55 protein-coding genes and 2 tRNA genes (1 of these 57 running past the window's edge) are annotated in these 56,003 nt (G+C 70.9%); 22 read left to right on the forward strand and 35 right to left on the reverse strand.

The genetic code is table 11. The features are described from left to right. Positions 1–127: 127 nt before the first annotated feature. The gene (gene rsmI / locus D0D15_RS11895; RefSeq protein WP_162830557.1) at positions 128–955 is read right to left on the reverse strand and encodes a 16S rRNA (cytidine(1402)-2'-O)-methyltransferase; all 828 of its coding nucleotides are present in this window, start codon (positions 953–955) and stop codon (positions 128–130) included. Between the two features lie 64 nt (positions 956–1,019). Between rsmI and D0D15_RS11900 the strand changes: the two genes are divergently transcribed. Next, complete coding sequence (locus D0D15_RS11900; protein WP_094004548.1) at positions 1,020–2,567, forward strand: dolichyl-phosphate-mannose--protein mannosyltransferase; 1,548 nt, start codon at positions 1,020–1,022, stop codon at positions 2,565–2,567. Beyond that, the gene (locus tag D0D15_RS37560; RefSeq protein ID WP_255407863.1) at positions 2,564–2,686 is read left to right on the forward strand and encodes a hypothetical protein; all 123 of its coding nucleotides are present in this window, start codon (positions 2,564–2,566) and stop codon (positions 2,684–2,686) included. The genes D0D15_RS11900 and D0D15_RS37560 overlap by 4 nt, the downstream gene beginning before the upstream one ends. 189 nt (positions 2,687–2,875) lie before the next feature. Here D0D15_RS37560 and D0D15_RS11910 read toward each other — a convergent pair whose 3' ends face one another. Together D0D15_RS11910 and D0D15_RS11915 are read right to left on the reverse strand one after the other, a co-directional pair. Further along, positions 2,876–4,600, reverse strand: a complete 1,725-nt coding sequence (locus tag D0D15_RS11910; protein WP_115944431.1) for a serine/threonine-protein kinase — start codon at positions 4,598–4,600, stop codon at positions 2,876–2,878. A 120-nt stretch (positions 4,601–4,720) separates the two neighbouring features. Continuing rightward, entirely contained in the window at positions 4,721–5,227 is a 507-nt protein-coding gene (locus D0D15_RS11915) for a hypothetical protein (RefSeq protein WP_094004546.1), read from the reverse strand. A gap of 92 nt (positions 5,228–5,319) precedes the next feature. Between D0D15_RS11915 and D0D15_RS11920 the strand changes: the two genes are divergently transcribed. From D0D15_RS11920 to D0D15_RS11940, 5 genes are all read left to right on the forward strand, one after another. Then, a complete protein-coding gene (locus tag D0D15_RS11920) occupies positions 5,320–5,991 on the forward strand; it encodes a hypothetical protein (protein ID WP_233157154.1) in 672 nt (223 codons plus the stop codon). Beyond that, positions 5,988–7,706, forward strand: coding sequence for a hypothetical protein (locus tag D0D15_RS11925; RefSeq protein WP_094004545.1), 1,719 nt, complete (start codon positions 5,988–5,990; stop codon positions 7,704–7,706). Before D0D15_RS11920 ends, D0D15_RS11925 begins: the two co-directional genes overlap by 4 nt. A gap of 4 nt (positions 7,707–7,710) precedes the next feature. Next, positions 7,711–8,073, forward strand: coding sequence for a hypothetical protein (locus D0D15_RS11930; protein ID WP_094004544.1), 363 nt, complete (start codon positions 7,711–7,713; stop codon positions 8,071–8,073). 1,003 nt (positions 8,074–9,076) lie between these two features. Beyond that, positions 9,077–10,990 carry a propionyl-CoA synthetase gene (locus D0D15_RS11935; protein WP_094004531.1) on the forward strand — a complete coding sequence of 638 codons (1,914 nt, stop codon included), beginning with the start codon at positions 9,077–9,079 and terminating at the stop codon, positions 10,988–10,990. Between the two features lie 241 nt (positions 10,991–11,231). Further along, positions 11,232–12,806 (forward strand): beta-N-acetylhexosaminidase, encoded by a 1,575-nt coding sequence (locus tag D0D15_RS11940; protein ID WP_094004530.1) that lies wholly within the window; start codon positions 11,232–11,234, stop codon positions 12,804–12,806. Between the two features lie 94 nt (positions 12,807–12,900). Here D0D15_RS11940 and D0D15_RS11945 read toward each other — a convergent pair whose 3' ends face one another. Then, complete coding sequence (locus tag D0D15_RS11945) at positions 12,901–13,794, reverse strand: sigma factor (protein ID WP_240325150.1); 894 nt, start codon at positions 13,792–13,794, stop codon at positions 12,901–12,903. Further along, positions 13,788–14,192, reverse strand: coding sequence for an SDR family NAD(P)-dependent oxidoreductase (locus D0D15_RS11950; RefSeq protein WP_233157149.1), 405 nt, complete (start codon positions 14,190–14,192; stop codon positions 13,788–13,790). Before D0D15_RS11950 ends, D0D15_RS11945 begins: the two co-directional genes overlap by 7 nt. 234 nt (positions 14,193–14,426) lie before the next feature. Between D0D15_RS11950 and D0D15_RS11955 the strand changes: the two genes are divergently transcribed. Beyond that, a complete protein-coding gene (locus D0D15_RS11955; protein ID WP_094004529.1) occupies positions 14,427–15,236 on the forward strand; it encodes an SGNH/GDSL hydrolase family protein in 810 nt (269 codons plus the stop codon). After that, a complete protein-coding gene (locus D0D15_RS11960) occupies positions 15,209–15,775 on the forward strand; it encodes a TetR/AcrR family transcriptional regulator (protein WP_094004528.1) in 567 nt (188 codons plus the stop codon). The genes D0D15_RS11955 and D0D15_RS11960 overlap by 28 nt, the downstream gene beginning before the upstream one ends. Positions 15,776–15,779: 4 nt before the next feature. Here D0D15_RS11960 and D0D15_RS11965 read toward each other — a convergent pair whose 3' ends face one another. Then, a complete protein-coding gene (locus D0D15_RS11965; RefSeq protein ID WP_094004543.1) occupies positions 15,780–17,579 on the reverse strand; it encodes a heavy metal translocating P-type ATPase in 1,800 nt (599 codons plus the stop codon). Positions 17,580–17,650: 71 nt separating this feature from the next. On the opposite strand from D0D15_RS11965, the gene D0D15_RS11970 reads away from it, so the two are divergent. The 5 genes from D0D15_RS11970 (at position 17,651) to D0D15_RS11990 (ending at position 23,927) form a co-directional block, all read left to right on the forward strand. Further along, the gene (locus D0D15_RS11970; protein ID WP_094004527.1) at positions 17,651–18,007 is read left to right on the forward strand and encodes an ArsR/SmtB family transcription factor; all 357 of its coding nucleotides are present in this window, start codon (positions 17,651–17,653) and stop codon (positions 18,005–18,007) included. Positions 18,008–18,023: 16 nt separating this feature from the next. Continuing rightward, positions 18,024–18,515 (forward strand): PH domain-containing protein, encoded by a 492-nt coding sequence (locus tag D0D15_RS11975; protein WP_233157148.1) that lies wholly within the window; start codon positions 18,024–18,026, stop codon positions 18,513–18,515. Beyond that, positions 18,512–19,957, forward strand: coding sequence for a PH domain-containing protein (locus tag D0D15_RS11980; RefSeq protein WP_115944432.1), 1,446 nt, complete (start codon positions 18,512–18,514; stop codon positions 19,955–19,957). Before D0D15_RS11975 ends, D0D15_RS11980 begins: the two co-directional genes overlap by 4 nt. A 70-nt stretch (positions 19,958–20,027) precedes the next feature. Further along, on the forward strand, positions 20,028–20,705 hold the full coding sequence (locus D0D15_RS11985) for a DUF2306 domain-containing protein (RefSeq protein WP_094004524.1): 678 nt from the start codon (positions 20,028–20,030) through the stop codon (positions 20,703–20,705). A gap of 90 nt (positions 20,706–20,795) precedes the next feature. Further along, positions 20,796–23,927, forward strand: coding sequence for an ATP-binding protein (locus D0D15_RS11990; protein ID WP_115944433.1), 3,132 nt, complete (start codon positions 20,796–20,798; stop codon positions 23,925–23,927). On the opposite strand, the gene D0D15_RS11995 is transcribed toward D0D15_RS11990, so the two are convergent. From D0D15_RS11995 to D0D15_RS12005, 3 genes are all read right to left on the reverse strand, one after another. Continuing rightward, positions 23,911–24,654 (reverse strand): ABC transporter permease, encoded by a 744-nt coding sequence (locus tag D0D15_RS11995; RefSeq protein WP_094004522.1) that lies wholly within the window; start codon positions 24,652–24,654, stop codon positions 23,911–23,913. The genes D0D15_RS11990 and D0D15_RS11995 overlap by 17 nt on opposite strands. Continuing rightward, on the reverse strand, positions 24,651–25,589 hold the full coding sequence (locus D0D15_RS12000) for an ATP-binding cassette domain-containing protein (RefSeq protein WP_094004521.1): 939 nt from the start codon (positions 25,587–25,589) through the stop codon (positions 24,651–24,653). Before D0D15_RS12000 ends, D0D15_RS11995 begins: the two co-directional genes overlap by 4 nt. A 113-nt stretch (positions 25,590–25,702) precedes the next feature. After that, positions 25,703–26,296 carry a M15 family metallopeptidase gene (locus tag D0D15_RS12005; RefSeq protein WP_094004520.1) on the reverse strand — a complete coding sequence of 198 codons (594 nt, stop codon included), beginning with the start codon at positions 26,294–26,296 and terminating at the stop codon, positions 25,703–25,705. 88 nt (positions 26,297–26,384) lie between these two features. On the opposite strand from D0D15_RS12005, the gene D0D15_RS12010 reads away from it, so the two are divergent. Both D0D15_RS12010 and D0D15_RS12015 read left to right on the forward strand, forming a co-directional pair. Further along, entirely contained in the window at positions 26,385–27,068 is a 684-nt protein-coding gene (locus D0D15_RS12010; protein WP_094004542.1) for a response regulator transcription factor, read from the forward strand. Then, positions 27,061–28,173 carry a sensor histidine kinase gene (locus D0D15_RS12015; protein ID WP_094004519.1) on the forward strand — a complete coding sequence of 371 codons (1,113 nt, stop codon included), beginning with the start codon at positions 27,061–27,063 and terminating at the stop codon, positions 28,171–28,173. Before D0D15_RS12010 ends, D0D15_RS12015 begins: the two co-directional genes overlap by 8 nt. On the opposite strand, the gene D0D15_RS12020 is transcribed toward D0D15_RS12015, so the two are convergent. Genes D0D15_RS12020 through vanH form a run of 4 tightly spaced genes read right to left on the reverse strand, consistent with a single transcriptional unit; the run spans position 28,165 to position 31,972 of the window. Then, complete coding sequence (locus D0D15_RS12020) at positions 28,165–29,289, reverse strand: UDP-N-acetylglucosamine--N-acetylmuramyl-(pentapeptide) pyrophosphoryl-undecaprenol N-acetylglucosamine transferase (RefSeq protein ID WP_094004518.1); 1,125 nt, start codon at positions 29,287–29,289, stop codon at positions 28,165–28,167. The two genes, D0D15_RS12015 and D0D15_RS12020, sit on opposite strands and share 9 nt — an antisense overlap. A 10-nt stretch (positions 29,290–29,299) precedes the next feature. Further along, positions 29,300–29,908, reverse strand: coding sequence for a D-Ala-D-Ala dipeptidase VanX (vanX, locus tag D0D15_RS12025; protein ID WP_094004517.1), 609 nt, complete (start codon positions 29,906–29,908; stop codon positions 29,300–29,302). A 2-nt stretch (positions 29,909–29,910) separates the two neighbouring features. Then, complete coding sequence (gene vanA / locus D0D15_RS12030) at positions 29,911–30,945, reverse strand: D-alanine--(R)-lactate ligase (RefSeq protein ID WP_094004516.1); 1,035 nt, start codon at positions 30,943–30,945, stop codon at positions 29,911–29,913. Next, positions 30,938–31,972 (reverse strand): D-lactate dehydrogenase VanH, encoded by a 1,035-nt coding sequence (gene vanH, locus D0D15_RS12035; RefSeq protein WP_094004515.1) that lies wholly within the window; start codon positions 31,970–31,972, stop codon positions 30,938–30,940. Before vanH ends, vanA begins: the two co-directional genes overlap by 8 nt. 493 nt (positions 31,973–32,465) lie before the next feature. Between vanH and D0D15_RS12040 the strand changes: the two genes are divergently transcribed. Beyond that, positions 32,466–34,697 carry a poly(ethylene terephthalate) hydrolase family protein gene (locus D0D15_RS12040; RefSeq protein WP_094004514.1) on the forward strand — a complete coding sequence of 744 codons (2,232 nt, stop codon included), beginning with the start codon at positions 32,466–32,468 and terminating at the stop codon, positions 34,695–34,697. A 280-nt stretch (positions 34,698–34,977) separates the two neighbouring features. On the opposite strand, the gene D0D15_RS12045 is transcribed toward D0D15_RS12040, so the two are convergent. From D0D15_RS12045 to D0D15_RS12065, 5 genes are all read right to left on the reverse strand, one after another. Beyond that, a tRNA-Ala gene (locus D0D15_RS12045) sits at positions 34,978–35,050 on the reverse strand. A gap of 66 nt (positions 35,051–35,116) precedes the next feature. Next, positions 35,117–35,884, reverse strand: a complete 768-nt coding sequence (gene sepX / locus D0D15_RS12050) for a divisome protein SepX/GlpR (protein WP_094004513.1) — start codon at positions 35,882–35,884, stop codon at positions 35,117–35,119. A gap of 142 nt (positions 35,885–36,026) precedes the next feature. Continuing rightward, on the reverse strand, positions 36,027–36,686 hold the full coding sequence (locus D0D15_RS12055) for a GNAT family N-acetyltransferase (RefSeq protein WP_198958168.1): 660 nt from the start codon (positions 36,684–36,686) through the stop codon (positions 36,027–36,029). Between the two features lie 9 nt (positions 36,687–36,695). Beyond that, positions 36,696–37,961: a molybdotransferase-like divisome protein Glp gene (gene glp / locus D0D15_RS12060; protein WP_094004512.1), complete on the reverse strand. Its 1,266-nt coding sequence runs from the start codon at positions 37,959–37,961 to the stop codon at positions 36,696–36,698. Continuing rightward, entirely contained in the window at positions 37,958–38,863 is a 906-nt protein-coding gene (locus D0D15_RS12065; protein WP_094004511.1) for a UTP--glucose-1-phosphate uridylyltransferase, read from the reverse strand. The genes glp and D0D15_RS12065 overlap by 4 nt, the downstream gene beginning before the upstream one ends. Before the next feature lie 24 nt (positions 38,864–38,887). Between D0D15_RS12065 and D0D15_RS12070 the strand changes: the two genes are divergently transcribed. The 4 genes from D0D15_RS12070 (at position 38,888) to mscL (ending at position 40,957) form a co-directional block, all read left to right on the forward strand. Beyond that, on the forward strand, positions 38,888–39,481 hold the full coding sequence (locus tag D0D15_RS12070; RefSeq protein WP_094004510.1) for a 5-formyltetrahydrofolate cyclo-ligase: 594 nt from the start codon (positions 38,888–38,890) through the stop codon (positions 39,479–39,481). 89 nt (positions 39,482–39,570) lie between these two features. Beyond that, positions 39,571–39,885: an FmdB family zinc ribbon protein gene (locus tag D0D15_RS12075; RefSeq protein WP_094004509.1), complete on the forward strand. Its 315-nt coding sequence runs from the start codon at positions 39,571–39,573 to the stop codon at positions 39,883–39,885. 135 nt (positions 39,886–40,020) lie between these two features. After that, on the forward strand, positions 40,021–40,497 hold the full coding sequence (locus D0D15_RS12080; protein ID WP_094004508.1) for a hypothetical protein: 477 nt from the start codon (positions 40,021–40,023) through the stop codon (positions 40,495–40,497). A 25-nt stretch (positions 40,498–40,522) separates the two neighbouring features. Then, positions 40,523–40,957, forward strand: coding sequence for a large-conductance mechanosensitive channel protein MscL (mscL, locus tag D0D15_RS12085; RefSeq protein ID WP_094004507.1), 435 nt, complete (start codon positions 40,523–40,525; stop codon positions 40,955–40,957). A gap of 290 nt (positions 40,958–41,247) precedes the next feature. Here the strand turns inward: mscL and D0D15_RS36305 are convergent, their stop codons facing one another. The 9 genes from D0D15_RS36305 to D0D15_RS12125 all read right to left on the reverse strand — a co-directional run bounded on the left by D0D15_RS36305 (position 41,248) and on the right by D0D15_RS12125 (position 49,935). Continuing rightward, entirely contained in the window at positions 41,248–41,418 is a 171-nt protein-coding gene (locus D0D15_RS36305) for a hypothetical protein (protein ID WP_094004506.1), read from the reverse strand. After that, the gene (locus D0D15_RS12090; protein ID WP_017984989.1) at positions 41,418–41,918 is read right to left on the reverse strand and encodes a MogA/MoaB family molybdenum cofactor biosynthesis protein; all 501 of its coding nucleotides are present in this window, start codon (positions 41,916–41,918) and stop codon (positions 41,418–41,420) included. Before D0D15_RS12090 ends, D0D15_RS36305 begins: the two co-directional genes overlap by 1 nt. A gap of 897 nt (positions 41,919–42,815) precedes the next feature. Further along, a complete protein-coding gene (locus D0D15_RS37795; RefSeq protein WP_094004505.1) occupies positions 42,816–43,328 on the reverse strand; it encodes a restriction endonuclease in 513 nt (170 codons plus the stop codon). 409 nt (positions 43,329–43,737) lie between these two features. After that, entirely contained in the window at positions 43,738–45,111 is a 1,374-nt protein-coding gene (locus tag D0D15_RS12100) for a S1C family serine protease (RefSeq protein ID WP_094004504.1), read from the reverse strand. A gap of 75 nt (positions 45,112–45,186) precedes the next feature. Further along, complete coding sequence (gene galT / locus D0D15_RS12105; RefSeq protein ID WP_115944434.1) at positions 45,187–46,272, reverse strand: galactose-1-phosphate uridylyltransferase; 1,086 nt, start codon at positions 46,270–46,272, stop codon at positions 45,187–45,189. Further along, positions 46,269–47,066, reverse strand: coding sequence for a DeoR/GlpR family DNA-binding transcription regulator (locus D0D15_RS12110; protein WP_162830560.1), 798 nt, complete (start codon positions 47,064–47,066; stop codon positions 46,269–46,271). Before D0D15_RS12110 ends, galT begins: the two co-directional genes overlap by 4 nt. Before the next feature lie 60 nt (positions 47,067–47,126). Beyond that, entirely contained in the window at positions 47,127–48,485 is a 1,359-nt protein-coding gene (locus tag D0D15_RS12115; RefSeq protein WP_115944436.1) for a sensor histidine kinase, read from the reverse strand. A gap of 62 nt (positions 48,486–48,547) precedes the next feature. After that, a complete protein-coding gene (locus D0D15_RS12120) occupies positions 48,548–49,240 on the reverse strand; it encodes a response regulator transcription factor (RefSeq protein WP_094004502.1) in 693 nt (230 codons plus the stop codon). 41 nt (positions 49,241–49,281) lie between these two features. Next, positions 49,282–49,935 carry a response regulator gene (locus tag D0D15_RS12125; protein WP_094004501.1) on the reverse strand — a complete coding sequence of 218 codons (654 nt, stop codon included), beginning with the start codon at positions 49,933–49,935 and terminating at the stop codon, positions 49,282–49,284. A gap of 264 nt (positions 49,936–50,199) precedes the next feature. On the opposite strand from D0D15_RS12125, the gene D0D15_RS12130 reads away from it, so the two are divergent. Next, positions 50,200–50,272 (forward strand) — tRNA-Arg (locus D0D15_RS12130). Between the two features lie 54 nt (positions 50,273–50,326). Here the strand turns inward: D0D15_RS12130 and D0D15_RS12135 are convergent. From D0D15_RS12135 to D0D15_RS12170, 8 genes are all read right to left on the reverse strand, one after another. After that, positions 50,327–51,487, reverse strand: a complete 1,161-nt coding sequence (locus D0D15_RS12135; protein WP_094004500.1) for a tyrosine-type recombinase/integrase — start codon at positions 51,485–51,487, stop codon at positions 50,327–50,329. Then, on the reverse strand, positions 51,487–51,663 hold the full coding sequence (locus D0D15_RS12140) for a helix-turn-helix transcriptional regulator (protein WP_094004499.1): 177 nt from the start codon (positions 51,661–51,663) through the stop codon (positions 51,487–51,489). The genes D0D15_RS12135 and D0D15_RS12140 overlap by 1 nt, the downstream gene beginning before the upstream one ends. Further along, positions 51,660–53,006, reverse strand: coding sequence for a replication initiator (locus tag D0D15_RS12145; protein WP_094004498.1), 1,347 nt, complete (start codon positions 53,004–53,006; stop codon positions 51,660–51,662). The genes D0D15_RS12140 and D0D15_RS12145 overlap by 4 nt, the downstream gene beginning before the upstream one ends. 166 nt (positions 53,007–53,172) lie before the next feature. Next, entirely contained in the window at positions 53,173–53,850 is a 678-nt protein-coding gene (locus tag D0D15_RS12150; protein ID WP_094004497.1) for a DUF2637 domain-containing protein, read from the reverse strand. Positions 53,851–53,865: 15 nt separating this feature from the next. Further along, the gene (locus D0D15_RS12155; RefSeq protein WP_143266158.1) at positions 53,866–54,258 is read right to left on the reverse strand and encodes a hypothetical protein; all 393 of its coding nucleotides are present in this window, start codon (positions 54,256–54,258) and stop codon (positions 53,866–53,868) included. Further along, positions 54,258–54,497 carry a hypothetical protein gene (locus D0D15_RS12160; protein WP_094004495.1) on the reverse strand — a complete coding sequence of 80 codons (240 nt, stop codon included), beginning with the start codon at positions 54,495–54,497 and terminating at the stop codon, positions 54,258–54,260. Before D0D15_RS12160 ends, D0D15_RS12155 begins: the two co-directional genes overlap by 1 nt. Then, complete coding sequence (locus D0D15_RS12165) at positions 54,497–55,861, reverse strand: FtsK/SpoIIIE domain-containing protein (RefSeq protein ID WP_094004494.1); 1,365 nt, start codon at positions 55,859–55,861, stop codon at positions 54,497–54,499. Before D0D15_RS12165 ends, D0D15_RS12160 begins: the two co-directional genes overlap by 1 nt. Before the next feature lie 84 nt (positions 55,862–55,945). Next, positions 55,946–56,003 carry the 3' portion of a hypothetical protein gene (locus D0D15_RS12170; protein WP_027932935.1) on the reverse strand. It continues 128 nt past the right edge of the window, so only the last 58 of its 186 coding nucleotides appear in the window; its start codon lies off the right edge, out of view; the stop codon is at positions 55,946–55,948.

Consider the following 56,003-nt stretch of genomic DNA (forward strand, 5'->3'; position numbering starts at 1 on the left):
CTCACGGCCTCAACCCCTCACCAGCCCCCGGACCACCGCTCATGCGCGCCGCCAACGGCCCCAACCCGCACCGGCAGCCCAACCACCACTCACGGCCTCAACCCCTGACCAGCCCCCGGACCACCGCTCACGCGCGCCGCGCTGCCAGCACCGCGTCGTACAGCTCCTTCTTCGACACCCCCGCCGCCTCGGCGACCTCCGCCGCCGCCGACTTCAGCCGCTCGCCGGCCGCCACGCGGGCCGAGACCTCGGCCACCAGGTCCGTCACCGACACCGCCCGCGGCCGGGCGCCCTCCAGCACCACGGTGATCTCGCCGCGCACACCCTCGGCCGCCCACGCGGCCAGCTCCGGCAGCGTCCCGCGCCGGACCTCCTCGTACGTCTTCGTCAGCTCCCGGCACACCGCCGCCCGCCGCTCGTCGCCCAGGGCCGCGGCGGCCTCCGCCAGCGTCGCGGCCAGCCGGTGCGGCGACTCGAAGAACACGACCGTCCGCGGCTCGTGCGCCAGCTCCCGGAACCAGCGCCCCTTCTCACCCGGCTTGCGCGGCGCGAACCCCTCGAAGCAGAACCGGTCGCTGGGCAGCCCGGACAGCGCCAGCGCGGTCGTCACCGCCGACGGGCCGGGCAGACAGGTGACCGGCAGATCCTCCGCCACACACGCCGCTACCAACCGATATCCCGGGTCGGACACGCTGGGCATGCCGGCGTCGGTGACCAGCACGACCGTCTCCCCCGCCCGCAGCGCCTCCAGCAGCTTCGGCAGGCGGGACGTTTCGACGTCCTCGTAGAAGCTGACCACCCGCCCGCGCGGGGTCACGTCCAGCGCGGTGGCCAGCGACCGCAGCCGCCGGGTGTCTTCGGCGGCGATCACGTCCGCCTCGGCCAGTGCGGTGACCAGTCGCGGCGAAGCGTCGCGGGAGTCACCGAGGGGGGTCGCGGCGAGGACGAGCGGCATGGCCTTCACCCTATTAGCCGCGCGGGAACTCCGAGTTCACCCGTGGGTCCCTAGGATCACCCCCGTGACCGCTCTGCTGACCCGACCGGACCAGGTGGACCACCTCCGCCCGCCGACGGACCGTGCCGCCACCCTGCTCGGACGGCCGATGCCCGGCGACCGGCTGCGCGGCTGGGTGGTCACGATCGTCCTGACGCTGGTCGCGGCGGTCACCCGCTTCCAGAACCTCGGCGTCCCCACCGACAAGGGCACCCCGGTCTTCGACGAGAAGCACTACGTGCCGCAGGCGTGGCAGATGCTGCGCAACGGCTGGTTCGAGGACAACGCCGGCTACGAACTGGTGGTGCACCCGCCGCTGGCGAAGCAGCTCATCGCGCTCGGCGAGTGGATGTTCGGCTACAACGGCTGGGGCTGGCGGTTCAGCGCCGCGCTGGCCGGCACGATCATCGTGCTGCTGACGATCCGCATCGCGCGGCGGCTGACCCGCTCGACGCTGCTCGGCGGGATCGCCGGGATCCTGGTCATCTGCGACGGCGTGCTGTTCCTGCAGGCCCGGATGGGCATGCTGGACATCTTCATCGCCCTGTTCGCGCTGTCCGCGTTCGCCTGCCTGCTGTGCGACCGCGACCAGGTGCGACGGCGGCTGGCGGTGGCGGTCGCCGAAGGCTGGGCGGACGAGTCGCCGTGGGGTCCGCGGCTGGGTTTCCGCTGGTGGCGGTTCGCGGCCGGGGTGTGCCTGGGCCTGACGTTCGCGGTGAAGTGGTCTGGCCTGTACTACATGGCGTTCTTCGGGCTGTTGTGCGTCGGGTTCGACGTGGCCGCGCGCCGGGCGGCGGGCGTGCCGCGGCCGTGGGCGGGGACGCTGCGCCGGGACGTGCTGCCCGCGCTGTGGGCGATCGTCGCCGTCCCCGCGCTGCTGTACCTGGCGAGCTGGTGGGCGTGGTTCGCGAGCGAGTCCGGCACCGACCGGCACTACGTCGAGATGCAGGGCATCGACCCCGGGTTCTGGAGCTGGGTGCCGCCGGCGCTGCGGTCGCTGGGCGACTACTCGATGAACGTGCTGCACTTCCACGAAAGCCTGGTCACGCCGAAGAACGACCCGCACCCGTGGGAGTCGAAGCCGTGGACGTGGCCGATGGGGCTGCGTCCGATGCTCTACTACTACGAGTCGGGCAACGGCACGTGCGGCGCGTCGGACTGCATCCGGGCGACGATGCTGATCGGCACGCCCGCGATGTGGTGGCTGGCGTTCCCGATGCTCGCCTGGGGCCTGTGGCGGTGGCTGTTCCGGTTCGACTGGCGCTACGCCGCGGTGCTGGTCGGGTACCTCGCCGGGTTCCTGCCGTGGTTCACCAACATCGACCGGCAGATGTACTTCTTCTACGCCACGCCGATGGCGCCGTTCCTGGTGCTCGGGCTGACGCTCGCGCTGGGCCAGATCCTGGGCAGCGCGCGGCGTGGGTTCGAACGCCGCGGGACGGGGCTGCTGGTGGTGGCCCTGTACGCCGGCCTGGTGGTGGCGAACTTCGCGTGGCTGTGGCCGATCCTGAACGGCGACCCGATCAGCAACGCCCGCTGGCAGGCGGAACTCTGGCTACCGTCCTGGCGATGACCGGGCACGTGGACCGCGCGCGGGAGTCGTCCGACCGGGCCGCGGAGGACTACGCCGAGTTCGCAGGCCCCCGTTTCGCGGCGACCGCGGTGGGCTGGGCGCGTTCGCCGAGCTGGTGACCGGCCGGGTCGCCGATGTCGGCTGCGGCCGAGGTTGTCGCGGTGGCGCGTGCCCGGGTGGTACCGCGGCGGCGCGGACCACGGGAGCACCGCCCAGGTACCGCCCCAGACGCGGCACGATCCGCGCCACGGCCCCCTCAACGACTCGCCTAGACCACGACCCCAACCCGCTCTGGCCGGCGCGGCGCGTCAGCGACGGGGCGGCATCGCCCGGGTGGTGCCGCCCTGGCGGGGCACTATGCGCGTCACCGGGCCGTCCATCGACTTGCCGGACCTCGACAGGAAGCCCTCCACCTCCCGGACCACCGTGTGCAGCGTCGGGCGGCGGCGGGGTTCGTTGTCGAGCGACGCGATCAGCAGCCGGGCGTGCGCGGAGCGCTGCGGCAGCTTCGAGACGGGCTCCGCGCGGGCCGCCGCCATCAGGGCGGCCATCGGCGTCTCGCGGGTGCCTCGCGGCGGGTAGCCGGACAACGCGTAGCTCACGGTGGCCGCCAGCTGCCACGCGTCGGACGCCGGGGAGGCCGCCGCGCCCGCCGCCTGCTCCGGCGCCACGAAGTCCGGGGTGCCGATCATCATCCCGGTCGCGGTCATCGTCGAGTCGCCGCGGCTGCGGGCGATGCCGAAGTCGATCAGGTGCGGCATGCCCTGCGGGTCCAGGATCACGTTCGACGGCTTCACGTCGCGGTGCAGCACACCCTTCTCGTGCGCCGCGGCCAGCGCGCCGGCCATCGTCGCCCACAGGCGGCCCGCCGCGATGTCGTCGAGCGGGCCCATCGTGTCCACCGCGGTGGCCAGCGACTGGCCCTCCAGGTACTCCATGACCAGCGCGAGCCCGTCCGGCTCCTCGATCAGGTCGTAGACCCGCACGCAGTTCGGGTGGTTCACCATGGCGAGCGCCCGCGCCTCGCGGCGCATGCGCTCCTCGGTGTCCCGGTCCGGCGCGTGCGCGATCTTCAGCGCGACCGTGCGACCCAGCTGGTTGTCCACCGCCTGCCACACCGTGCCGAACCCGCCGTGACCGAGACGCTTGATCCGCCGGTACCGGCCGCCGCCGTTGGCCGTCGACCCCGGCGGCACCGGAACCGGGCCGGGCGCCGCGGCGAGCTCCTGCGCGGCCGGCGCGACCGCGGTCGGCGCGTACTGCTTGGGCAGCTGCTGCGGCGGCGGAGGCGGTGGCGGCACCTCTGCTGGAGGCTCGCGCCGCGGCTCCGGGCGCGGCCGCTCCGGTTTGTTGATGACCGACCACGACGGCGGCCCGACCAGCGCGATCGGGATGATCCCGAGCATGGCGATCGGCAGGAACCCGAGCCACAGGAACACGCCCGCGTTGGCCGAGACACCCACCGAGAAGACCACGAACAGCACGAACCCGGCCCACAGCAGACGGCCCGGCCACTTCGGACCGCGCCGCATCGCCGTGCGGGCCTGCAGGATCATGAACAGCAGCGCGACCACCGGCAGTCCGACGAGCGCGCCCAGGTAGTAGCCGTAGGCGAGGACGTTGCCGGACGGGTAGAAGATCGTTTCGAAGACGTTCTGCCCGCCGCCCAGGTAGTCGCTCTGGGTGCCGATGAACGAGCAGTACTCGCGGTTCAGCGTGGCCAGGTCGGCCTTCGACAGCGACGACGTGCCCTCGGCGGCGGCCCGGTAGATGCCCGAGATGCCGTTGAAGGCCATCCACGGCAGCCCGAACGAGAACACGAACGCGATCACGCCGATGGCGGCGATCGTGCCGGTGTCGTACCGGTTGCCGGTGAACTTCCGCATGAGCGCGACGAGGACCGCGCCGGCCACCGGGAACAGGGCGGTCAACGCCCCCGCGGCCACCGTTGCCCACACCCAGTCGCCGGGGCAAAAGCCCGGGTTGAACAGGGCATGCGCGAGGGACAGCAGCCAGTCCGCGAACGCGTTCACCGCCCGGGTCCCTTCGTGTTCGGGGTCGTCTTCCGGTCTTCCACCCTATTCGCACCTTGGACGCGGCAGGGGGCGGGCGGGTTGCGGTCGGGTTCCGGCCACCCTGCGGAGTGAGGGTCCTCAGATCCCCGGCCGCCAGATCACCGGGGCCAGCCGCTCCGCCTCGACGCGCCACCGCTCCCGCCGGAATCGCAGGACCAGCACCGCCAGCAGGGCACTGCTGACCACCGCACCGGCCACGACGACGGCGATGACGCCGGTCAGCCCGCCCAGCACGACCGCGGCGAGGCCCAGCGCGACGACCGCGGCGATCGCGAACTGCCCCTGGCCGAGCCACACCCACCGTCGTCCCGCCTCCAGCTCGGCCAGCAGACCCTGCGCGCCGGTGGTGAGGCGGGCGTCGGGCACGTTCAGTTCGAGGATCCGGCGGGCCGCCCACGCGCACAAGTCGCGCTGGCGTGCCGAGGTGACGACGGGCATCCCCTCTCTGGTCACACTCCGTGCGGACACGGTCAACGCTTCGAGTGCCAGCGCGAGCCGCAGGCGGAGGTCGGGGTCCGCGGGAGCGGCGGCGAGCTGCTGCTCAAGCACTTGAACAGCGGTCATCGGGTCGGTCTGTTCGGTCACGGCGAATCTCCTGAAAGGAGTAACCCGGGCGGGGCGCCCAATGCTACCCTCAGTGCTCACTTCTGCACGAGCGGTTGACTGAGGGGACATCGATGCCGCCTCCTGGGGGCCAGCCGACCTCGGCGCGCGTGGCGCTGCTCGCGGGTGTGGCGAACCTCGTCGTCCTCGGCGCCGTGGGCACGGCGCTGTTGCTGGTCCGCGACGACGGCACCCGCGGCGACACCGACCTGGCCGTCGCCACGACCAGCCCGGCCACGACGACCACCAGCACCCGCACGTCGAGCAGCCGCCGCGCCACGACGACCACCACAACCACGACCACCAGCTCGGCCCCACCGGTGAGCGAGGTGACCGGCCCGGCCGCCATCCGCACGGTGATCCCGGAGGGCTGGACCGTCGCACCCACCCAGTCCGCGGGCAGCGTCCAGGCCACCGATCCCGCCGACAGCTCCCGCTACGTCCGCTACGGCGGTTCGGCCGTCCCGAACGTCTCGATCCTGGAGGCCCACCTCGAGGCCGAACGCAACTTCGCCGCGGCCCGGCCCGCCTACTCGCGCATCGAACTCACCCAGACGACCCTGCGCGGGTACGAGGCGATCGTCTGGGAGTTCGAGTGGACCGCGCCGGAGGGCAGACGGCACGTCAAGGCCGAGTACTGGCGCGCGTCCGGCACCGAGTACTTCGTGTACGCCTCGTCGAAGGTCGCCGACTGGCCCGCGATGGTCCCGATCCTGGCCGCCATGACGGAGAACGCGATCCCGTGAGCGAAACGACGATCACCGCCTGGACCGTCCCGCCCCAGGTACGGCCCCAGGACGACACGACGCGGTACCTGTGCGCCGCCGCGCACCTCGACTCCGGCTACGCCGACAACGCGATCCGCGAGTTCCTCACCGAGCCGACCCGCCCGCTGCCGCACTCACCCGGCTTCGACCCGGCACGCGTGCTGGTCGAGGCGATCGCGTCGCGTGGCCGCCGCAAGCTCCGGGACGGCATCCTCGCGGTGCTGTTCGGCCTGTTCGTCTGGGCCTCGGGCCCGAGCCTGTTGCTCTTCGCGTGGCTCGCGCTCGCGGTGGTCCTGGTGATCCCGTCGATCTGGCGCACGGCGATCAACGTCGCGCTCAAGGCCGCGGTCGTCGCGGTGCTCGGCGCGTTCACACTGGCCGGCCTGCTGCTGTACCTGATCGGCACGATCGATCCCGAGACGACCGAGGACTTCACCGGCGGCTACTACAGCGACTACTACGGCCCGCCGCCCGGCGACGAAGAGGCCTGGTTCTACGTCTCGATCGCGCTGGTCGTGCTGATGCTCGCGATCCTGGTGACCGACCGGCTGGTCGTGCGTTCGCTGCTCGTCGACCGGTTCGGCTACCGGGCCCGCAACCGGCCGCCGGCCGACCCGTTCACCGCCGAGCGCCCGCTGCTCGGTCTGTGCCCGCCGCGGTTTCTGCGGCAGCTGCACCGCTATCGCGACGCCGAGCAGACCCCGCAGGGCACGGTCCCGCTGTTCGTGCACCGCGGGTACAACCCGTTCGTCGGCGCGGGTCTGCACCGCGAATCGTGGTCGATGGCGCTGCCGCTGGAACGGCTGCCGGAGGACCGCAAGCCGGACGGTTCGCCCTTCGACGAGCTGACCACGCCGCTGCTGTACGAGCGGGTCCGCGCGGCGATGGCGGTGTTGCAGGAGAGCGAGTCGCTGTCGCCGGACCGCCGGTTGCGCGAGCTGTCGATCCGGGAGGCCGTGTTCGCCTCCTCCGCCGAGCTGATCGACCACGTGAACCAGCCGGAGTCGGTCGTCTACCTGCGCGGCTTGGACAGCGCGCCGGAACGGCACCTGCCGCCGGGCGAGGTCACCGCGCTGCGGCAGCAGCCGCGTGAGTGGGCCCGCTACTACTTGTGCTTCCAGGTCGAGACGTGGGACCGGGACCTGGTGATGTCCAGCTTCCTGCACGCGGCCGCCGACGCCAGCACCCTGTACCTGGAGTGGACGCCGTGCGTGCTCCCGCCGGTGCGGGACCGCTACCGGGCGGTGGACAAGCTGCCCTCCGGCGTGATCGCCCCGATCGGGCAGGCGCTGCTGCGGCTGGCGCGGCTGCCGGTGACGGTGTGGGGCCGCGCCCGGCACACGCTGGAGTGGATCCAGCCGCTGCGGCAGGATCGCGGCCTGATCAACCCCGACGCCTACGGTTCGCTGCGCACGCTGCGCGAGATGGCCGCCGCCGACGAGGTGGACAGCTATTTCCAGCTGGTCGACGTCGAACGCTACGAGAAGATCCTGCACAGCAGGCTGATGCCGGCGATCAGCCGCATCCTGCGCGACTGCGGTTACTCGCCGGCGAGCTTCGAACGGCAGGCCGCGACGGTGATCCACAAGGAGATCACCATCCACGGCGACAACTACGCGCCGATCAACACCGGCGCGAACAGCGGCTCCATGGACGGCGCGAACGTCCAGTCGGCACCGGCCAAGGGAGATTGACGGCATGACCGGCATCAACATCGGCGGCGGCAACTTCGGCCCGATCAACACCGGGACGAACAGCGGATCGATGAGCGGTGCGAACATCAACCAGCAGCAGGCACCGCTCGTCGCCCTGCTCGAGCAGCTGCGTGCCCAGACCGCCGCGCTGGAGGTCGAAGACCGGAAGGCGCTGGATCGCAACCTCGCCGGCCTGCTGGCGGACGCACACAAGGCGCAGGACCCGGAAACCGCCGACGACGTGGAGCCCGAGGTCGTGCGGACCCGGTGGGAGAAGGTCAAGAACCTGCTGTCCCAGGCGTCCGAGGTGAGCGGGACGGTCGCGCAGATCGGCGGGCACATCTCCGGGCTCATCGGGGCTTTCTGAGCCGTCGCCGGGCGCTGGGGTGCGCCGCATCCGCCTCGCGTGGGCGATGCCGCAGATGACGGCTTGCGGCGCCGGGTGGTGCATGGGCGCGCAGAGCCGCCATCGAGTGGCGTGCGACCTGTGTACTGGGTCTGGACGGGGACCGGGCGAGCCCGCCTCGTCGCGGATCCGGCCGTCAGAGGCGTCCGCGCCGAGAACGGCAAGAGCCTTGTCACGTCAACCTGCGTCAGCTCACCCGGCCGCTCCCCGCGGCGGATCGGCGTCCCGGTGAGGCGTTCCGGCCGGGCATCCCATGGCGCACCAGGGCTTGACGCACAGTCGAGGCGGGCATGTCCGGGCTCCCCGCGATGTGCGCTTGGCCCGGCGGACGGTCTCCAGGTAGCCGCAGAAGCTCCAGCTCCGTCGGGTGTGGCCGGCGGGTGGGCCGTAGGGGGCATGGACGTCGGTGCTGGCGCGGTCGGCGGATGGTCGTAGGGGGCATCGACGGCGGTGGAGACGGGGTGTCGCGGGCGAGCGGCCACAGGTGAGTGCGAGACGAGGGCGAGACCGGCCACAAGCGGGTGTGGGAGGAGAGCGAGGCCGGGCTCGCGAATAGCTTCAGCCTGCCGAGCGGCTTGCCGATGGGGTGGACGGGCGGCCTCGGGGCATGGACATCGGTGCGGTTGGCAGGGCGGGGGGGCTCGTGCGGGTCTCGCCATGACGTCCGGCTGACTGGGAACGGGCGGCGGTTGCTGGGCGAGCTTGCCGAGGCGGGGCGGCCAGTGGTCGAGATGGGGTGTCGCGGGCGAGCGGCCACAGGTGAGTGCGAGACGAGGGCGAGACCGGCCACAAGCGGGTGTGGGAGGAGGGCCAAGGCCGGCCACAGGTGAGTGTGGAGGAGGGCGAGTGCGGGCTCGCGGATTGCTGCAGTTCGCCGCAGGGCTTGCCAGTGGGGTTGGTGGGGACCGGTGGCCGGAGCGTGCTCTGGACGCGGCGGGTCATCGGGGGCGTTTTGAGCCATGATGTGGGGCACGAGCTCGACGACGAGGAGGTCTGCCCCATGGGCCGTCACGCGGAGGAACACCAGCGCAGCCTGACCGATCCGGAGGGGTTCTGGCTGGCCGCCGCCAAGGCGATCGACTGGACGCGCGAACCGTCCCAAGCGCTGGACTCGTCGAACGCCCCGCTGTTCCGCTGGTTTCCGGACGGGGAGCTGAACACCGCCTACAACGCCCTGGACCGGCACGTGGAGCGCGGCCGCGGCGAGCAGCCGGCGTTGATCTGGGACTCGCCGGTGACCGGCGGCAAGCGCACCTTCACCTACACCCAGCTGCGCGACGAGGTCGCCCGGTTCGCCGGGGCGCTGCGCTCGCTCGGGGTCGGCAAGGGCGACCGGGTGATCGTCTACCTGCCGATGGTGCCCGAAGCGGCCGTGGCGATGCTGGCGTGCGCGCGGATCGGCGCCGTGCACTCGGTGGTGTTCGGCGGGTTCGCGCCCAAGGAGCTGGCCGCGCGCATCGAGGACGCCAAGCCCAAAGTGATCGTCGCGGCGTCCTGCGGCATCGAACCGAACCGGGTGGTCGAGTACAAGCCGATCATCGACGAGGCGCTCGCCACGACCGAACACCAGCCGGACCGGATCGTGGTGCTGCAGCGCGACGCGGCCCAGGCGACGCTCGGCGAACGGGACGTCGACTGGCAGCAGCTGGTCGCCGACGCGAGCCCCGCGGACCCGGTGCCGGTGGCGGCGACCGATCCGCTCTACATCCTCTACACCTCTGGCACGACCGGGAAGCCGAAGGGCGTCGTGCGTGACGCCGGCGGGCACGCCGTCGCACTGGCGTACTCGATGAACGCGGTCTACGACATCCAGCCGGGCGACATCTGGTGGACCGCCTCCGACGTCGGCTGGGTGGTCGGCCACTCCTACATCGTGTACGCGCCACTGCTGATCGGCGCGACGACCGTGATGTACGAGGGCAAGCCGGTCGGCACCCCGGACGCCGGCGCGTTCTGGCGCGTCATCAGCGAGCACAAGGCGAAGGCCCTGTTCACCGCGCCGACCGCGCTGCGGGCGATCAAGCGGGTGGACCCGGACGCGACGGAGCTGGCGAAGTACGACCTGTCCGCGTTCCGCACCCTGTTCATGGCCGGGGAGCGGCTCGACCCGGAAACCCTGAACTGGGCCTCGGACAAGCTGGGCGTGCCGGTGATCGACCACTGGTGGCAGACCGAGACCGGCTGGCCGATCGCGGCCAACCCGCGCGGCCTGGAGCCGATGCCGGTGAAGCCGGGCTCGGCGACCGTGCCGGTGCCGGGCTACGACGTGCGGATCCTCGATCAGGCCGGCAATCCGCTGCCTGCCGGGCAGGAGGGGGCGATCTGCATCAAGCTGCCGATGCCCCCGGGCACGCTGCCGACGCTGTGGGACGATGACGAGCGCTACGTGGAGGCGTACCTGTCGCGTTACGAGGGCTACTACCTCACCGGCGACTCGGGCTACTTCGACGAGGACGGGTACCTGTTCGTCATGGGCCGCACCGACGACGTCATCAACGTGGCCGGGCACCGGTTGTCGACCGGCTCGATGGAAGCCGTGCTGGCGGCGCACCCCGCGGTGGCCGAGTGCGCGGTGATCGGCGTGCACGATTCGCTCAAGGGCCAGCTGCCGCGCGGGCTGGTGGTGCTCAAGTCCGGTGTGGACATCGACGAGGAGACGTTGAAGGCGGAGCTGATCGCCGCCGTCCGGCGCGACATCGGCCCGGTGGCGGCGTTCCGTCAGGTGTCTATTGTGGACGCGTTGCCGAAGACGCGATCGGGCAAGATCCTGCGCAAGACCATGCGCGGACTCGCGGAAGGCCGTGACGAGCCGGTGCCCTCGACGATCGAGGACCCCTCGGTGCTCGACAGCCTGCGCGCGATCCTGCGCGAGAGCTGAGCGACACAGTGTCCACTTGAGACGGTTGACGACGTTCGGCAACGAGTTGATGTTCATACCGACAAGTTAGACCCGGGCACCGACAGAAAGCACGCTCCGGCCGGGAAATCGCCACCCGATCGAGTCGAACGCGGCGATTCACCCGGCCGGAGCAGTGCGACGGCGACTGGAGCATTGCGCGGGCGGAAGCACTGGTCTATACCTTTAAGAGACCCGCTCCCGATCCCCGCGGAGAGTGACCATGCGCAGATCCCTGGCCGGCCTGCTCGGCGCCACCGCGCTCGTGCTGACCGCCCTCACCCAGCCCGCCCTCGCCAGCGAGCCCGCCGCCGCGAACCAGCCGGCCACGCGTGCCCTGGCGGACGTGATACCCGTTCCGGTGTCGGCGAAAGCCGATCCCAGGGCCGACTTCCGGCTGACCCCCGCCACCGCGATCGAAGCCGGCCGCGACGCCCGGCAGGTCGCCGACTACCTCGCCGGCCTGCTCCGCCCGTCGACCGGTTATCGCCTGCCGGTCGTCGAGCGCACCTCGGCGCCGTCCATCGCCCTCGAGCTGGGCCCTACCGCGCAGGTCGGCGACCAGGGCTACCAGCTCACGGTGACGAAGAAGGGCGTCACCGTCCGCGCGAACAGCAGTGACGGGCTGTTCGCGGGGGTGCAGACGCTGCGCCAGCTGCTGCCCGCGCAGGTCGAATCGCGGCAGGTCGCGCGCGGCCCGTGGGTCGTGCCGGGCGGCAGGATCGTGGACTACCCCCGGTTCGCGTATCGCGGAGCGATGCTCGACGTGGCGCGGCACTTCTTCGCGGTCGATGAGGTCAAGCGGTACATCGACCAGATCGCGCAGTACAAGATCAACCGGCTGCACCTGCACCTGGCGGACGACCAGGGCTGGCGGATCGAGATCAAGAGCTGGCCGCGCCTGGCGACGTACGGCGGCAGCACCGAGGTCGGCGGCGGCCCGGGCGGGTACTACACGCAGGAGCAGTACCAGGACCTGGTGGCCTACGCCGCGTCCCGGCACATCACGGTGATCCCGGAGATCGACATGCCGGGCCACACCAACGCCGCGCTGGCGTCGTACGCGGAGCTGAACTGCGACGGCGTGGCTCCGCCGCTCTACACCGGCATCGAGGTCGGGTTCAGCTCGCTGTGCGTCGACAAGGACATCACCTACGAGTTCCTCGACGACGTGATCGGCGAGCTGGCCGCGCTGACGCCGGGGCGGTACCTGCACATCGGCGGGGACGAGGCCCATGCCACGACGCCGGAGGACTACCAGAAGTTCATGGGCGAGGTGCTCCCGATCGTCGCCAAGCACGGCAAGCTGGTGCAGGGCTGGCACGAGATCGCGAAGGCCGGGTTGCCGGTGTCCGCGGTGCCGCAGTTCTGGGACACCGACGGGGTGGACGCCGCCACGGCCGCGGCCGCCGCGGCGGGCAACAAGATCGTGATGTCCCCGGCGAACAAGGCCTACCTCGACATGAAGTACCACGAGAACAGCCCGCTCGGCCTGCACTGGGCCGGGTACGTCGAGGTCGCCGACGCCTACGACTGGGACCCGTCGACGGCGGTGCAGGGCGTGGGTGAGACGTCGATCGCGGGCGTCGAGGCGCCGTTGTGGTCGGAGACGCTGACCGACAGCGACGACATCGAGTTCATGGCCTTCCCGCGGCTGCCCGGCATCGCGGAGATCGGGTGGTCGCCGAAGTCGACCCACGACTGGAACGGCTACCGCGAGCGGCTGGCGAAGCAGGCGCCGCGGTGGGAGGTCCAGGGCATCGACTTCTACCGCTCGCCGCAGGTGGACTGGCGGTAGCGCGGACGTGGGCCCGGCGCGGTTCGGCCGCGTCGGGCCCCGTGGGGGCGGCTGCTCCGGCCGGCTGGGGTGCCGAGGGGCAGGTGGCAGGTGGCTAACGCCGCGGGGCTCCGGTGCCGCTTGCCGACCCGGTGAACGGCCAGCCGGGTGCGATTTTCCGTGCTCGGGACGGCGGGCTCATCAGCGTCTGGACGTCGGACATCGTGGACGGACTGATCCAGACGATCCGCACCGTGAAGAACCCGGAGAAGCTCACACACCTGGCCCCGATCGCCGACGTATGGTCCGCCCTGCGCATGCTGCGACACCTGGCAGCCGATCCGGGCGGACGGCGGCATGAGCTTGGCGAGCACCCCGGCCACCGCCCCGGCGCCGTGAACCGCGAGGCCCACTGCGGAGCCTTGCCGCCGACCAGCTGGACGTCCGCGGCCAGCAGCTTGGTCAATGCACCGACGTCGCCGCTCCGGAAGGCGTCCAGGAACCGGCCGGCGAGCTCCTCGCGCTTGGCCCGGCCGGCCTCGAACCGCGGCCGGACCGCGTCCACGTGCCGCCACGCCGCCTCCGAACGTCCCACCGCGGAGGCGATCTCGGGGAAACCGCACCCGAACACCTCCCGCAGCACGAAGACCGCCCGCTCCAGCGGACTGAGCCGTTCGAGCAGCAGCAGGGCCGCCATGGACAACGAGTCGGCCGGCTCCGCCGAGCGCTGTGGGTCCTGGTACGGATCGGCCAGCAGCGGCTCGGGGAACCACGGCCCGACGTACTCCTCCCGCCGGACGCGCGCCGACCGCAGCACGTCGATCGCGATGCGGCTCACCGTGGCCGACGGGAACGCGTTGAGCGAATCCGGCCGCGTCGAGGAGGCCGCGAAACGCAGCCACGCGTCCTGGACCGCGTCCTCGGCGTCGCTCACGCTGCCCAGCAGGCGGTAGGCGATGGAGAACAGCGACGGCCGCAGCTCCTCGAACGCCTCGGCGCGGTTCACCACGGCACCGGGCCGTCCTCGGCGAAGAACCCGGCCGTCGGCCCGTCCGGGCCGAGCGTGGCCGGCCGCACCACGACCGCGGAGCCCTGCGCGACCGTCTGGAACCCGGTGTGGTTGTTGCTGTCCGTGTCGACGAAACCAGGAGCGACCGCGTTGACCAGGACCCCGTCCTCGCGCAGCTCCTTGGCGTACTGCACGGTCAGCGCACACAGGGCGGGCTTGGACGGGCTGTACGCCGCCGACGGCAGCAGCGCCGAGAAGGGGCCGTCCAGGTCGCTGTTCAAAGTCAGCGAGGCCTCGTGACTGCTGACGTTCACGATCCGCGGCGCCGGTGACCGCCGCAGCAGCGGCAGCATCGCGTTGGTCACCGCGATCACGCCGGAGACGTTGGTCTCGAACACCGCGCGGACCACGCCGAGGTCGACCGAGCTGGGGATCTGGTCGTGCGCGTCTTCGGGGTGACCTGCCCGGAACCGGTGATGGCGACGGTCCCCTGCTGCCTGCCGTCCAGCGCCGCGATCCCGGGCACCGATCAGGACCGGTCTTGCCGAGAGCCGCCAGGTACCCAGTAGACACCGTCTACAAATCTTGATAGACAGTGTCTACCAGGTGAACATCGGATGTCGGAGAGCTGAATGGGCTATCAGAGGTTCGTGGTCCTCGGCGACAGCTGCGCGGAAGGCCTGCACGACCCCTACCCGGGGACCAACATCTACCGCGGCTGGGCCGACCTGGCCGCGGCGACGCTCGCCCGGCACGACCCCTCCTTCCGGTACGCCAACCTCGCCGTCCGCGGCCGTCGCCTGGACCAGATCATCGTCGAGCAGATCCCCGCGGCCCTGGACCTCAAGCCCGACCTGGTCACCCTCTTCGGCGGCGCCAACGACGTCATGACCCGCACCTACCGCGCCGAGATCGTCGCGAAGCGGGTGGACGCGGCGATCCGCATGCTCACCCGCGCGGCACCCACCGTGGTCGTCTTCACGCTCAGCGACGTCTCCAGCCGCGTCCCGGGCCTGCTGCGCATCCGGCACCGGCTGGAAGCCCTCAACGAGGCCATCCACACCTCCGCGGCCAAGCACGGCGCCCGGGTGGTGGACCTGTGGGGCGAGGAGGCCGTGCACGACCTGCGTTACTTCGGCCCGGACCGGCTGCACCTCTCGGAGTACGGCCACCGCCGCCTGGCCGCGCACCTGCTCACGAACCTGGGCGTCGACTACGACCCGGCCTGGCTGGAACCCCTGCCCGGCGAACCGCTGCGCCCGGGCCTGCGCGCGCACGCCGGCTGGGTGTGGCGGGAGGTCCTGCCGGTGATGGTCACGCGCACCCGCAACTGGTTCACCGGCCGCTCCCCGGGCGACGGTTTCGCGCCCAAGCGCCCCGACCTGCTCCCCGTCATCGCCGACGAGCTGGCGTCGTGGAAAACGATCCCCGGCAGCGCCTGATCGACAGCGCGATCGCCGTTCTGACGAACGAGGGTGTCGAGGCCGTCACCCTGCGGCGGATCGCGCGCGAAGCCGGTGTCTCGCACGGCGCACCCCTGCGGCACTTCGCCGGGCGGGCCGAACTGCTCGCCGCGGTCGCCGCGTCCGGGTTCGCGGAGCTGCACGCCCGCGCGGCCGACCTGCCCGACGACAACCCGCAGCAACGGCTGCTGACCGCGTGCCGCCGCTACCTCGACTTCGCGCTGGCGAATCCGGCGATGTTCGAGCTGATGTTCCGGCCCGACCTGATCGACGTGCGCGAACCCGAGCTGGCCCGGCTCTCCAACGCGGTGTTCGAGCAGTTCCTGGACCTCGTCACCCGGGCCCAGGCGGGCGGCTGGCGGCAGGGCACCGCGTCGCGCCCGCTGGCCGCGTCGCTGTGGGCGTCCCTGCACGGGCTGGCCGCGCTGTGGCTGCGCGGCGGGCTCCCGTCGGCGGCGGAGTCGTCAGACGTGGAGCAGACGCTGGCCGTCACGCTCAACACCTATCTACGCCCCTGACGCGTCAACCGCGCCAGGCCTTCTCGCGCAGCAGTCGCAGGCCGTTCAGCGCCACCAGCACGGTCGAGCCCTCGTGGCCGGCGACCCCGAGCGGCAGCGGCAGCTCACCGAACAGGTCCCACAGCACGAGCCCGACGATGAACCCGCCCGCGATCGCGAGGTTGGCCAGCACGAGCCGGCGCGCGCGGCGGGCCAGCGCGACGACCGCGGGGATCGCCGTCAGCTCGTCCCGCACGACCACCGCGTCCGCCGTCTCCAGCGCCAGGTCCGAGCCGGCCCGTCCCATGGCGATGCCGGTGTGCGCCGCGGCCAGCGCGGGCGCGTCGTTGACCCCGTCACCGACCACCAGCACCCGCTCGCCCAGTTCGCGGACGGCCGCGACCTTGTCCTGCGGCAGCAGCCCGGCCCGCACGTCGGTGATGCCCACCTCGGCCGCCACCCGCGCCGCGGCACGGGCGTTGTCCCCGGTCAGCAGCACGGGCGACGTCCCGGCCAGCGCGGCCACCGCGGCACGGGCGTCCGGGCGCACGCGGTCGGCCAGCCCGAGCACCCCGGCCGGTTCGCCGTCGACCCGGACCAGCACCGCGGTCCGCCCACCGGCCTCGACCTCGCGCACCGCATCGCTGTCGTCCCGGCCCACGAACACCTGCCGCCCGTCGACCACCGCGTGCACGCCCCGGCCGGGCTCCGCGCGGAAGTCCCGTGCCACCGGCACCCGGTCCGCGGCCGCCACGATCGCCCGGCCGAGCGGGTGCTCGCTCGACTGCTCCGCACCGGCCGCGTACCGCAGAACGTCCTCTTCGGACATACTCAGTGGACGGACCTCGACAACGCGCGGCGAACCCTCGGTCAAGGTTCCGGTCTTGTCGAACGCCACCCGCTCCGTCGTACCGAGCCGCTCCAGCACCACGGCCGACTTGACCAGCACACCGTGGCGCCCGGCGTTCGCGATGGCCGACAGCAGCGGCGGCATGGTCGCCAGCACCACCGCGCACGGCGACGCGACGATCATGAACGTCATCGCGCGCAGCAGCGTCTCCCGCAGCCCGGCCCCAAAGGCCAGCGGGACCAGGAACAACGCCAGGGTCGCCACCACCACGCAGACCGAGTAGCGCTGCTCGATCTTCTCGATGAACAGCTGCGTCTTCGCCTTGGTCGCGGACGCCTCCTCGACCATCGCGACGATCCGCGCCAGCACCGTGTCCGACGAGTCCCGCGTGACCCGGACCCGCAGCACCCCGGTTCCGTTCAGCGTGCCGGCGAACACCTCGTCGCCGGCGGCCTTGGGCACCGGCATCGACTCACCGGTGATCGACGACTGGTCCACCTCGCTCGCGCCGTCCAGCACGACGCCGTCCCCGCCGATGCGCTCCCCGGGCCGGACCACGAACTCGTCGCCGGCCTGGTAGCTGTCGGCCTCCCCGGTCAGGTCGAGCAGGCTGCGCACCGAATCCGCGGTCCGCTGCGTCGCGACGGCCTCCAGCGCGCCGGAGGTCGCGAAGATGACGATCAGCAGGCCGCCGTCGAGCACCTGCCCGATCGACGCCGCGCCCACCGCCGCGACGACCATCAGCAGGTCCACGTCCAGCGTCCGCTCGCGCAGGGCCCGCAGCCCCGCCAGCAGCGGTTCCCACCCGCCGGCCGCGTAACAGCCCAGGTAGAGGGTCCAGTACAGCCACCAGGGGCCGCCGCCGAGGTCGGCCGCGAGACCGGCCAGGAACAGCACCAGGGCGGCCAGCGCCCAGCGCACCTCGGGCAGCAGCAGCCGGCGTACCGGACGGATGGGGGCCGCTTGGCCGATCACCTGAACCACAGGCCGCAGCATACCGGAACACATGAAGACGTCTACATGTGTTCTTCGACTAGAATCGTCTCGTGGGTCACGGAGTCAACGGCAAGGACAGGCCGGCAGCGTCGCTGGACGCGCAGAGCGCGGTGACCGTCGCCGCGACCTTGCAGGCGCTGGCCACGCCGAGCCGGCTGCTGATGCTGACCCGGTTGCGGCAGGGGCCGTGCGCGGTCGGCGAGCTGGCCGAGGCGGTCGGGATGGAGCAGTCGGCGGTGAGCCACCAGCTCCGGCTGCTGCGCAACCTCGGCCTGGTCACCGGGCAGCGCTCGGGCCGCAGCATCGTCTACAGCCTCTACGACAACCACGTCGCCCAGCTGCTCGACGAGGCCGTCTACCACATCGAGCACCTCCGCCTCGGAGTTCCGGACAGCACGACCGCCTGACTGGCACAGTGGTGGCGTGACAACGCCCGTGGTGGATCTGCGCCCGCCCGCGAACCTGGTCAGCCGGAAGGCCGTGCTGTTCTGGGCCACGCGCGCGGCGATCGGCTGGGTCGTCGTGCTCGCCGGCGGTGGTGTGTGGCTCGCGCTGACCGGCTGGTTCCCGCTGGTCGTGGCACTCATCGTGGCCGGGGTGCTGGCGGTCGCGCACCTCGCCGTCATGCCGCAGTGGCGCTTCCGCGTGCACCGCTGGGAGACCACGCCCCAGGTCGTCTACACCCAGTCCGGCTGGATCGACCAGGAGCGCCGCATCGCGCCGGTCTCCCGGATCCAGACCGTCGACACCGAGCGCGGCCCGTTGGAGCGGCTGTTCGGGCTGGCGAACCTGACCGTCACCACGGCATCGGCGCGCGGCCCGGTCCAGATCCACGGCCTGGACTACGAGGTCGCGCAACGCCTGACCCAGGAACTCGCCACGCTCACGCAGGCCACGCCGGGAGACGCGACGTGAGCGAGGACTGGCACCGGCTCAGCGCCCGCATGCTCGCGGTCCACCCGGTGCAGGAGGTCGTGCGGCTGCTGCCGGTGCTGATCGGCGTGCTGTTCATCGGCCGCGGCAGCCAGGGGCAGATCTGGAGCCTCGTCGGCCTCGGCCTGGCGATCGCGGCCGGGCTGCTGCGCTGGTTCACCACGACCTACCAGATCACCGCCGAGCACGTGCGCGTGCGGCGCGGGCTGCTCAGCCGCAAGGAACTGTCCGTGCCGCGGGACCGGATCCGCACCGTCGACCTGACTTCCCGGCCGCTGCAACGGATCCTCGGGCTGAGCCGGGTCGTGATCGGCACCGGCCGCGGTGACTGGCAGGGCGCGATGGGTGTCACGCTGGACTCCCTGGCGACCGCGGACGCCGCCCGGCTGCGCGAAGAGCTGCTGCACCGGCGCACCGAGCAGTCCACGGGCCTGGTCGACGTGCTGGCCGAGCTGCAGCTGTCGTGGGTGCGGTTCGGGCCGTTCACGCTGTCCGGGATCGCCGCGATCGGTGTCGTGGCCGGGTCCCTTGCGAACCTGTTCAACGAGGTGCAGATCGACGAGGACGACTTCGGGGTGCTGCAGTCGTTCCTCGGCCAGGTCGCCTCGGCGCCGGTGTGGGTCATCGTGGCCGGGCTCGTGGTGCTGACCGCGGTGCTGGTGTCCGTGCTGTCGGTGATCGCCTACGTCCTGGCGTTCTGGAACTTCCGGCTCGCCCGCGGCGAAGGCACGCTGCGTGTGACGCGCGGCCTGCTGACCACCCGTCAGACGACGATCGAGCTGCGCCGCCTGCGCGGGGCCGAGATCAGCGAGCCGCTGCTGCTGCGGGCCGCCCGCGGTGCCCGCTGCTCGGCGATCACGACCGGGTTGCGCGGTGAGCACAGCAGTTCCGTGCTGCTGCCGCCCGCACCGCGCGCGGTGGCGCACCGCGTGGCGGGCGACGTGCTGGAGGACCCGGCGGTGGCCTCCGCCGAGCTGGTCCGGCACGGTCCGCGGGCCCACCTGCGGCGCTACACGCGGGCGTTCCTGTTCGCCGCCGCCGTCACCGGGTTGCTCGTGCTGCTGTGGTGGCTCGCGGACTGGCCGGCGTGGCCGTGGCAGGTCGCGCTGGTGCTGTTCCCGGCCGGCGCGCTGCGGGCCGAGGACCGCTACCGCAACCTGGGGCACGCGCTGATGGGCGGCAAGCTGGTGTTCCGGCAGGGCAGCCTGGTGCGGCGGCGGCAGGTGCTGTCGACCGAGGGGGTGATCGGCTGGGTGTTCCACCGGTCGTTCTTCCAGCGGCGCGCCGGGCTGATCTCACTGACGGCGACCACCGCCGCGGGCCGCCAGCACTACACCGGCGTGGACATCCCGGCGGCCGAAGCCATCGCCCTCGCCGACGCCGCCGAACCCGGTCTGCTGGAACCGTTCCTCATCCGGCGGTAGGGCCGGCCCGACCGCCGATCGGGCGGTGGACCGCAGTGTTTTCGGTGCCGTGCGGGCGAAAACTGGCGGCATGACTGCTTCGACGCGGATCCGCCCGCCGCTCGTCGGACTCGGGCTCGTCACCGTCGCCTTCCTCGCCTACGCGTTGCCGCCCTACCTCGGGCTGGACCCGGCGAAATCGCGCGTGCCGACGCGTGCGGACACGTGGTTCCACTACCCGCTGCTGGTGACGCACATCCTCCTGGGCACGGTGGTGCTGGTGACCGCGGTGTTGCAGCTGTGGCCGTGGCTGCGCCGGCAACACCCGCGGGTGCACCGGTGGAGCGGGCGGATCTACGTGTCCGCGGCCATCCCCGCCGGGCTCGCGGCGCTCGTCGTGGCGCCGCTGGGAGCGTTCGGGCTGAACCAGCGCGCGGCGAACACGATGCTGGCGCTGCTGTGGCTGGGCACGACGGTGACGGGTTACGTGATGGCGCGCCGGCGCCGGTATCCGCAGCATCGCGAGTGGATGGTCCGCAGCTTCGCGTTGTGCTTCTCGATCGTGGTGAACCGCCTGTGGACCACGGTGTGCACGATCGCCTTCGTGCCCGACCCGTCCGACACGGCGGCGCTGGAGCAGGCGATCGGCGTCGGGACGTGGCTGAGCTGGGTGGTGAACCTGCTGATCGCGGAGTGGTGGCTGCAGCACACGCGCCACCGCCGCACCAAGCACCGCGTACCGCCGAGGGAGATGGCCGCGGCGGCGTGATCGCGGGCCCTTGCCGGCTCGCGGGTCCCACTCGACGCCGAAACCGCCACTCGCCGGACCCGGTCTCGATCAACTGGCAGAATCGGCCGGGTGCAGGTCGGGATGCTTGGCCCCTTCGAAGTTCGCACGGACGACGGCGCCCTCGCCGACGTGCCGGGCGCCCGGCTGCGCGGGCTGGTGGTCGCCCTCGCGCTGCAACCGGGTCGCGTCGTGCCGAAGGCGGCGCTCGTCGACTGGATCTGGGGCGAGCAGCCGCCCGCGGACGCGGCCAACGCCCTGCAACGCCTGGTCTCCCGGCTGCGGAAGGCGCTGCCCGCCGGGCTGGTCGAGGGACAGCCGGACGGCTACCGGCTGCGCGTGGAACCCGACGACGTCGACGCGGTGAAGTTCGAACGCCTCGTCGCCAAGGCCCGCCAGGACGACGAGCCACAACTGCTGCGTGAGGCCCTCGCGTTGTGGCGCGGTCCGGCCATGCAGGACGTGGGCCTGGCGGACAGCGGCGCCTTCGACGCGGCGGTCACCCGGCTCGAAGGCCTGCGCCTGGCCGCGCTGGAGGACCGGTTCGACGCCGAGATCCGCCTCGGCAACGCCGCCGGCCTGGTCACCGAGCTGACCGACCTGGTGGCCGCGCACCCGGTGCGCGAACGGCTCGTCGCCGCGCTGATGCGCGCCCTCGTCGCGACCGGCCGCGACACCGACGCGCTGCTCGTGTTCGAGCGCACGCGGGAAACCCTGGCCGACGAGCTGGGCGTCGACCCCTCGCCGGAGCTGTCCGCGCTGCACGTCGCGCTGCTGCGGGGCGAGGTGCAGCGGCCGCCGGAGAAGCAGAAGACCAACCTGCGCGCCGAGCTGACCAGCTTCGTCGGCAAGGACGCCGATGTCACCGCGGTCCGCGAACTCGTCGCCGAACACCGGCTCACCACCCTGATCGGCCCGGGCGGCGCCGGCAAGACCCGGCTGGCCGCGGAAACCACGCGCACGCTGCTCGGCGACCTGCCCGATGGGGCGTGGCTGGTCGAACTCGCCCCGCTCGGCGCCGACGGGGACGTCGCGCAGGCCACGCTCGCCGCGCTCAAACTCCGTGACGCGCTGCTCGGCGACGCCCCGGACGCGGACGCGACGGACCGGGTCGTCGCCGCGCTCCGCGAGCGGGCGGTGCTGCTGGTGCTGGACAACTGCGAGCACGTCATCGAGTCCGCGGCGAAGTTCGCCCACCGGGTGCTCGGCGAGTGCCGCCGCCTGCGGATCCTCGCCACCAGCCGGGAACCCCTGGGCATCACCGGCGAGGCGCTGTGGCCCGTCGCGCCGCTGGCCCTGCCCGCGGACGACGCCGACCCCGGCAAGATCGAGTCCGCTCCCGCCGTCCAGCTGCTGCGGGACCGGGCCGGCGCGGTGCGCGAGGTCCTCCCGGCCGACGCCGAGACGCTGGCGACCATGGCGCGCATCTGCCGGGCGGTGGACGGGATCCCGCTCGCCATCGAACTCGCCGCGGCCAGGTTGCGCACCATGTCGCTGGACCAGCTCGCCAACCGCCTCGACGACCGGTTCCGCCTGCTCACCGGCGGCAGCCGCACCGCGCTGCCGCGGCAACGGACGCTGCGTGCCCTGATCGACTGGAGCTGGGAACTGCTCAGCGACGCCGAACGGACGGTGCTGCGCCGGCTCTCGGTGTTCTCCGGTGGCGCGAGCCTGGAAGCAGCCGAGCGGGTCTGCTCCGACGACACCATCGAGTCGTGGGAAGTACTCGAGCTGCTGACCGCGCTGACCGAGAAGTCACTGGTGGTCACCGACGGCGCGGGCGCGCCGCGCTACCGGATGCTCGGCACGATCAAGGAGTACGCCGACCAGCGTCTCGCGGAGGCGGGCGAATCCGATTCGGTGCGTCGCGCGCACCTCGCGTACTTCACCGAACTCGCCGAAACCGCGGAGCCGCACCTCCGCCGCGCCGAGCAGCTGGACTGGCTCGCGGTGCTCGAGGCCGAGCACGACAACATCGCCGCGGCGATGCGTGGCGCGCTCGCGGCCGGGGAGGCGGACGGGGCGATGCGGCTCGCCGCTGCCGCCGGCTGGTACTGGTGGCTCGCCGGGCACAAGGCGGAGGGCAACGAGCTGATCCTGGCGGCCGCCACGCTGCCCGGCGAAGTGCCCGACGAGATCCGGGGCGTGGTGTACGCGTTCGTCTCCGGGTTCATGACCTCCGGTCGGGGCAGCGACCAGTTCAACGCGGTGGAGTGGATCCACAAGGCGTACGAGATCAGCCTGCGGGTGCCGGACCGGCACCCGGCGCTGCGGTTCGCCGGCGCGATGGAACGCCTGCTGGACGGAACGGACGCGATGCTGACCGCGTTCGAACCGCACCTCACCGACGCCGACCCCTGGGTGCGTGCCCTGGCCCGGCTGCAGCTCGGCAAGATGCGGGTCCAGCTCGGCCACGGCGGCTGGGACGCCGACACCTACCTGGAGGCGGCGCTCAACGAATTCCGCGCGCTCGGCGAGCGGTGGGGCATTTCGTTCGCGCTGACCGAGCTGGCGGAGCGGATCGCCACGCGCGGCGAGTTCGCCAGGGCGTGCGAGCACTACGAACAGGCGATCGCGGTCGTCACCGAGGTCGGCGCCATCGAGGACGTCGTGCGGATGCGGTCGCGGCAGGCCCAGCTGTACTGGATCCTGGGTGACGCGGAGCGCAGCGCCGCCGCCCTGACCGAGGCGCAGCGGCACGCGGACCGGGTCGCCTGGCCCGAGGCGCTGGCCGAGCTGGCGCTGGCGAAGGCGGAACTCGCCCGCTGGCGCGGTGACGCCGAGCAGGCCCGCCGGGAACTCGGCCTCGTGATGGAGTTGCTGGGTGCAGACGCCGGGCGGGCGAACCACCGCGCGGTGTGGCACGACCTGCTCGGCTACCTCGCCGAGGATCTCGACGCGGCCCGGGAGCACCGTGCCGCGGCTGTCGAGGCGGCGTCCGAGCCCGGGCACCCCTTGATGATCGCCCAGGTGCTGGTCGGGGTCGCGGACTTCGCGCTGCGGGCCGACCAGCCCGAGCAGGCGGCGAGGCTGCTCGCGGCGAGCACCGGCCTGCGCGGTCTGCCGGACCACGCCCAGCCGGACGTGGCCCGGATCGAGCGGGAAACGCGAAGCCGCCTCGGTGACACGGAGTTCACCGAGGCGACTGGCGAGGGGCGGGAAGCGGACTGGCGCGAGCTGGTCGCGGTCACGCTCGCTTCTTGAACGTGGCGGACGCCCACAGGTACCCGACCAGGGCGATCCCCACGCACCAGGCGAGCGCGGCGATCAGGTCGCCGGTGGCCGGCGCGCCGTTGAGCAGGCCGCGCAGGGTTTCGATGATCGGCGTGAAGGGCTGGTACTCCGCGAACTCGCGCAGGCCCGGTCCCATCTTGTCGGCCGGGACGATCGCGCTGCTGAAGAACGGCAGCATGACCAGCGGCACCGACGCCATGCCGGCGGTTTCCACGGACTTCGCCGCCAGGCCCAGTGCGATCGTCAGCCAGCCGGTGGCGAGGCCGAGCAGGACGACGAGGCCGAGCACGCCGAGCCAGTCGAGGAAGCTCGCCGACGGGTCGAACCCGAGCAGGAAGGCCACCCCCACGAGCGCCGCGATGGCGAGCAGGTTGGTCAGCACGCTGGCGATGACGTGTCCGTTCAGCACCGCGCCGCGGGAGACGTCCATGACCTTGAACCGGTTGATGATGCCCTTGGTCATGTCGGAGCTCACCGCCGTCGCGACGCCGCCGAGCCCGTAGCAGACGGCCATCAGCATCAGGCCCGGCGTGGCGTAGTCCACGTAGTCGACACCGACGCTGAACGCGTCTCCGAGCATGTACACGAACATCACCATCATCACGATCGGCATCAGGACCGCGTTGAAGACGGTGACCGGGTTGCGGGCGATGTGCTTGAAGTTGCGGCGCAGCATGACGAGCGAGTGCGTGTTCATTTCGCGGCCACCTCCGTGGTGTGGCCCGTGAGGGCGAGGAAGACGTCGTCGAGGTCGGGCGTGTGGACGGTGAAGGTTTCGGCGCTGAGCGAGTACTCGTCGAGCCGGTCGAGCAGGGAGCGCAGCGACTTCGTGCCGCCGTCGCTGGGCACGCGCAGCGTCAGCGCGTCGTCGTCGCGGGTGGAGCCGGGGAGGATCCGCGCGGCCGAATCGAGTTCGGCGGTGGTGGTGAACCGGAGCCGGACGTGGGTGCCGGGGATCTGGCGCTTGAGCTCGTCGGGCGTGCCCTGGGCGACCAGGCGGCCCTTGTCCAGGACCGCGACCCGGTCGGCGAGCTGGTCGGCTTCCTCCAGGTACTGGGTGGTGAGGAAGATGGTCACGCCGTCGGACACCAGCTCGCGGATGATCTCCCACATGGTGCGGCGGCTGCGCGGGTCCAGACCGGTCGTCGGCTCGTCCAGGAAGATGATCCGCGGGTTGCCGACGAGGGTCATCGCCAGGTCGAGCTTGCGCCGCATCCCGCCGGAGTAGGTGGACGCGGGCTTCTGGGCCGACTCGACCAGGTCGAAGCGCTCCAGCAGCTCGGTGACGATGCGCTTGCCGTCCTTGGCGCGGGCCCGGTTCAGGTCGACCATCAGCTGCAGGTTCTCCTGGCCGGTCAGCAGCTCGTCCACGGCGGCGAACTGGCCGGTGACGCCGATCGCGGCGCGCACCGCCTTGGCCTCGGTGGCGATGTCGTGCCCGGCGACGCGGACGGTGCCGCCGTCGGCCTTGATCAGGGTGGTCAGCACGTTGACGGTCGTGGTCTTGCCTGCGCCGTTCGGGCCGAGCAGGGAGAAGATGCTGCCCGCCCGGACGTCCAGGTCGATACCGTCGAGCACGACTTTGTCTTGGTAGGACTTCCGGAGCCCGGAAGCTGTGATCGCGTCTGTCATGCGACCACGGTCGCGGGCGGAACTGACACCGCCCTGACGCGCCCCTGACACGAGTCCTGACACGACCGGAAGCCGATTCGGATGAGGCTGCGTCGCTCTCGCGAACAGCCCGGTCAGCGTCGCATCCGGGGATCCTGCGAAGGGTCGGCGTACATCGGCGGGCAACCGTGGTCGATGGCTTCCGGGCGCAGTTCGTAGTGCCAGGGTTCGTTGCGGTAGATCTGGCACAGCCCGTACCTGGCGCCGTGCTCGGACAGCCACGCCCTGGCCTCGGCGGGCCCGATGTCGACCGCGTGCCCCGACACGTGCGACGACGTGTCCGCGGTGGCCACCCAGCGGGCGGCTTCTTCTTCCGAGCCGTACTTCGACACCGCGTCACGGAGCAGTTGTTCCTGGTAGTCCCGGGACCGCCAGCCACTGTTGACGATGAACTCGACCCCGTCGCCCGCGGCATCCTTCGCGGCCTGGCGCAGTGCGCCGAGCAGATCGGGGTCCAGGTTGGCCACGGCCGGGATCTCGTCGTCGAAGACCGTCACACCGCCGCGGACGACGCCGTCCGCCTCGGTGAGGGAGCGCCGGACGGCCGCGGACACCAGCGACTGGTAAACCCGGACACCGATGAGCGCCGCGCTGCCGCCCACCAGGGCAGCGAAGAGGTTCGACCGGGTACGGCGGGTTGCTGTTCGTGCTGGCTCGATGCAGGTCATGCCCCGAGTCAAGGCAATGCGGTGTTGCCGGCACGTATGCGGTTTTCGATATGCCGGGGATATGGTGCGTCTCGTAGCATTCGTGACCGTGCGTGTGTTGATCGTCGAGGACGAACCCTATCTGGCCGAGGCCATTCGCGACGGCCTGCGTCTGGAAGCAATCGCCGCCGACATCGCCGGTGACGGTGACACCGCGCTGGAACTGCTGAGCATCAACTCCTACGACATCGCCGTGCTCGACCGCGACGTCCCCGGCCCCTCCGGCGACGAGATCGCCAAACGCATCGTCGCCTCCGGCAGCGGCATGCCGATCCTCATGCTCACCGCCGCCGACCGGATCGACGACAAGGCCTCCGGGTTCGAGCTCGGCGCCGACGACTACCTCACCAAACCCTTCGAGCTCAAAGAACTCGTGCTCCGGCTCAGGGCGCTGGACCGCAGGCGCGCGTACAGCAGGCCACCCGTGCGGGAGATCGCGGGCCTGCGGCTGGATCCGTTCCGCCGGGAGGTCTTCCGCGACGGCCGCTACGTCGCGCTCACCCGGAAGCAGTTCGCCGTGCTCGAAGTGCTCGTCGCCGCCGAGGGCGGTGTGGTCAGCGCCGAAGATCTCCTGGAGCGGGCGTGGGACGAGAACGCCGACCCGTTCACCAACGCCGTGCGCATCACGGTCTCGGCACTGCGCAAACGGCTCGGCGAACCCTGGATCATCGCCACCGTGCCCGGCGTCGGCTACCGCATCGACACCGCCGCCGGGGGAGACGACCGTGCATAGGGCGCCCGGCTTGAGCGTTCGCCTCAAGCTCACCCTCAGCTACGCCGGGTTCCTCATGATCGCGGGCGCCTTGCTGCTCGCCGCCGTGTGGATGTTCCTGTTGCGAGGATGGTCGAACGGCCTGAACATCCCCGATTTGTCCGACTTCGGGCGTGCCTTCGACCCGACCAATTTCGGCCCATCGGTCTTCGTTCCGGCGGCAATACTGGTGCTGGCGTTCCTGCTGGTGTTCGGCCTCGTGGGAGGGTGGATCCTCGCCGGCCGCATGCTCGCCCCGCTGACCCGCATCACCGATGCCACCCGCATGGCCGCGGAGGGATCGCTGTCCCACCGGATCCGGCTGCCGGGGCGCAGAGACGAGTTCCGCGAACTCGCCGACGCCTTCGACACCATGCTCGCGCAGCTCGAAGCCCACGTTGCCGAACAGCAGAGGTTCGCGGCCAACGCCTCGCACGAACTGCGGACCCCGCTGGCGATCACGCAGACACTTCTCGACGTGGCCCGCAACGATCCGCACCACGACAACGGCGAGCTCGTCGACCGCCTCCACTTGGTCAACTCCCGCGCGATCGACCTCACCGAGGCGTTGCTCCTGCTCAGCCGCGCCGATCAACGGTCCTTCACCCCAGAACCCGTCGACCTGTCCCTCATCGCCGAAGAAGCCACCGAAACGCTTCTCCCGCTCGCGGAAAAGCGCGGCGTCACCGTCGAGACCTCCGGCGACATCGCCCCCACCATCGGCTCGCCCGCGCTCCTGCTGCAGTTGACCACGAACCTCCTGCACAACGCCATCGCGCACAACCTGCCCGATCGGGGCACCGTGTGGGTCACGACCAGCGTTCACCCGACGAGCGTGCTGCTCACCGTCGAGAACACCGGCGAGAAGCTCACCCCCCAGCTGGTCTCGACCCTCACCGAACCGTTCCAGCGCGGCTCCCAACGCATCCGCACCGACCACGCGGGTGTCGGCCTCGGCCTGGCGATCGTCAAGAGCATCACGCACGCGCACGACGGAACCCTCACCCTCACCCCCCGACCCGCCGGCGGGCTCCGCGTCACGGTGCAACTGCCGGCCGCGCCACCACACCCGAGCCGATCACCCTGAGGCGACCCCACGTCGCTCGGCGACCGCGGTGAGCACGTGCCCGGCCAGGGCGACGTCCGCGTCAGGCGCGCCGGCCGCCGAAGCGCGAGCCGACATCACCGCGATCCGCTCGGGATCGGTGAGCACCGGGATCAGGGTGTCCACGATCCAGGCCGGGTCGAGGTCGGCGTCGTCGACGAGCAACGCCCCGCCGGCCGCGACGACCGGTTCGGCGTTGAGCCGCTGCTCACCGCCGCGCAACGGCAGCGGGACGTACGCGGCCGGCAAGCCGGCCGCGGCCAGTTCGGCGCACGTCATCGCTCCCGAGCGGCAGATCACGAAGTCGGCCGCGGCGTAGGCGTACTGCATGTCGTGGACGTAGGGAACGACGACGTAGGGCGGATCACCGTCCGGCACCTCGACCGAGTGCCGCGGCCCGGTGATGTGCAGCACCTGCACACCGGCCGCCCGTAACGACGCGGCCGCGCCGGACACCGCCGCGTTGATCGTGCCGGCGCCCTGCGAACCGCCGGTGACCATCAGGACGGGTGCGTCGGGTCGCAGGCCGAACCGCTGCCGGGCCGCGTCGCGCAGCGCCGGCCGGTCGAGTCCGGTGATCGCCGGCCGCAACGGGATCCCGATGGCGGTGGCGTGCGCCAGCGGGACGTTCGGCGATGCGGTGAACACGTGCGTCGTCATCCGGGCCGCCAGCCGGTTGGCCACTCCGGGCCGGGCGTTCGCCTCGTGCACGACGATCGGCACGCCCCGCTTGCCCGCGGCGAGGTAGGCCGGCATGGCCACGTAGCCCCCGAAACCCACCACGACCTCCGCTCCCACGCGGTCGAGCACCGCCCCGGCCGCCAGCACCGACTCGCGCAGCTTGCCCGGCGTCCGCAGCAACGCCCGGTTCAGGGTGCGCGGCAGCGGCGCCGGCGGGATGAGTTCGAGCGGGTAGCCGCGGGCCGGGATGAGCGTGGTGTCCAGGCCGCGGATCGTGCCGAGGGCGGTGATCTCCGCCGTGGGTTCCAGCCGGCGCAGCGCGTCGGCGAAGTTCATCGCGGGCTCGATGTGCCCGGCCGAATGGCCGCCGGCGACAACGACGCGCGGTGCCGCCGCACCGGATTCCTGATGCGACATTCCAGCTCGCCTATGCGATGGGGAAGTCGAAATAGGTGTCCGGATAAGGCTCGTCGGTCAGCGTGTAATGCCACCACTCATGGTCGTACGGCGTGAACCCGCAGGTCTCCATGATGTCCCGAAGGTGCTCGCGGTTCCGCGCCTCGACCGGCGTGATGCCCCGTGCCCCGTGGTGTGAGATGGGATCCATCAGATCGTGGTCACCGCCCATGGGAGCGAGCTCACCGGTGGTCAGGTGGTAGAGCGTCAGGTCGACGGTGCTGCCCCGGCTGTGGCCCGACTTGGCGGCCACATATCCCTTCTCGAACATCTCGGCTCGGTCGATGTTCGGATGGTGTCGTGGCTTGGTCCGGCCGTCCTCCGGCTGCGCCGACCAGCGCAGGAAGCAGTCGACGGCGCGTTGCGGGCGATAACCGTCCCACAGGAGCAAGCCGAAGCCAAGGGACTCCGCCTTGTCGCGCGCTTCCGCCAGGGCCGCGCACAACGCCTTCGTACCCATGATCCGGTTCGCCAGATATCCGTCCACCGGTGTGCCGGTGAAGTTGTCCCAGGTGGCGTACTTCGCATCCCAGCGTACGCCGGACACGACCTCGTCCACAAAGACAAAATCCTCGTGCATCGTCAGTTCCCCGTCAATGCGAGCGACACCATCCGGTCGATCACCTCGGCGAGCGGCAACCCCGCGGCCGCCATCATTCGCGGATAACGGCTGTAGGAGGTCAGCCCGGGAAACGTGTTGACCTCGTTGAGGACCACGCTGCCGTCGTCGGTGAGGAACATGTCGACCCGCGCGAGCCCCCGGCACCCCAGGACGCGGTAAATCTCCTTCGCGGTTTCCTGGACGAGCGAGCGCGACTCCGCCGGGATGTCCGCGGGCACGATGAACGTCGAGTTCTCGGATCCGCTTTCCGGGTTGTCTTCCTGGTGGATTCGGAAGAACCCGTGCGACAGCGCGACCCGGTCCACCTCGCCGGTGACCAGATCCAGGTCGTTCCCCAGTACGGCACACCCGATCTCACTGCCGGCGACAGCCTCCTCGACCAACACCTTCGAGTCGTATTTCCTCGCGGTTTCCACCGCATCCGGCAGTTCTTCTTTTCGCTCTACCTTGCTGACGCCGAAGGAGGACCCCGAACGGGCCGGCTTCACGAAGACGGGATAGGTGAGCGGGCCGACATCGATGCTCTCGTCGGCCATGACGGTCCAGAAGTTCGGCGTGGCGATTCCCGCGCTGCGGACGATGGTGTAGGTGAGGGATTTGTCCATGCACAGCGCGGAACTTTGGACGTCACAGCCCGCGTACGGGATACCGGAGAGCTCCAATAACCCCTGGATCGCCCCGTCCTCGCCGAGTTTGCCGTGCAGAACGGGCAACACGACGTCCAGGCTGATCGTCCGGTACCGCCCCTGTTCCAGCACGAGCAGTCCCCGGACGCTTCGGTCCGCCGACAGCACGACCGGGCGGCAGTTGCCGTTTTCCCAGTCCGGACCAGGACCGTCACAAAGCAGCCAAGCGCCGCTCACCGAAATCCCGATGTAGAACGGCTCGTACTTCTCGAGATCGAGGCTCTTCGCGACCTCTTGCGCGGATTTGACCGAGACGGGGTGTTCTTCGGACGCGCCGCCGAATATGATGCCGACCTTCAACCTATCCACGCTGATCCCTGCTTTCGAATTTCAGGCAGTTGACGAGAGAGTTCTCCACGGTGTCGCTCAGGGCGTGATCCGTGTAATAGGCGGTGTGGGGGCTGACGAGGACGTTCGGCAGCTCCTGCAACCGCAGCAGCAGTTTGTGTTCGATGGGTTTGTCGCGGCAGTCGGCGTAGAATATTCCTTCCTCCCCTTCGAGAACGTCCAACGCCGCGCCGCCCAACCTGCCGCTGTCCAACGCCGCGACAAGGGCCTCGGTGTCGACGAGCGCACCGCGCCCGGTGTTGATGACGAACGCCCCGTGCTTCATCCGCTCGATTCGCCGGCGATTGAGGAGATGGTGCGTATCCGCGGTGAGGGGCGTGTGCAGGGTGACGATGTCGCTCAGCTGCACCAACTCGTCGAGTGGAACTCGGCCGGCAGCAGACGAGGGACGGATGTCATAGCACAAAATGCGGCAACCAAAAGCGCGCAGCCGGTCGATGACCGCGGCGCCGATGCGCCCGGTGCCAACCACCCCGACGGTCAGGTCGCGTAGCTCTTTGCCGCGTACCTCATCCAATCGGTAATCATGGACATCCGCCCGGCGGATGACGGATTTCGCGTTTCGCACGACCATGAGCATCAGCATGAGCGTGTAGTCAGCCACGCTGTCGGGCGAATATCCGACGTTTTCCACGGAGATGCCGACGCTCTCGGCGTATTTCACGTCGATGTGGTCGTATCCGACGCTTCTCGTGGAGATGTACCTCACGCCGGCCTCGCTGAGCGCACGAAGAGCGGACTCCGTGACCGGGGTTTTGTGACCGACGCTGATGCATCGGTTGCCCGATGCCAGTTCTGCATTGGCTTCGGATACCGCCGCCTCGGTGATGGCCGGCAGCACGCCGAAGCGGGGCGCCAGCTCCCGGAACAACACGGCCTCGTCCGGCTCGCAGCCATAAATCGTGATGCCCGTGGCGGGGGCGGCCGATGAGGACCCCAGAGATCGCCCGCGGCGGGCCGCTGTTCGTGCTGGTTCGCGGTCGGTCATGGCTGCCATTCAAGGCAGCGCGATGTTGCCGGCACGTATGCGGTTTTCGATACGCCGACGATATGTTACTGCCCAGTACCGGCGCGGAGCTGCGGGAGCCTCCGCTCATCCTGGCCTCGATGCACGGTATATCCCGAAATGCCGTTCCCGTGCGCGATGGGCGAATTCATCAAACTGCGCAGCCATCGGTCGGCTTGTCCGCCACCCCACGGGAAAACCACGTCCCGGCTTCCAGGCAGTACCCGCCTCACCGCGCTCCCGTACCCCGGCGGCTTGACCTGCGCGCTTTGATGATCTTCGTGACAGCACCCCGTCAGCACCCGGGCCTAGATTGACTTTTTGTCATTTGTCGCAACAAAAACCCGGGAGGGTGTGGATGCGCAAGTATTGGAGACCGGCGCTCACCGGCGCGATACTGGCTCTGGGACTGGCTTTGCTGCCGACGCCGTCCGCGTCGGCGGCTTCGCCCGATGGTTCCTGGTCGGTTACGCCGGTGGACGGCGGTTACCGGATCACGCTGACGCTCGACGAGCGGCTCCCGACGCGGGACGCGTCGCCGGAACTCGCGGTCGACGGCCGGTCGCTCGGTGAGGCACAGGAGTCCCGGGACGGCCGGACGCTCACGCTGGTGACGACCGATCCCGCCGCGGCGCACCCGTCGTCGGTGCGGGTGGCGTGGCAGGGCGTGGTGCCCGGCGCGAGCCCTCGCAGCGCCGCCGCCACGACCGGCGTGCCCGCCGGGACGCCGATCACGTCCGCCCCCGAGGCCGCGGGACGCTACGGCGTCACCCGTGCCGACTACGACTTCGGTGACACCGCGCTCCAGTTGTCCGGATTGACCGGAGTGCCGGTCGAGGAGCGGGCAGCGGTGTGGGTGCCGGTCGGCGCGTCCGGCAAGCGGCCGGTGGTGGTGTTCCTGCACGGCCGCGCGGACGCCTGCTACGACCCGGACGCGGGCACGTTCGACAACGAACACTGGCCCTGTGTCAACGGTCTCGAACCGATGCCCAGCTACGTCGGCTACTCGCGACCGGCCGAAACCCTGGCCAGCCAGGGATACGTGGTGGTGTCGGTCAGCGCGAACGCGATCGGCGCCTTCGACCAGAGCACGGCGTCGCCCGACCGCGGTGGCCTGGCCCGCGGCCAGCTGGTGATGGCGCACCTCGACCTGCTCGCCAAGGCCGACGCCGGCACCGCCCCGGGGATGAGCAGTCTGCTCAAGGGCAAGCTCGATCTCGGCAACGTCGGTCTCATGGGCCACTCCCGCGGCGGTGACGGCGTGGTTCGCGCCGTGCTGCTCAACGCCGCCCGCCCCACCCCGTACGGGATCAGGGGTGTGCTGCCGCTCGCCCCGATCGACCGGACCCGCCCCGCCCTGACGGACGTGCCGATGGCCGTGCTGCTGCCCTACTGCGACGGCGACGTCTCGAACCAGGAAGGCCAGCACTTCTTCGAGGACTCGCGGTACACGAGCCGGACGGACTCCGCGCTGAAGTCGTCGTTGCTCGTGATGGGCGCCAACCACAACTACTTCAACAGCGTGTGGACCGAGGCCTACGGCGACGACTGGGACCTCTACGTCGACCCGGCGGACCCGACCTGCGGCACCACCGCGGCCGGCAACACCCGGCTCACCTTCGAAGAGCAGCAGAAGACCGGAATCGCCTACACCGCGGGCTTCTTCCGCATGACGCTCGGCAAGGAAAGCGCTTTCCTGCCGATGTTCCAGGCCAGTGCCGGTAGCGCGGTTCGGGTCGGCGCGGCGACCGTGCTGCAGGCGACGCAGTCACCCGCGGCGCAACGCCTCGACGTCGCCCCGTTGCAGGCGGCCGCGGCGAACGTCACGTTCGCCGGCAAGGTGCTCGGCCAGTACTGCGCGAGCATCGCCGGCCGGTCCCCGCAGAGCGGCCTGCCCTCGTGCAGTGATTCCACGGCCACCAGCCGATTTCCGTCCTTCACGCCGGTGACCCACACCGCGAATGTGCCCGCCACGCCGATGCTGCACATGACCTGGGCCAACGGCGGCCAGATGACGGCCGCTCTGCCGTCCGGCCGGTACGACGTCAGCCGCTACGGCGCACTGACCCTGCGGGCCGCGCCGGACGGGGCCAACAACGCCACGGATCTGCGGCTGACCGTCGTCGACGGGGCCGGCCGGACCCAGTCCACCACCGTCTCGGCCCTGAGCGACGCGCTCTCGCCGCTGCCGGCGGGGAACCCGGACGTGCTGCCGAAGACGTGGTTGCGCACCGTCCGCTGGCCGGTCGCCCAGATGACCGCGGTGGACACGACCGACATCCGGCAGATCCTGATCACGACGGCGACCGCCACCGGCGGGGTGCTCCTGTCCGACCTCGCGTTCACCACGCCGTCCGTCGGCACGGGTGCACCGACCAAGCTGCCGCAACTCTCGGTCGCCGACACGACGGCCAACGAGAACGCCGGCACCGCGACGGTCGCCGTGACGCTGTCCAAGGCGAGCAGTCTGCCCGTGACCGTGCACCTGCAGGCCATGGCCAGCACCGGCACACAGATCGCCGCCGGGGCGAAGCAGGTCACGATCCCCGCCGGTCAGACCACCACCATGGTCACGGTCCCGATCCAGGACAACTCCACGGTGGACGCCACTGCCGACACCAGGTACGAAGTCGTGCTCGGCTACCCCACCAACGCCGTCACCGGCAAGAACACCGCCTACGCCACCATCCACGACGACGAGGCATGACCCCGGCGCCGGGGGTTTCACTCGCGCGAGCGAAACCCCCGGCACTGCCGGCCCACCACTTCCGGACACTCCGTTCGCTGAAACAAAAAAGACCACCCGGCGACGCGGGTGGTCTTATCTGGTGTGAACCTCACGGGACCTTACGCGAACAAGTTGACCACAGATGGGGGGTCCGGGGGGCGAAGCCCCTCCGGGCGGGGTGTGGGGGTTGCACCCCCACGAAACACAACGGAGCGACCCGGTTCGCGCTATCCGCGAACACAAGCCGCCCCGAGCGAAGTGGAGCTGAGGGGAATCGAACCCCTGACCTTCTCGATGCGAACGAGACGCGCTACCAACTGCGCTACAGCCCCTTACTGGACTTCCCGAAGGAAGCTCCAGAAGCATAGCAAGGGCCCGAAGGCGGTTCGCGAGGGGGTCTACTCTCCGACCGCGCGCCGGAACGGGAGCTGGTCCGGGTCGTCGAGGTCGTGGAACGCGGGGTCCTCGTCCTCGAGGTCGACGACCACCGCCCGGCCACGCAGGCGGGACGCCGGCGACGGGCGGCGCTCGACGCCGGGCACCTCGCGCGGTGGCTCGACGACTTCGAAGTCCTCGGCCGGGCGCTCGCGGCGGGCCGGGCGCGTCGCGGAGCGGGATCCGAGCCGGGCCATGCGCCGCTGGCGGATCTCGGCCTCGATGCGCACCTGCCGGCGCAGGTAGGCGAGATACCCGACCAGCATCAGGTCGACGGCGCCGTGCAGCCACCACAGCGACGAGGTCAGGAACCCGGCGCCCGCGGCCGTGACGACCGCGAGCAGGAACAGGCAGAGGACGACCCGCTGGCGGAACGCGTACTTGGCGCGTGCGGCGATCTCGGCGGCCTCCGGGTCGAACCCTCCACGGCCCGGCCGGTAGCGCCGTTCGGACGCCGGCTCGTACACCCGTGGCGGGCGCGCCGGCTCCTCTTCGTGCTCCTCGACGTCGTCGTAGTCGACGCGGTCGTCGGCCTCAGCGACCTGCTGGGTGGTCTCGGACATCGCGAACTCCTCCTCCGCGTCGTCTTCCCCGCCGCCGCTGCGGACCACGCGGGCGGCCAGTTCGGCGTCGGCCGTCTGCGTGACCGCCTGGCGCTTGCGGGCGACCATGGGCACGAGCACGACGAGCCAGGCCGCGGCCAAGGCGACGATGATCAGCGAGCTGGGCAATCCCCTCTCACCTCCCCCGTTCACTGCTACATGTCGTCACGCTAGTCACAGGAGTAACAGATGGGACGGAGCCACGCCGCTCGTGACCAGAAAAAGGGTCACTTGATCTAGTGAAAATCTCGCCGTTGGGTAACGAACCTGGTCACGGGTATTCCGCGCGACCGGCCGCGACCAGTCGCGCCACCAGCCCGGGCCCGGTCTCCTCGACCGTCATCGCGTAGCAGTAGTGGTCCCGCCAGTCGCCCGCCACGTCGAGGTACCGCTTGAACAGGCCTTCCTGCCGGAACCCGGCCTTGGTCAGCACCTTGATGCTCGGCGTGTTCTCCGGCCGCACCGTCGCCTCGATCCGGTGCAATCCGGCCGAGGTGAACGCGTGGTCCACCACCAGGGCGACGGCGGCGGTGGCGACGCCGCCCTTGACGACCGACGAGGACACCCAGTAACCGACCCACGCCGAGCGGAGTGAGGCGCGGATCACGTTACCGATCGTGATCTGGCCGGCGAACTCGCCGTCCACGGTGATCGTGTACGGCAGGCACTGGCCGCGCCGGGCCAGCGACCGCAGCGCCGTCCACTGCGCGGGCCAGGACCAGTAGCTGTTCCGGTCGCGCCACGGCCCGGGCCCGGTCGGCTCCCACGGCTCGAGGTGCTCCTGGTCACGCAGCCGGATCCGGCTCCAGTCACCCGCGTCGCGCAGCCGGATCGGCCGCACCGCGACCTCCCCGGCCGCCACGCGGAGCGGCCCCAGCCGGGCCGGCCACCCGGGGTGACGGGACTCCAGGTCATACGCTGCTGGCTGCACCGGACAGTTCTAACCCCGCTGGGCCAGGAAGGTCACCTTGACCTGCTCGCCCGCGGGCACCTCGGTGAGGTCCTCGTCAACGTTGACCAGGCAGTTCGCTTCGGCCAGCGACGCGAGCAGGTGCGCGCCGGACGTGCCGAGCGGCTGCACCAGGTACTCGCCGGTGCTCTCGTCGCGCAACAGCTGGCCGCGCAGGTACCCGCGGCGGCCCTTCGTGGACGACACCGGTGACAACAACCGCGCGCTGACCGTGCGGCGATGCGGGTTGCGGGTGCCGCGCGCGGCGCGGATCAGCGGCCGGATCAGCACCTCGAACACGACCAGCGCGCTCATCGGGTTGGCCGGGATCAGGAAGGTCGGCACCGCATCCGGGCCGAGCCGACCGAAGCCCTGCGCCGACCCTGGGTGCATGCCCACGCGGGTCATGTCGATCTCGCCGAGGTCGGACAGGGCCGCCTGCACCTCGTCGCCGGCGGTGCCACCCGCCCCGCCCGCGACCACGACGACCTCGGACATCAGCAGCCGGCCCTCGACCACCTCACGCAGCCGCTTCGGATCGCTCGGCACGATCCCCACGCGGCTGACCTCCGCTCCGGCGTCGCGCGCCGCGGCCGCGAGGGCGTAGGAGTTCACGTCGTAGACCTGGCCGGTACTCGGGGTGCGGTCGATGTCGACCAGCTCGTCGCCCACCGACACGATCGACACCCGCGGCCGCGGGTAGACCAGCACCTTCGAGCGGCCGACCGCCGCGAGCAGTCCGACCTGCGCCGCGCCGATCGTGTCGCCCTGGCGGACGGCCACGTCGCCGATCTGCACGTCCTCGCCGGTCCGGCGCACGTAGGCGGCGGACGGCACCGACCGGTGGATCGTCACCTTGGCCGGGTGGCCGTCGGTGAAGGCGGTCGGCACGACGGCGTCGGCGAGGGTCGGCAGCGGCGCCCCGGTGGCGACCCGGACCGCCTGCCCGGGCTGCAGCCGCCGGGGCTGCCGTGAGCCGGCCGGGATCTCCCCCACCACCGGGAGCTGGACGGGCTCGTCGCCGTCGGTGCGCACGTCCACGCTGCGCACCGCGTACCCGTCGACGGCGGCCTGGTCGAAGCCGGGCAGCGCGTGCTCGGCCACGACCTCCTCGGCGCAGAGCAGGCCCTGCGCTTCGGAGATCGCGACGCGGACGGGCCGCGGGCGCACCGCGGCCTGCAGGACGCGGGCGATCTGCTCGTCGACCGACCGGAGGTCCTGCTCGGCCTGGTCGGGCTCCGGGGTGGGGTCGGTCATCGGCGATCGGTCCCGAGTCGTTCGGTCAGCCAGTTCCGCAGCTCGGGCCCGTAGTCCGGGTCGTCGAGGGCGAAGTCGACGGCCGCCTTGAGGAAACCGCCGGGGTTGCCCAGGTCGTGCCGCCCGCCGCGGTGGACGACGATGTGCACGGGGTGGCCCTCCTCGATCAGCAGCGCGACGGCATCGGTGAGCTGCAGTTCACCACCCGCGCCCGGTTCGATGCGACGCAGGGCGTCGAAGATCGCCCGGTCGAGGAGGTAGCGGCCGGCCGCGGCGTAGGTGGACGGCGCCTCCTCCGGCGAGGGCTTCTCGACCATGCCGTGCACCTGCTTGACGTCGGGGTCGCCGGTGTCCGTGACGTCGAACACGCCGTAGGGCGAGATCTGCTCCTTCGGGATGTCGAACGCGCACAGCACGCTGCCGCCGTGCTCGGCGCGCACCTCGGCCATCTTCGAGAGCACGCCGGCGGGCAGCACCAGGTCGTCGGGCAGCAGCACCGCGACGGCCTCGTCCTCGTCGGTCAGGTTCGGCTCGGCCTGCGCCACCGCGTGCCCGAGGCCGAGCGCCTCCTCCTGGATCGCGACCTCGACCTCGATCAGCTCCGGACCGCGCCGGACCTTCTCCAGCAGCGCGGTCTTGCCCTTGCGCTCGAGGTTCGCCTCCAGCTCGGGCGCGGGCCGGAAGTAGCTGACGACCGACTCCTTGCCCGGCGAGGTGACGATCACCAGCCGTTTCGCCCCGGCCTGCGCGGCTTCGCTCGCGACGATCTCGATCCCCGGCGTGTCCACCACCGGGAGCAACTCCTTGGGAACCGCTTTCGTCGTCGGCAGGAACCGGGTCCCCAGGCCCGCGGCGGGGACGATTGCGGTTCGGAACGAGTGGTTGTCGAAGGCGCCCGTCATAGGCGCCAAGCCTAACCTGCGTACATGGGTGCGCAGCGCAATGACGAGGTGACGAAGGCCGAGTGGCGCGCCGAGCTGTCGGCCGCCCGCGCCGCCGTCTCCGTGCAGCAACGGGTCGCCGAGACCGCCGCGCTGGTCCGCGCGGTGTCCGCGATGTCACTCCCGGACACCGTGTGCGGCTACGTCCCGTTCGGCACCGAGCCGGGCTCGATCGGCCTGCTCGACGTGCTGCGCGAGCGCGGCGCGCGGGTGCTGCTCCCGGTGATTCCCGCCGAACCCGGGCCACTGGAATGGGCCGAGTACACGGGCACCGCGAGCCTGCGCGCCGGCCGGTTGCGCCGCATCCTCGAGCCGACCGGCCCGTTCCTGGGCCCGGAGGCGCTGGCCGCGGCCGGGCTGGTGCTGCTACCCGCCATGGCCGTCGACCACCGCGGCGTGCGTCTGGGCCGGGGCGCCGGGTTCTACGACCGGTCGCTGGCGCACGCCGCGCCCGGCGCCGACCTGGTAGCCGTGGTGCGGGACGCTGAGCTGGTCGAACGGCTGCCCGCGGAGGCGCACGACGTGCTCATGACCGGGGCGCTCATCCCCGGCCGCGGGCACGTGCGGCTGCCACTGTGACCAACCCTTGTTTGCGCTGAGGGAATGGTGTCCAGCACAATTGCGTTAGCACTCTTGCGGATCGAGTGCCAATGCGCGAAGGAGCACCTGTGCCCACGTACCAGTACGCCTGCAAGGAGTGCGGCCACCGTTTCGAGGCCGTGCAGTCGTTCTCCGATGCCAGCCTGACCGAGTGCCCGGAGTGCACCGGCCCGCTGCGCAAGCTCTACGGAGCGGTCGGCGTGATCTTCAAGGGCTCCGGCTTCTACCGGACCGACTCGCGTTCTTCGTCGTCCTCATCGACGTCGTCCACCTCCTCGTCCAGCTCGTCAAGCTCGTCGAGCACGTCCAGCGAGAGCAAGAGCAGCTCTGCCTCCTCATCTTCGTCGAGCGGTACGACAACGGCGGCCGCCGCGGCTTCCTGACCGCTGAGTTATCCACAAGTACCCAGTTATCCACAGCTGCCAGATCCGCGTCTTTCCGCCGGGTGTCAGCACCCCTAGCGTCGATTCCGTCGACGGCACACCGCCGTCGCATCCGACGACTGGGGGTGCTTCGCCATGCGCTTCGATCCGTGTGCCCACTGGAATCGGCTCCGGCCCCGCTTCGGCGGACGACGGTGGCACCGGCTGCGCAAGCTGGTCGCCGCCGGTCTGCTGATCACCGCGGCGGTCCTGGCCGCACGCCCGGACGCGGCCGAGCCGCGGGCGGCGCCGCCGCCACCCTCCGTACCTGTCCCCTTCACGGGTGATCTTGCGTTCGCCGCGGTGCCGGTCCGGCTCGCGGACACCGGTGTCGCCGAGCTGCTGAGCCCCGGTATGCGCGTCGACGTGGTCACCCTCGACGAGTCGGCGCAGAGCAGGAAAGTGCTGGCCAGCATGGCGACCGTGCTGACGGTGCGGCCGCCGCCGGCCTCGGCCGGACGCCTGGCGAGCGCGCGCGACGGGCCGCTGGTGGTCCTGTCGTTGCCGGAGGACACGGCCAGGGAGGTGGCCGCGATGTCACTCCAGAACCCGGTAGCGGTTACCCTCCGTTAGCCGTTTCCGGAGGAGAGGAGTGCACATGCTCAAGGGCTTCAAGGACTTCCTGATGCGCGGCAACGTCATCGAGCTGGCGGTCGCGGTCGTCATCGGGACGGCGTTCACCGCGATCGTCACGGCGTTCACGAACGGGCTGATCAAGCCGCTGATCAACGCCATCGGCGGTTCGGACGCCGCGAAGGGTCTGGGGTTCAACGTCCTGCGCGAGAACGACTCCACGTTCCTCGACTTCGGAGGCGTGATCAACGCGGCGATCAACTTCGTGATCGTGGCCGCGGTGGTCTACTTCCTGCTGGTCCTGCCGATGAAGAAGATCCAGGAGCGCCGCAAGCGGGGCCAGGAGGAGGGCCCCGCCGAGCCGACGGACGTCGAGCTGCTGACGGAGATCCGCGACCTGCTGCGCCAGCAGAGCGGAGCCAACGGCCAGGTCAGCAGCCGCACCGAAGCCCGCGACTGAGGCCCTTTTGCCTGCTCCGGGCACCCTGGGCCCGGAGCAGGCCGGTCAGCCCTGGCGCTCCCGGCCGCGCAGGAGCCGGTCGCCGGGCCGCCGATCCCGGTACCAAGCAGGCCACTCAGCTCCGGCATCCGTCACACAGGGGCGCGCCAGCCCAGGACGAGGTCAACGGCCCTGAAACACCATGGCCGACCCAAGCACACCTCAAGCCCCACAGGCGTCTCCGAGAAAGCCGTTGGTGGCGGCCTCCCGGGCGGGCCGACACCTGGCCTCCCGACAGGGCCGGGCTGCGGCTAACCGCCGTGGTGGGGTGGCCGGTTCTCGCGGTACCAGGCGTCCTCGTCGCGGGCCGGGCGCTCCGGCTCGCGCTCGTCGGACGTCGTGTCCGGGAGGACCTCCCCGAAGATCTCCTCCAGCTTGCGCCGGTCGCGGGGAGGCTTGCGCTCCCGGTCCTCCCCGGACATCAGGACTCGTCGAGGCCGGAGAGCTGGTCGATCACGTAGGGCACGAGCGAGGACAGCGTCGCCATGCCGTCGCGCACCGCGGCGCGCGAGCCGGCCAGGTTGACCACCAGCGTGCTGCCCGATACGCCGACCAGGCCGCGCGAGATGCCCGCGTCGACCGCGCCGGCGGCGAGCCCGGAGGAGCGCAGAGCCTCGCCGATCCCGGGAATGGGGCGGTCGAGCACACCGATCGTCGCGTCGGGGGTGACGTCCCGCGGCGACACGCCGGTGCCACCGACGGTGATGACGAGGTCCACACCACCGATCACGGCGGTGTTGAGGGCGTTGCGGATCGCCACGGTGTCGGCGTGCACCAGCACCACGCCGTCCACGATGAAGCCGGCTTCCTCCAGCAGCTCCTGAACCAGGGGGCCCGAGGTGTCCTCATGCTCGCCGTGCGCCGCGCGGTCGTCCACGATCACCACGAGCGCGCGGCCCAGCCGCTGTGCACTGCGTTCCATGAGCACACGGTATCCGGTTGTTACCGACGTCTGACGAGCACGTCGCCACTACTGCGAGGTAGCCCGCGCCGCCCGTGACCGGTGCCCCGCGCCACGGGCGGCGCCGGGATCATCGATTCCCACGTCGCCGCCTCCTGACCACCTCCCGCCGGGGGTCGTGCTCCTCGACGACGTCCCGCCACGACCCCAGCGAGCTGCCCACCGGTTCGCCCACGACACCGTCACCGGCGCCCGGGCTCCTGTCCGAAGTGGACGCGGTGCGGCTGGCCGGGGCGGAGCGACTGGCGCGGACGTCAACGGCGCACCGCCCCCATGTCCGCGACCTGCAGCCCGCGCCGCTTCAACCAGGACGTCCACCTGACTCCCCCGCACAACGCCCGCTGAACCGGCCTCCCGCACACAGTGGTCCCCGTAACCACGGGCAGCGCCTGGACAGCCGACGTCCGCCACAGTGCGCATGCCCGTGACCTGCTGGGCTTCGCGGCCCGGCGCGCGTCCACGCCGCCGCACCTCCGCGTCACCTTCGTCGGCCGTCTGGGGTCCTCGACCGAACCCAGCACTCCCGAACGCTTCCTGCGACGCCGGGGCGCGATTCGCCGCGTCCCGACGACGCGGTGGATCCACGGCCCGCCGACGCTGGAGGTGCCAAGCCCCGCCGTCGGGGTCGATCATGCTCACGGGGCTGACTACGGCCCCGGTCGGGCCAGGCCCGACCGGGGCCAGCCGTGCGCTGGTTGCGGCTCCGCTCGGTTCAACCACCGCCCCGCCTGCCAAAATTCACCCGCCCGCGAGCGGCAGCCCTCGCCGTGGTCACACCCCGACGCGACCTCGCCCGCCATGCGAGACCAAACCCATTCCTCGGACTCCTCCACGAGCATCCACACCCGCAGTGGCACTTCACTCTGGACGCTTCCCGGCAAGCGGTCGTAGGTCCGCAGCAACCGGTCGATCACGTCGTTCGCGTCGCACACTCGGACGCGGATGGTTCCCGAGATGGCGCCTCGCCTCGCGGTTCAGCCCACCCCACGCGACCAACAGGCCCTGATCGGCACCGTGTGTGCCCATCACCCCGTGCAGCTGCGTGACGACCTGCGAGCCGATCGGTCCCTCGCTGGATTTCACCTCTGCGAGCAAGAGGGGCCCACGGCCCGCGTAGATGTCGATCCCACCATCAGGCCCCCCGGGGTCGACACCGTGCAGTGATAACCCTCCGCACGCAGGATCTCCGCCACCAGGTCGGCCAAACCATGGCCGGCGAACCGCTCCCGGATCCGCTGCATGATCCGGTCCCGGGCGACTTGTTCGATGTTGGCACGCAGCTCGGGAACATCGACCGGGTCTCGGAGTCCAACCGCACGCCTTCCGTCCACACGCTCGCGAACGGCGCTTCGGCTGACCGGTTTCCCGGATCGGAACCGACGCCCATCAACTCCTCGATCCGACGGTAGACGTCGTTCTTGCTCGGCTGGAATATCGTCAACGCCGAGCTGAAGAGCAGGTCCTGGTGAACGACGGCACGCGGAAGATCTGTCCGGCACCAGTCCACGTCGATCACATGGCGCCTCGCGAGTTCGGCGTCGGCGACTTCAGTGACAGCACCACAGCGCGGCAGGCTTTGTCATTTCACATCGCGGCAAAGAGAAAACCGCGCGCGACCGGAATCCTTCCAGTCGCACGCGGTTCGGTTGCCGGCTCGTCCCCGGGGAGCCGGTCAAGTGGTCTCGGCCGCCCCGGGCGGCCGAGCGTCTGTCATCCCCTCCGGCCGCCCCGAAGCGGCCGGACGCCGCTCCGGCCACCGAGCAGGCCGGAGACAGCAACCTCAGTTCGTCGGCACCGGTTGGCCGCCCAGCGTCACCTGCACGGTGCGCCCATCGCTCAGGGTGAAAGTCACCTTGTCGCCCGGGGCGCGGGTTCGCACGGCCGCGATGAGGCCGTCCGCGTCGTTGATGACCAGGTCCTCGACCTTCGTCACCACGTCGCCCTGCTTCAGGCCCGCCTGCTCGGCCGGGCTCCCGGCCTGCACGCCCGCGATCGTGGCCCCACCCTGCTGCGCATCGCTGACGTTCGCCCCGATGAACGTCTGCGTCGCCTTGCCGGTGTCGATGATCTCCTGCGCCGTGCGCCGCGCCTGGTTGATCGGGATCGCGAAGCCGATGCCGGCGTTCGTCGCCTCCGTCTGGCCCATGCCGGACGACTGCGGGCTGTAGATGGCCGAGTTGATGCCGATCACCTGACCCGACAGGTTCGCCAGCGGACCACCCGAGTTGCCCGGGTTGATCGCCGCGTCGGTCTGGATCGCGCTCATCACCGTCGTCTGGTCGCCCTCGCTGCCACCGGCCCGCACCGGGCGGTGCAGCGCGCTCACGATGCCCGACGTGACCGTCCCGGCCAGCTCGAACGGCGACCCGATCGCCACCACCGACTGGCCCACGTTCAGGTCGTCGGAATTGCCCAGCGCCACCGGCGTCAGGTTCTTCACCCCGTTGACCTTCACCACGGCGACGTCGGTCGTCGGGTCGCGGCCCACGATCGACGCGGTCGCCTTCGTCCCGTCCTGGAACACCGCCTGGATCGAGCCGCCGTCCACGGCGACCTCCACCACGTGGTTGTTGGTCAGGATGTAGCCGTCGGTCGACAACACGAACCCGGAGCCCTCGCCCTGCCCGCTCCGCCCGGACACCTGCAGCTCCACCACGCTCGGCGACAGCTTCTGCGCCACCGCCTCGACCGAACCGGCCGGCGCGGACGTCGTCTGCTGCGCGGGCACGGGCTGGTCGAGCGCGTTGTACGACGCGCCACCGGTGTTCTGCGCGGTCAGGTACCCCCCGGCGGCACCCGCTCCGCCACCGACGATCAACGCGAGCACCGCGACCCCGGCCACGAGCTTGCCCGGGCCCCGACGCTGCTGCGGCACAGCCGACATCGTCGCCGTCGCGTACGGCGACTGCTGCTGCGCGCCCGGCGGCGTCCACGGGTACCCACCAGTCTGCTGCCCACCCGGCGCATACGCGCCGCGTGCCTGCTCAGGAGCGGCCTGCTGCGCGGCTCCCTGCGCCGACCACGGGCTCGGCTGCGGCCCCGAGCCGAGCGGCGTTCCGCGCGCGGGCGTCTTCGCGTCCTCCGGCGACTGCTGCGCGCCGGGGTCCCGCTGGGCACCGCCGTCGTGCGGTGCGCTGGGGTCGTTCTCGGTCATGTCCCTACCATGCGTGTCGGTCCTGAGAGCGGGCTGAGCCCAGCCTGAGGGTCACGCATGAGTATGCCGCCGGTGTCAGCCCACCGCGCGGAGACGTTCCGCGATCTGCTCCGGCGTGGCGTCGTTGATCCACACCGCCTCGCCCGATTCGGACCCGGCGAGGTACTTCAGCTTGTCCGGCGCGCGCAGGACGGAGAACAGCTCGAGGTGCAGCCAGCCCAGCTCGCGGTCGATCCGGACGGGTGCCTGGTGCCAGCCGGCGATGTAGGGCAGCGGCCGGTTGTAGAGCCCGTCGCAGCGGCGCAGCACGTCGAGGTAGACCTCGGCGAAGTCGTCCCGTTCGGCGTCGGTGAGCGCCGGGATGTCGGGCACCTGGCGGTGCGGCACGACCTGCACGTGCACCGGCCACCGCGCCGCGGGCGGGACGAACGCCGTCCAGTACCGCCCCTCCGCGATCACGCGCGTGCCGGTCTTGCGCTCGGCGTCCAGCACGTCACCGAGCACCGGGCGGCCGTGTTCCTCCTGGTAGGCCCGGGCGACGTCGAGCATGCGGCGCGTCTTCGGCGTCACGAAGGGGTAGCCGTAGATCTGGCCGTGCGGGTGGTGCAGCGTCACGCCGATCTCCTCGCCCCGGTTCTCGAACGGGAAGACCTGCTCCAGCCCGTCGATCTCGGACAGCGCGGCCGTGCGGTCGGCCCACGCGTCGACGACCGTGCGCACCCGCGACGGGCTCAGCTGCGCGAACGATCCATTGTGGTCACTGGTGAAGCAGACGACCTCGCAGCGCCCCTTGCCCGGCGCGGTCCGCACGAGCCCGAGACCGTCCAGTGTGGACCGCTCACCGGTGGCGCCCTCCTCGAAGGAGGGGAACCGGTTCTCGAACACGACCACGTCGTAGTCGGGTTCGGGGATCTCGCTCGGCTTGCCCGGCTTGCTCGGGCACAACGGGCACAGGTCGGCCGGCGGCTTGTACGTGCGGGTCTGCCGGTGCGCGGCCATCGCCACCCACTCGCCGGTCAGCGGGTCGAGGCGGATCTCCGAGCTGGCGGCCACCGCGGGCAGGTCGCGCGTGTCCTCCGCCGTGCGGGACGGGGTGTTCTCGCCCTCGTCGAAGTAGATGATCTCCCTGCCGTCGGCAAGGTGGCGAAGCGTCCGCCTCACTCTTCCTCCGTGTCCTCGTTGACGGGTGCGACCTTCAGCTCACCCACGTGCTCGGCCAGAACGTCGCGCGCCGCCTCGCCCAGCCCGTCGTCGCTCACCACGACGTGCGCTTCGTCGAGCTCGGCGATCGTGGAAATGCCCACCACACCCCACTTGGACGAGTCGGCGAGCACGACCAGCCGCCGCCCGGACTCCACCAGCGCGCGGTCGGTCTCGCTCTCGGTCAGGTTGGGCGTGGTGAAGCCGGGGCCCTCGGCCATGCCGTGCACGCCGAGGAACACCTGGTCCAGGTGCAGTCGGCGCAGGCTGTGCACGGCGACCGGCCCGACCAGCGCGTCGGAGGGCGTGCGGACGCCGCCGGTGAGCACCACCGTGCGGTCCGGCGCGGACGACGCGCGCAACACGTCGGCGACGTGGATCGAGTTGGTGACGATCGTCAGCCCGGGCACACCGTCCAGCGCGCGGGCGAGCGTCCACGTGGTCGTGCCGGCGGACAGGCCGATCGCGGTGCCCGGCTGGACCAGCTCGGCGGCGACGCTCGCGATGGCCTCCTTCTGGGCCTGCTGCCGCACGGACTTGGCCTCGAACCCGGGCTCCTCCGTGCTCGGCCCGACGACGGCGGTCGCACCGCCGTAGACCTTCTCCACCAGACCGCGGCCGGCGAGCACGTCCAGGTCGCGGCGGATGGTCATGTCGGACACGCCGAGCCTGCTGACGAGGTCGCTCACTCGGACCGCGCCGGTCCGCCGCGCCTCTTCGAGGATCATCGCCTGCCGCTGCCGCGCCAGCACCATCGCTCCCATCGCCCAACAACTACACAAAATCCTACACGAATCAACAAGCGCAGGACGTGGTCAGCCGGGCGAACCGGGCAGGCGCAGGCTCAGCAGGGCACCACCCTCCGGGGCGCGGCCGGCGTACGCGACGCCACCGTGGCGCTCGGCGGCCTGCTTGACGATCGCCAGCCCCAAACCGGATCCGGGCAGGGTGCGGGCCTCGGACGAGCGGTAGAAGCGGTCGAACACGCGCGGCAGGTCCTCGTCGGCGATGCCCGGACCGGAGTCGGCGACCTCGATGACCGCGGTGCCGTCGCCCAGCGGGTACATCCGGACCCGCACGCGGGACTCGGGCGGGGAGAACTTGACCGCGTTGTCCAGCAGGTTCAGCACCGCGCGTTCGAGGGCGCCGGCGTCGCCGGTGACGACCCACGGCTGGAGCGCGACGTCGAACTCGATCTCGCCGGCGCCGCGGCGGGCGCGGTCCAGGGCGCGTTCGACGACCTCGACCAGCTCGACGCGCTCGAACGCGGTACGCGGCTCGTCCTGCCGGGCCAGCTCGACGAGGTCGCCGATGAGCTGGGTCAGCTCGTCCAGCTGGGCCTTGATGTCGGTCTCGATCTCCGCGCGGTCCTTCTCCGACAGCGACGGCGCGCCCGAGCGGCTGGCGGACAGCAGCAGCTCGAGGTTCGTGCGCAGGGACGTGAGCGGGGTGCGCAGCTCGTGACCGGCGTCGGCGACGAGCTGTCTCTGCCGGTCCTGCGACTCGGCGACGGCGCCGAGCATCGTGTTGAAGCTGTGCGTCAGCCGGGCCAGCTCGTCGTCGCCGCTGATCGGGATCGGGCGCAGGTCACCGGTCCGGGCGATGTGCTCGGTCGCCGAGGTCAGCCGTTCGACTGGTCTGAGCCCGGTGCGGGCCACGGCCGTCCCGGCGAGCGCGGCGACCACGATCCCGCCACCGCCGATCAGCGCGAGGACCACCGCCAGCTCGCGCAGGGTCTGTTTGGTCGCGTCGAGTGGTTGCGACAGCACCAGCGCCACGCCCGGCTGGTAGCGGTAGGGCACGGCGAGCACGCGCGAGTCGGTGTTCTGGTCGGTGCGGATCGACGAGGTCTTCTGGCCGCTGGCCACCTCGCGCTCGTCGAGCCCGATCGGCGGCCGCATCGACGGCGCCGACTCGAACGCGGACGTGCCGTCGGCCACGATCAGGTCGAAGCGCACGTCGACCAGGCGGGTGATGTAGGTGGGGATGCGCAGGCCGCCGGTCTGCACGACCTGCGGATCGTTGATGACGCTGTTCGCCTGCTGGATCAGCTCGTCGTCGACCTGCTGGTACAGGTTGTTGTAGACGGTGATGTAGGCGCCCAGCGAAACCAGCGCCAGCACCCCCGCGACGCACGCCGCGGCCAGCAGGGTGACACGCGCCCGCAGCGACATCCGCCGGGGAGCTGAACCGTTGTCCACGCGGATCACGGGCACCGGTTCGGTCACGGCTTGGCTCACGGCGGGGTTTCCCGCAGCACGTACCCGACGCCGCGGACGGTGTGGATCAGGCGCGGCTCACCGCCGGCCTCGGTCTTGCGGCGCAGGTAACCGACGTAGACCTCCAGCGCGTTGCCCGAGGTCGGGAAGTCGTAGCCCCACACCTCCTCGAGGATGCGGCCGCGCGTGAGGACGTGCTTCGGGTACGACATGAACAGCTCGAGCAGCGCGAACTCGGTGCGGGTGAGGCTGATGTCGCGGTCGCCGCGGCGGACCTCGCGGGTGCCCGGGTCGAGCGTCAGGTCGGCGAAGGTGAGCTTCTCGGCGTCCGGGGGCGTCTGGGCCTCGCGGGAGGCGCGGCGCAGGAGCGCGCGGAGGCGGGCGAGGAGCTCCTCCAGCGCGAAGGGCTTCGGGAGGTAGTCGTCGGCGCCGGCGTCGAGACCGGAGACGCGGTCGGACACCGTGTCGCGGGCGGTCAGCACGAGGATCGGCAGGTCGTCACCGGTGCTGCGCAGGCGCCGGGCCACCTCCAGCCCGTCCAGCCGGGGCATCATGACGTCGAGGATCATGGCGTCCGGCCGGTCGGCGATCACGCGCTCCAGAGCCTGGGCGCCGTCGCCCGCCAGCTCCACCTGGTAGCCGTTGAACTCCAGCGACCGCCGGAGCGACTCCCGGACCGCCCGATCGTCGTCGACAACGAGAATGCGCATGTAGACAGTGTTGCGGACGGTGCTGAGACCCGCCTAAGAAGTCACTGGTCCAGCAGCCCGCCGCGGTAGGCGAGCAGGGCGGCCTGGACCCGGTTCGCGGCGCCGATCTTCGACAGGACCGCCGAGACGTAGCCCTTGACGGTGGCCTCGGACAGGTGGAGTTTGCCGCCGATCTCGGCGTTGGACAGGCCCTGCCCGATCAGGGCGACGACTTCGCGCTCCCGCTCGGAAAGTGAGGCGAGTAACTTGCGCGCCGGCTGGGCGGCGCGTTGTCCTTCGCGGTGGGCGCGCACCATGCGCGCGGCGACACCGGGGTCGAGGACGGCGCCGCCTCTCGCGAGGTCGCGGACGGCGCGGAGGAGTGCCGCGGGCTCGATGTCCTTGAGGAGGAAGCCGTTCGCGCCGAGCCGGAGGGCCAGGCTGACGTACTCGTCCATGTCGAAGGTGGTCAGCATGGCCGCGGCGGGCGGGTTGGGCAGCTCGAGGATCGCGCGGAGCGCGCGGATGCCGTCGTCGGGGGCCCGCATCTTGATGTCGAGCAGGACGACGTCCGGGTGGAGGCGCCGTGCCGTCTCGACCGCCGAGCGCCCGTCGTTCGCTTCACCGACCACCTCGATGTCCGGCGCGCCGGCCATCATGCCGCGGAGACTGGCCCGCACGAGATCCTCGTCGTCGGCGAACATGAGCTTGATCAACTAAGCCCTCCGAACGGTCGGTGGAGCGGGTGTCCGCGTCCCGATCACGGAAGGTTACCCAGTGGTAGCGCGGACGTCGATACGCTGATCACCCGGGGTGGTTGCGCCTTTCGTAGGTGGTTTGGGGCGGCCGGGTTGCGCCCCCGGCAGCACCATGGCGCGGCTGACCGCACTCGACCGAGGCGGCGATCGGCCAGCCGCGCTCGACCGAGGCGGAGGTCACGCACATAGGGGCGCCCCGGACCCGCTACGCTGAGGCGGCCAGCCCTCGTAGCTCAGGGGATAGAGCACCGCTCTCCTAAAGCGGGTGTCGCAGGTTCGAATCCTGCCGGGGGCACAAAGCCCCTGGTAGAGCCATTCACCAGGGGCTTTGTGCTGTTCCTCCCCATGCTTAACCCTCGCTTTTGGGCTTCTCGACAGCGGGGCGAGCCGCCAGTGCGGGGCCAGCGCTCTCCCCCACGACTCCGCGCTCCATGTAGTCCTCCTGGGTCGTGCTGATCCGCTCATGGCCGAGGTAGTCGGCGATCTCCCTCGCGGTCAGGCCCGCTGAGTCGAGCACGCCCGCCACGTAGTGCCGGAAGTCGTGCGGGTGCAGCCCCTTGAACGGCGTCCCCGCCACTACGGCACGGATCCGAGATCGGGTGTTGTCCGGGTCCCGCAGTGTGCCGGTCGCCGAGGGAAACACCCACGGCGAATCCGACTCCGCGTAGCGCCGCTTGAGGATGTCGAGGACCCAAGTAGGCGGCCGGACGGTCCGCATGCCTGCCCGGCTCTTGGTGTGGTCCTGGACGAACAACCCCTTGCCGGTCACGCGGATGACCGTGCCGTGGAAGCGAACGGTGCCGGCCTCGAAGTCGATCGACGTCCTCCAGTCGAGCGCCAGCAGCTCGCCTATCCGGCAGCCGAGACCGGACAGGACGTCGACGATGTCCACGAGGTCCCATCGCGCGGCTTCCTCGGATGTGTGGAAGACGCCGAGAACGCGGCTGATGGTCTTGTCGTTGACCAAGCGTTCCTTCTTGCGGTTCTTCTTGCCCAGGCTCTCGATCTCCCGCACGGGGTTCTTGTCCAGGGCATCGTGCCGAACCACGAGCGCGAAGATCCCCGACAGGACGACCTTGGTGTGGGATGCCGCTCCCCTGCCGTGCCGGTCGCGGACCGTCGTGATGACCCGGTTGACGGTCGAGACACGCACGTCCCCGACCCGCAGCTCGCCGATGGCATCCCGGAGGTAGCGGTTCCACGTGTCGCGATACTCGCGCTTCGTCCGAGCCGCCTTGTCCGACTCGTCGACGTCCCGGAGCCACATCTCCGCGGCAACGTGCACCTTCGTCTCGGGCTTGATCTCGCCGTCCGAGGAACGCCGTGCCCGGTCCCGAAGTGCCTCCAGCAGGTTGTTCGCCGCCTTGGCCTTGGTCTTGCCGACTCGTTCGACTGGGCGCGTCACGCCGTCGAAGTCCTTGTAGTTGGCGATGGCCCGCCAGGTGCGGTCGCCGATCTTGTAGGTCCGGATCTTGCCCCAGGTGCCGAGCGGCAGCGGTGGCCTGCCCATCAGGCTGCCCCCTGCTGATCGATCCAGGCGTCCACGTCCTCCTGGCGGTAGCGGACGTACTTGCCCATGCGGATGCCGTCCGGGCCGTAGCCCTTGCTGCGCCACTGGTAGAGGGTGCCTTTGGGGATGCCGAGGTAGTCGGCCAAGTCCTCGATGGACAGGAGTTTGCGGGTCATGGCTGGTCCTCCTTTTTGGTCGCACGGTTGTTGCGTTTGCGCTGGTAGATGGCTTCGGCGAGTTCGCGTTCGGCGTCGTCGGCGTGGCCGTTGCCGGTGTAGTTCCAGTGGTTGACCACGACCACGGAGCCGGGCTCGACGCCGAGGGCTTCCAGCGCCGCGTGGTGCTGGAAGGTGCGGCGGTCGCCGCGGAGCTGGGTGAAGGTCAGCGAGTAGCGCTGGCTTTTTGTGAGGAAGTGGCCGCGGAAGCCGAGCATGTGTGCCCAGCGACGCAGGAACGCCAAGTCGTCGTTGCCGCCGAGCTGCCAGGCCGCGCGGACCATGCTTTTGTGGTGCGGGTGCACGTCGAGGTGGTCAATGTGCCGTTCCGAGTGCACCCGCTGGTCGGGGGTCTCGCTGGTGGAGGTGCCCTTGGTGGCGTATTTGGCGATGTAGCCGGCCAGCGCCTGATCGCTGAGGTTGCCGTGCCCGTCCTCGACCTCGCCGGGCCGGTGGATCACCCGGACGTCGAGTTGCTGGCCCCAGGTGAAGGTGTGCTCTTCGGTTCGGCCGTCGAGGTCGAGGGTCTTGCTGACCTGCGCGGTCTGCGCGGCAGCGCGGACGGCGTGGTCGAGCAGGTCGGTGTCGGCCCAGTCCGGGGCCGGGTCGTGCGGTCCCTCGGGGCCGTCGAGGCGGATGACGGCGTGGAAGTGGACGAGCCCGCGACGCTGGTATTCGGCGACCTTGGCGTAGGAGAGGCGGGCGTGGCGGGGGAAGTCCTTGACCCGGATGCCGGCGGCAGTGGCGAGTTCGCGGCGCAGCCGGATGGTGAAGCGGTGCCACAGTTCCCCGGCGTGGCCCTGCCAGAGGACCGCGCCGCGGTAGTCGTAGGCGTCCGGGTCGATCGCGGTGCCCAGGCGCGGGTCGTCGGGGTGGTGGAAGGTGCCGCACGAGCACGGCCGCGGCTTGCCGTGCCGGGTTGTCGGTCGGGTGTGCACCACGCCGAAGCTCGGGGCGGTCAGGGTGACGAACAGGCGCGGCTTGTCGGCCACGTCGGCGGGAATGGTCTTGCCTCCGGCGACTCCAGCGCGGATGAGCTGGAAGGCGTCTCCGGCGTAGCGGTCGGAGCAGGCCGGGCAGACCGAGGCGCGGCGGTTGCCGCAGGGGGCGTAGATCGTCCCGGCATGCCGATCGAGCACGGTGCCGGTGAGGCGGTCGATGAGCTTGCGGTAGCCGGAGAGGTGGACGGGTTTGAGGCATCCGCCGGTGGCCTCGACCCGTGCTCGCCAGCGCCGGTAGCCGGGGGCGGTGAGCCGCTGCTGGATGCGGGCGGCGAGGTCGAAGTTGAGGGATGCGAGGGGCATGGACAGCCTCCAAGGGGACGTGCAGACGTGAGAAAGGGCGGGCCAGCGCGGCGGTTGGTGCCGGTGGCCCGCCCTTCGTGGTGCGTGGCGCGGTTAGCGCCTAGCGGGTGGGGTAGTGATCTTGTGGCTTTCGGGGGCCAAACAGTGCGCCCCCGGAAGCCCCTGGTCATGTGATGACGGGGTGGTGGTTGACGCGGGTGTTCAGCTCGTCGAGCAGGGCGGTGACCATCGCGTCGGGAAGTTTCACTGCGGCAGCGAGGTCATCGGCGGTGACGTGGCGGCCCGCGGCGTGCGCGGTCTCGGTGGTGCGGGTAACGGTGTCGCGGACTCCGGCCGGCAGTTTCGCCAGCGTCGAGCCCCGCTCCAGTCCAGGTGCCGGGTGCGGAGCCGGTGCCGTGGATGTGGCCGGTGCGGGTGCCGCCGGGGGCTCAGGCGCGGCGTCCGCAGGTGCGCGACGCATGAGGAGCTTCACCACCACCAGGAAGCCCAGAGCGGGCATCGCGGCGAGCAGCCAGCCACCCGGGCTCGGTTCGGCCAGGGCGACCTGGGCGGTCATCTGAATCCCGAACCCGGCCACCAGGACGACCATCGGAAAGGTGAGGAACCGGGTGTTGCCGCGTTGGTGGTCACGGCGGACCTCGAATCCGGCGACGATGGCGATGCCCTCGATGACCACGGCGTCGGCCCAGGCGAGCCAGCCGGTTTGTCCGTGGTGGACGGCCCAGTCGTGGGTGTGGGTGAATCCGGCGGCTGCGCCGATCCCGCCCAGGACCACGGTGACCAGCACCCGCACCACGTCCACCAGCCGAGTGCCGGTTCCCCGTACGGTGTCCACCTTGGACACGGCTTCCTCCTTCCGTCAGTAGGGTTTGAGCGCGGACCAGCGGGAGAGTAGGTTCCGGCCAAGCCGCGTGAGACGCAGCGGAGACACCGGACGCCGGACGACACCGTGCAGGCAGGAGACCGTGTCGCGGGCTGGACTACGTTCGACGTAGCGGCTCTGCATGAGCGCGTGCACGGTGTCTTCGTCGGTGGCGATGCGTACGCGGTCGGTGTCCTCGAACAGCACCACCCGGTCGGAGTCATCGAGCAGCCCGTAGCGGCCGTCCTGAACCTCGACCAAAACGTCCTGAGCCAGCGCCGGGGTGATGACTGACTTTGAGTGCTTACGCGGCCTCGGCGGCGGACACAGCCGGGAGGAAGCAGGGGTACCGGCGGCAGGTGCGGTGAATAGCCCGAACTCGTCCTCCATCACGGCCTCCGGTCCGGTCGGCCGGTGAGCCATTCGTTGACTTCGTGCCGGTAGCCGGTGCCGTGTGCCCGCCACTCCCGGTACAGCCCGACCGTGATCACGGCCCAGGTCACGAGCGTGATAGCGGCGGCGAGGGCGAAGCCCCAGAAGCTGTGGATCACCGCCCGCTCGATGAGCAGGGCGAGGAAGGCGAGGCCGGTCATTTTGGTCCAGGACCACACGAACCGCAGGGTCAGCATCAGGCCACCACCCGCAGCTCAGCACCGCGCCATCCGGCCCGCACGAACTCCACCAGCTCCTCCAGCTCGCGGTCGTCGACGTAGGCAGCGCGCACGCGTATGGGGACGCGGGAGCGCTGCCGGATGACGTAGCCGATCCCCGACGTTTCCGGGGCGTTCGGGATCTCATCGGCCAGCGCACCGCGAAGGCGGGCGTTCTCGCCGAGCACCATGTCCACGTGTGCCGCGGACGTGACCCGCAGGCACACTCGGGTGGTGAACAGGTCCCGCACCGGCACGGTGTCCTTAGTGGGTTCCTGCACCAGTCCGACCATCGAGTGCCCGGTTGCACGGCCCTGAGAGCCGACAAGGGCGAGTTGCCGTTTCAGGCCGCGGGCGGCGGAGGCGTCGCCATAGGCGAGCAGTGCGCCCATCTCGTCGAGGATCAGCAGGTTCAGCGGCGTGACCGAGGAGGGTGCGATCTTGCGCTTGCCCTGGTCAGCCAGGCTGCGTTGAGTGGCCTGCATGTCGGCCACGTACTCCTCGACCAGCTCCGCGCAGTCGCCCTCCTCGCAGGCGTAGCGGTACGCGATGCCGGCGAGCTTCGCGAACTCCATCTGCTTGGGATCGCAGATCCACAGCCTGACCGCGCCGTCCCGGATCAGCGGTGCCAGCCCGCGGAGTAGGGCGTTGACCACCGAGTTCTTGCCCGCGCCGGTCGCGCCCGCCACGAACAGGTGCTGCCCCAGCGCGGACAACCGCCAGTCGCCGCCGTACTCGGTCTCGCCGACGTAGAGGTTGGTCAGCTCGATCGCGTCGGAGTCGTAGACCATCTCCGGGGCCTCGATGACCTCGGTGAACGGCTCCGACCGCTCCACCACCAGCGCGATCACCCGGGGCTTGACCCGCTCGATCGCGATCCGCTCGACCTTGAGCGCCTCGGTCAACTCGGGAAGCTTGGCCTCGAACTGCCGGAGATGCTGCCCGGGGTGGAGCTTGACGTAGAGGGTGTCCACGCTCGGGGAGTAGGAGCGAATGCGAACCAGCCGGGGCACGTGAAGTTCACCGGTCTTGCGGTTGGTGGTGAACAGGTCGCAGGCGATCAGGGCGTTGCGCCAGCGCGGCCCCAGATAAGTGATCCACCGGCGACGCCACGCCCGCATCCGTGGTGCGGCGAACCGGTCGAAGCTGTCCGGATGCGCGCGATACCACGCACACAGACCCGCCGCGGTGCCGCCGAGGATGCCGCCAGTGGCGGTCCAGCCCAGTTCGAGCCCGGCAGTGGTGACGGCAGCGGGGGTAAGGACGCTGCCGGGGTGCCGGCCGAGCCAGGCGGCGGCCTTGACCTCTGCGCCCTTGGTGCGCTTGGAGAATTCCGAAGCCATGATGTTCCTTCCGAGAAACGAAAGGACCGGCCCGGCCACCCGTGTCGAGGTGGTCAGGCCGGTCCTGCGGCGGTTGCTGTTCGGTCAGTCCTTGATCGCGGAGCGGGAGTCGGAGAGCGAGACGGTCAGCTTGGCGACGGCT

Origin of the sequence: Amycolatopsis thermalba, assembly GCF_003385215.1 — a bacterium.
GTDB lineage: Bacteria > Actinomycetota > Actinomycetes > Mycobacteriales > Pseudonocardiaceae > Amycolatopsis_E > Amycolatopsis_E thermalba.

Excerpts from the sequence above, each read along its gene's own strand:
- rsmI (WP_162830557.1), bottom strand. The coding sequence starts at position 955 with ATGCCGCTCGTCCTCGCCGCGACCCCCCTCGGTGACTCCCGCGACGCT.
- D0D15_RS37560 (WP_255407863.1), top strand. The coding sequence starts at position 2,564 with ATGACCGGGCACGTGGACCGCGCGCGGGAGTCGTCCGACCGGGCCGCG.
- D0D15_RS11920 (WP_233157154.1), top strand. The coding sequence starts at position 5,320 with ATGCCGCCTCCTGGGGGCCAGCCGACCTCGGCGCGCGTGGCGCTGCTC.
- D0D15_RS11930 (WP_094004544.1), top strand. The coding sequence starts at position 7,711 with ATGACCGGCATCAACATCGGCGGCGGCAACTTCGGCCCGATCAACACC.
- D0D15_RS11940 (WP_094004530.1), top strand. The coding sequence starts at position 11,232 with ATGCGCAGATCCCTGGCCGGCCTGCTCGGCGCCACCGCGCTCGTGCTG.
- D0D15_RS11955 (WP_094004529.1), top strand. The coding sequence starts at position 14,427 with ATGGGCTATCAGAGGTTCGTGGTCCTCGGCGACAGCTGCGCGGAAGGC.
- D0D15_RS11985 (WP_094004524.1), top strand. The coding sequence starts at position 20,028 with ATGACTGCTTCGACGCGGATCCGCCCGCCGCTCGTCGGACTCGGGCTC.
- D0D15_RS11995 (WP_094004522.1), bottom strand. The coding sequence starts at position 24,654 with ATGAACACGCACTCGCTCGTCATGCTGCGCCGCAACTTCAAGCACATC.
- D0D15_RS12000 (WP_094004521.1), bottom strand. The coding sequence starts at position 25,589 with ATGACAGACGCGATCACAGCTTCCGGGCTCCGGAAGTCCTACCAAGAC.
- D0D15_RS12005 (WP_094004520.1), bottom strand. The coding sequence starts at position 26,296 with ATGACCTGCATCGAGCCAGCACGAACAGCAACCCGCCGTACCCGGTCG.
- D0D15_RS12020 (WP_094004518.1), bottom strand. The coding sequence starts at position 29,289 with ATGTCGCATCAGGAATCCGGTGCGGCGGCACCGCGCGTCGTTGTCGCC.
- vanX (WP_094004517.1), bottom strand. The coding sequence starts at position 29,908 with ATGCACGAGGATTTTGTCTTTGTGGACGAGGTCGTGTCCGGCGTACGC.
- vanH (WP_094004515.1), bottom strand. The coding sequence starts at position 31,972 with ATGACCGACCGCGAACCAGCACGAACAGCGGCCCGCCGCGGGCGATCT.
- glp (WP_094004512.1), bottom strand. The coding sequence starts at position 37,961 with ATGACCGACCCCACCCCGGAGCCCGACCAGGCCGAGCAGGACCTCCGG.
- D0D15_RS12065 (WP_094004511.1), bottom strand. The coding sequence starts at position 38,863 with ATGACGGGCGCCTTCGACAACCACTCGTTCCGAACCGCAATCGTCCCC.
- D0D15_RS12070 (WP_094004510.1), top strand. The coding sequence starts at position 38,888 with ATGGGTGCGCAGCGCAATGACGAGGTGACGAAGGCCGAGTGGCGCGCC.
- D0D15_RS12080 (WP_094004508.1), top strand. The coding sequence starts at position 40,021 with ATGCGCTTCGATCCGTGTGCCCACTGGAATCGGCTCCGGCCCCGCTTC.
- mscL (WP_094004507.1), top strand. The coding sequence starts at position 40,523 with ATGCTCAAGGGCTTCAAGGACTTCCTGATGCGCGGCAACGTCATCGAG.
- D0D15_RS36305 (WP_094004506.1), bottom strand. The coding sequence starts at position 41,418 with ATGTCCGGGGAGGACCGGGAGCGCAAGCCTCCCCGCGACCGGCGCAAG.
- D0D15_RS12090 (WP_017984989.1), bottom strand. The coding sequence starts at position 41,918 with ATGGAACGCAGTGCACAGCGGCTGGGCCGCGCGCTCGTGGTGATCGTG.
- D0D15_RS12100 (WP_094004504.1), bottom strand. The coding sequence starts at position 45,111 with ATGACCGAGAACGACCCCAGCGCACCGCACGACGGCGGTGCCCAGCGG.
- D0D15_RS12110 (WP_162830560.1), bottom strand. The coding sequence starts at position 47,066 with ATGGTGCTGGCGCGGCAGCGGCAGGCGATGATCCTCGAAGAGGCGCGG.
- D0D15_RS12115 (WP_115944436.1), bottom strand. The coding sequence starts at position 48,485 with ATGTCGCTGCGGGCGCGTGTCACCCTGCTGGCCGCGGCGTGCGTCGCG.
- D0D15_RS12120 (WP_094004502.1), bottom strand. The coding sequence starts at position 49,240 with ATGCGCATTCTCGTTGTCGACGACGATCGGGCGGTCCGGGAGTCGCTC.
- D0D15_RS12135 (WP_094004500.1), bottom strand. The coding sequence starts at position 51,487 with ATGGGCAGGCCACCGCTGCCGCTCGGCACCTGGGGCAAGATCCGGACC.
- D0D15_RS12140 (WP_094004499.1), bottom strand. The coding sequence starts at position 51,663 with ATGACCCGCAAACTCCTGTCCATCGAGGACTTGGCCGACTACCTCGGC.
- D0D15_RS12145 (WP_094004498.1), bottom strand. The coding sequence starts at position 53,006 with ATGCCCCTCGCATCCCTCAACTTCGACCTCGCCGCCCGCATCCAGCAG.
- D0D15_RS12155 (WP_143266158.1), bottom strand. The coding sequence starts at position 54,258 with ATGGAGGACGAGTTCGGGCTATTCACCGCACCTGCCGCCGGTACCCCT.
- D0D15_RS12160 (WP_094004495.1), bottom strand. The coding sequence starts at position 54,497 with ATGCTGACCCTGCGGTTCGTGTGGTCCTGGACCAAAATGACCGGCCTC.
- D0D15_RS12165 (WP_094004494.1), bottom strand. The coding sequence starts at position 55,861 with ATGGCTTCGGAATTCTCCAAGCGCACCAAGGGCGCAGAGGTCAAGGCC.